We start from the raw sequence: 57671 nt of genomic DNA, 5'->3' as shown, positions 1-57671 counted from the left end.
TAAGAAAAAATTAGAAAGTTTTGCGCATTCTGAAATTAAGATTTTGGATTCTAATTTACATAATAATAAAATCAAAATTGGACATCTAAAGGGTAATAGGTTTTTTCTCCGTGTAAAAAAGTTAAATCCTTTAAATGCCCAAAAAATCGTGCAAGTTGTGGAATCTATTAAAAAATTTGGAATCCCAAATTATTTTAGCTATCAGCGTTTTGGGATGGATGGTAAAAATTATTTGCAAGGCAAAGAGATTGTAGAGAAAAAACGGCGTTTGCGTGATAGAAAAATGCAAAACTTTTTAATCAGTGCATATCAAAGTCATTTGTTTAATTTATGGCTCTCTATGCGTGTAGATATTTCACATATTATTGCTTCATATGACACAAAAGAGATTCTAAAAGCATTAGAATTGTATTTGAAAACAAATGCGATTCCAACTTTTTTAAAAGAGCGTGCATATTGCAATGCGCTAAAGAGTCAAAAGCATCCCTTTAAATTACTAGAAGGTGATTTGTTATGTCATTATCCTTATGGAAAGTATTTTCTTTTGGAAAATTTAGAAAAAGAATCTTTGCGTTTTTTGCAAAAAGATATTGCTCCAACAGGTTTATTAAGCGGAAAAAAGGTAATGCTTGCTTTAAATTGTGCGGAATTTTTTGAAAAACAATTTTTAGATTCCAACATTTCAAGCGTTGGACAACGCCGTTATGCTTGGGTTTTTCCACAGGATTTAGAATTTTTTTACAAAGAGCAAGAAGCACAGGGTGAGTTTAGCTTTTTCTTGCCAAAAGGGGCGTATGCGACAAATTTATTGCGCGAGATAGCCCATAGAGAGATTATAGAAAGGATGGAAGAGAATGTTTGATAGAGTGATAAGAGAGAATCAACTCAAGACAAATTGCGTGATTGCGTTGTATGCGATTATTTTTGTTCTTGTTGGTTTGCTTGTGGATATTGTTAGGATTAATGCAAGAACGCTTGGTGATGGTTTTTATATGCTTTTGACTTTCCAAAAGTTTCCCTTAGTTACATTTATTTTGCTTGGAATCGCTATTGCTATTGTGTTTTTTACGATTAATAATTTTAAGCAAATTTTGCTAAGTGGAAGTGAGTATAAAGAGATTATTGCAGGTTATGAAGCAAATGTGCAAGAACGGAATCTTACAAAAATGCTTGATGAGTTAGTAGCGGTTGCAAATTTACCCTTTCGCCCAAAGCTTTACATAATGGACGCACCTTATATGAATGCCTTTGCTAGTGGTTGGAATGCTGATAATTCCTTGATTGCACTAACGACTACTTTGATACGGAATCTAAGTTACGAGGAGCAAAAAGCAGTGATGGCACACGAGTTAAGCCACATTAGACACGGGGATATTCGCCTAACTTTAATGGTGGGCGTGCTAAGTAATATTATGCTTTTAGTCGTAAATTATGGTGTGTATATGTTTTTAGGAAATTCAAGGGAGAAGGGTGCAAATGCAGCTAGAATGCTTTTGCTTATTTTGCAATTTGTGTTACCGCTTTTAACGCTAGTGCTACAAATGTTTTTAAGCCGTTCAAGGGAATATATGGCAGATTCTGGGGCGGCGTATTTAATGGGGGATAGTGCGCCTATGATTCAAGCCTTACAAAAAATTAGCGGAAACTATGCGCAATCAGACTTTTCACAAAGCGATAGGAATCCTACGCGCCAAGCCTTGTATATCTTTTCAGCTGGTGAGTTGTTTAGCACGCATCCTAGTATTGAAAATCGCATTCAAGCATTGCTTAATCAATAAGGAATCCAAAATGCACACAACAGAATATGCACAAGAGTTGATTCGTTCCATTTTTGATTGTATTGGAGAGAATCGCAATCGTGAAGGTTTATTGGATACGCCAAAGCGTGTGGTAAAAAGCTGGGAGCATCTTTATAGCGGATACAAAAGCGATCCTAAGGAGATTTTAGGAACGGCTTTTACAGAAGGGGCTTGTGATGAAATGGTAGTGTTAAAGGATATTGAGTTTTACTCCGTGTGTGAGCATCATCTATTGCCCTTTTTTGGTAAGGTTTCTATTGGATATATTCCTGATTCTAAAGTGGTTGGAATCTCAAAATTAGCAAGGCTTGTAGAGGTGTATTCAAGGCGTTTGCAAATCCAAGAGAAAATGACTGCGCAAATTGCAGATACACTAATGGAGGTGTTGCAACCAAAGGGAGTGATGGTTGTCGCAGAGGCAAAGCATATGTGTATGGTAATGCGTGGAGTGGAGAAGCAAAATAGTCAAATGCTAACAAGTGCGATCCGTGGGCTTTTTAAAAGCGATCATCGCACCAGAGATGAGTTTATGGGGCTAATCCGCAATTAATTGCAGCGATAAGTTGTTTTGCTTTTGCAAAGGTGGCTTAAGAAGCACTCTTGGCATTTAGGATTAATTGCCTTGCAAGTGTAGCGTCCAAAAAGCACCATTGCTTGATGCAAAGTGGCAAGATTGTCCTTAAAGATTTTTGTAAGTTCTGCTTCTGTGGCAAGGGGAGTGGTAGCAAAGCTTAAGCCTAGGCGGTGAGAAACCCTAAATACATGAGTATCCACAGCGATAAAATTTGCTTCTTTGGATTCTATTAGCACAACATTTGCGGTTTTTTGTCCAACTCCGGGCAATGTTTTTAAAATCTCTCTATCAAGGGGAATTTCACCCTGATATTTTTCACAAATTTCTTTTGCCATAGCCTTTAGATTCTTTGCTTTATTGTTAAAAAAACTACAAGTCTTAATGCATTCTTTAATGGAATCTAAATCCGCTAGGCTTAGTGCTTGTGGAGTTGGGAATTTTGCAAAGAGTTCAGGCGTGATGAGATTGACACGCTTATCGGTGCATTGGGCTGAAAGCATTACGGCAATTAAAAGTTCAAAATCATTTGAAAAAATAAGTTCTGTTCTAGCCCCTTTAAAATGCTCTAAAAAAAGTGCTTTGATTTCTTGGATTTGCTTTTTGGTAGCTTTTGTCATTTTGGATTCCTTAGTTAAAGACTTCAAAAGGTGATGTGATCACCCGTTTTAAGATGTTAAAGGGGGAGAGGAGAATATCTTGGGTAGTTTGGGTTTGGATTTGTGGATAATCAAGCGTTCCATTGATTTTAAAGTTTGTAGAGATTGTGCCATCTTTGCCTAGCACAATGTAATTAACAAGGGGGATTTTATTGATGATTCCACTCAAAGCCTTAGCAGTGATTAACTCAGCATTAAAATCAATCATTTTGGATTCTAACTGAATGATTCCTTGTCCTTTAATGTCAATAGAAGAACCTTTGAAATGCAGTGTATCAATGGCTAGGAATTTATCATTTAATCCAAAATAAATACTTCCTTCTTCTAAATAATAACCCTCATTGTTAAATCCCGGAGGTTTTAAACTCAGTAAAGAAGGAATCGTATCAAGAAAAGCCATAAGGTTTTGCAATACATTAAGTTCATCAATAGAAGCGTTAAAAAGCTTCATTTCGCCGATAATGACACCTTTTTCATTGGTGTTTGCATTGATAAAAAAGCGTCCTTTGTTAAAAATTTTTCTACGCGCAATGGTGTTTAAGAATGTATCACCAAACTCTCTTGCATCAAGAGTAATAAAAATCCCGCGTTTATAAATATCAGCAGTCCCATTTTTATGTTTTAATGTGCCTTTAATCGTATCATCGTGGAGATTAAAAGTAAAAGAATCGCTTAAGATTGTATAATCTTTAAAGATGAGATTGGTGTTGCTGCCTTCAATAATTGTTGGAATTTTGGTGTTTTTAGGATTGGTGTTTGAGAGATTTTCATTGTTCAAGTTTAGGTTGATGTTTTTAAAACTTATTTTTTGTGTATTTTGCGTGTTTGTTAGACTAAAAACATCACTGGTTAATGTTAAGCCATTTGGGGTATAGGATAAGTCTATATGAAGTGTAGAAAGCGGTGTGTTATTGTTTTTGTGCATTAAAATATTTTGTGCGCTATTAATGGAAATTTTTGCTTGGTATTCTAAAAAATTTTGCGTATTTAGCTTGAGTGTTCCTTTAGTGATTTTGTAATCTTGTAGAATTTTAGAAAAGGGGACAAAGTGACTTAGATTTTCTATATCAATCGTGTAAGGAGCATTTAATGTAGCATTGAGTGCAAGGGTTGGCAGGGTTAGGAAAATAGCATTTTCATCTTTAAAATTTATGCTAAAGGGTAAAGAATGATTGGAGATTTGCAACACATCAGGTTCAACTAATATTAAAGAATGGATAAGTATATCGCCGCTAATATTTTTATTTTCTGTGTTGATAATGAAGTTGGAATCCCCTTGTAAAGTTTTTTGATAAATAATATTCTTAGATTTCACTTTTATGATATGGTTTTCCAATGTGATGTTTAAATCTTCAAATTTCAAAGGCACACCGCTTAGTGAAATTTCAGAATCTTTTGCTTTAAAAAATCCTTTAGCTTGGAGTGCGTGAGTGAATAAATCTAAATGCATAAAAAGTTTTGTTGTGATGTTTGCTTTTGGAGCTTTTAGGGGAAGGGTAATATTGTAGGCTTTTAAAACCTCTTGAATGTTGGAATCCAAAGGCGCAGTGGTGTTGAGATTGATTTCTAAGCTTGGTGCTTTGCTTGTAATATTCCTTATAGCAATTGTTGTGCCATCAGCTTGGTATTGCTTGTAAGTTGGGCTTTCTGGGTAAAATTCTAGAGCATTGTTTTGAAAAAGTAGTTTTACGGATTTTGCGTGTGCAGCTAGGAGATTGGGATGAAAGATTACTGCAGTATTTTTAGCAGTAGCTAGGACATATAAGGAATTAATGGAATCCTCTACAATATGTTTGCTACCTAGTGGAATTGTGATGGAAAAATCATTAATTTGCACATTTTCTACACTATAATTATCAAAAATCCACGCTTCTATAAGTTTGTTTTTAATCTCTGGGAGCAAAGGTTTTAGAAATTTAATATCACTAAAAACATTGCTAGAACCTTTGATATTAAGTGTTTTTAAATCGCTAAAGACATTTAAATCCAAATGCACATAGGAATAATGGCTTTCTTTATTGAGAAAATCTAAGCCGCCATTTAGCATTATTTCTTGGCGTTTTAAGTCATAGACGCCTTGTCCTTGATAATAGATTCCATAAGGTTTAAGATAAAAATCGTGGATTTGAATGAGCAGCTTAGAAGTGTCTTCTGTAAGATTGATTTTGACATAAAACTCTGGGAGATTGAGTGTAAAATTATCTCCGTCGTAAAATAAATTTGCTTGATAATCTTCAATATGGATGTTTTTTATGTTAATTTTTTCGAAATATTGTAAGAGAAAATGGATGTTTTTTGCAAAAGTAACTTGTGTGGAAATAGAATGTTGATTGCTAGAATCGTTGGTGTTGAACTGCTTTAAATGCAAAGATTGGATTTCTAAAATGAGTTTTTTATCTAATCTTAGATAGAATCCTTCAATCTGTGAGCCTGCTAGATTAAAGCGCTCTAATTTAATTCCTGTGTATAGAAAGGTATAAAGCGTGATAAATAAGCCTATAAAAAATGTAAAAAATAAAATAAGCTTAAGTATTCTAATAGATGGAATTTTTATTGTTTTAATCATTTTGTGCTTTTATTTGCAAACTCCAATGCAATCTAGTCGCGTTGTTTATATTCCAAAGGGCGGAACTAATGCAATTGTAACATATTTGCAAGCAAATAATTTTGACTTAACAGATGGAGATAAATATTTAGTGCGATTTTTTGGTTATCCCCAAAGTGGTTGGCTAGATATTGGGCGGGACATTTTAAGCAAAGGCGATTTTCTTTATAAACTTACAACTGCAAAGGCGGTATTAGAAGACATTACACTCATTCCAGGAGAAACACTGCATTTTTTTATTAAAGAGATTAGTGTAAAACTTGAATTAGATGAAAATGCTTTGCAATTAGCGTATAATAAATACGCTCCAATGCCCGATGGTGTGATTTTAGCAAATACTTATAAAGTCCCAAAAGGCATCAGTGCTTCCCATTTAATGTATTATCTTGTGAATACTTCACTCAATGAACACAGAAAACTAGCAATTAAATTTTTAGGAGAATATGATGCAAAGCAGTGGTTTAGATATGTGATTATTGCATCAATTATCCAAAAAGAATCTGCAAATGATGAAGAAATGCCCATTGTTTCAGCAGTCATTAGGAATCGCTTGGAAAGGAAAATGCGCTTACAGATGGATGGCTCTTTAAATTACGGCAAATATTCACACACAAAAATAACGCCTGAAATGATACGAAATGATACAAGCAGTTATAATACTTATCGCAACGATGGAATCCCAGAGGCACCTGTTGGAAGCGTTAGTTTTAAGGCGATTCAAGCGGCATTATTCCCAGCAAATGTAGATTATCTTTATTTTGTTAGGAATAAAAATGGACTGCATTCTTTTAGTAAGACTTACAATGAGCATCTTAACAATTTCTCAAAATAACAAAAAGAATCATCAAAAACTTTAAAAATAATATTAATTTAAGAAAAAATACTTAACAATAACCCTGACAAAAGTTAAAGAAAGTTTTGCTTTTTAAAAGCGACTTTCACAAGGGAATCCATTATGGAAAGAATAAAGAAAGTAGGAGTTATTGGCGCGGGTAATGTAGGTTCCACTTTAGCTTATATTTTGTCTGCTACAACTCCTTATGAGATAGTTTTACAAGATAAAGATAAAAACAGAGCAAGAGGAATGTTGCTTGATATGTTTCAAGCTTCTTGTGTGGGACCAAAATTTACAAAACTTGGCGTGATTGCTTCACCTAAAGATTTGCGTGGTTGTGATGTAATTGTTATTGCGGCGGGTTCTCCTAGATTGCCCGGGATGAGTCGCGATGATTTGTTATTAGCAAATGCAAAAGTCATTACTGAAATTGCAAAAGATATTAAAGAGAACTCTCCAGATGCTATTGTTGTGCTTGTAACAAATCCCCTTGATGCTATGGTTTATACTGCTTTGAAAGAAACAGGATTTAATCCCAAGCAGATTTTAGGAATGGCTGGGATATTAGATAGCGCAAGAATGGCAAGTTTTATTTATGAAAAATTGCGATGTGCCCCAGGGCAAATTATGTCTCCGGTAATGGGAGGGCATGGCGATGATATGGTGCCCCTTGCGCGGTTTTGTATGGTAAATGGTGTTCCTTTAGCTGAGCTATTAAGCCAAGAAGAAATTGATGAAGTAGTAGAGCGCACAAGAAATGCGGGGGTTGAAATTGTTAATTGTCTTAAAAAAGGCTCTGCCTATTTTGCTCCTGCTAAAGCAACTGCTGAAATGGTTATTGCAATTATGAGTGATAGCCATAAGATTCTTCCCTGTTCTGTTTTATTGCAAGGTGAGTATGGATACTATGATGTTGTAGGTGGTGTGCCAGTTGAACTAGGAATTCACGGAATAGAACGCATTGTGGAATTAAAACTCAATGCAGAAGAAAAAGCGCAATTTGATAAATCTATACAATCTGTAAAAAGCTTAATTGATACATTAAAACAAGAATATTTTTAGTGGATTTCAAGGAGGCTTAGCATAAGAAAATTTGTCAGTGGCGGCAAGTAATTTAGGTGAAATAAAATTAAATTTAGGAGTTTAAAATGGGATTATTAAAAGCCCCAGATAATACGCCCGTTTGGGTAAATGAAAATCGTTGTAAAGCTTGTGATTTATGTGTGTCTGTTTGTCCAACAGGAACACTTGCTATGCGTTTAGATGAACATATGGTGTTAGGAAAAATCGTTAAAATTATCCATCCAGAGAGTTGCATTGGATGTCAAGAATGCGAATTGCATTGTCCGGATTTTGCAATTTCTGTTGCAGATAGAAAGGAATTTAAATTTGCAAAAATAACAGAGGAAGCAAAGCAAAGAGCAGAGGCAATCAAAGCTAATGGCTATATGGCTATGTGAGGAGTATGTGTGAGTAGAGAATTGATTTCAAGCGGAAATGAACTCGTTGCACACGCCGCAATTGATGTTGGCTGTAGATTTTTTGGTGGATATCCAATTACCCCTTCTAGTGAAGTTGCACACGAGATGAGTGTGATGTTGCCACAAGAGAATGGCTCGTTTATACAAATGGAAGATGAAATTGGTGGAATCTCTGTGGCGCTTGGTGCTTCTATGAGTGGCGTAAAGGCAATGACGGCAACTTCAGGACCTGGAATTTCTTTGAAGGCGGAGCAAATTGGACTTAGTTTTATGGCAGAGATTCCTTTAGTGATTGTTAATGTTATGCGTGGTGGTCCATCAACTGGTCTTCCAACGCGTGTTGCGCAAGGCGATATTGCGCAAGCTGCAAACCCAACACACGGAGATTTTCAATCTATTGCATTGTGTCCTGGGAGCTTAGAGGAGGCATATACAGAAACAGTGCGTGCCTTTAATTTGGCAGAAAAGTTTATGACGCCTGTATTTTTGCTCCTTGATGAAACGCTAGGGCATATGCACGGAAAGGCAGTTGTTCCAGAGCTTGGCGAGATTCAAAAATCCATCATCAATCGCAGGGAATACACAGGGGATAAAAACTCTTATAAGCCTTATGGTGTCGCAGAAGATGAATCAGCGATTTTAAATCCATTCTTTAAAGGGTATCGTTATCATATTACAGGATTGCACCACGGACCAACAGGTTTCCCGACAGAAGATGCAGTGTTATCACAAAAGTTAATTGATAGATTATTTAATAAAATTCTAAGTAAAAAAAGTGAGATTGTTACTTATGAGGAATATAAGCTTGATGATGCAGAGATTCTGCTTATCGCTTATGGTTCAACTTCAAGGAGCGCAAAAGAAGCAGTGGATAGATTAAGAGAGGAAGGTAAAAAAGTGGGATTATTTAGACCCATCACACTTTGGCCATCTCCTAAGGAAGAATTAGTAGCACTTGGTAAGCGTTTTGATAAAATTTTGGTTGCTGAGCTGAATAAAGGGCAGTATGCTAAGGAAGTAGAGCATAGTATGAAAAAAGAGATTGCGTTGCTAGCAAAAGCAAATGGGCGTCCATTATCTCCGCTTGAAATCATCAATAAAATTAAGGAGTTATAAGATGGCATTTAATTATGATGAATATTTAAGAGTGGATAAAATGCCTACACTTTGGTGTTGGGGCTGTGGTGATGGTGTCATCTTAAAGTCAATTGTGCGCGCTATTGATAAACTTGGTTGGAATATGGATGATATTTGTTTGGTTAGTGGAATTGGTTGTAGTGGGCGCGTTTCTTCTTACGTGAATTGTAACACAGTGCATACGACACACGGGCGCACACTTGCTTATGCAACAGGAATCAAACTTGCAAATCCAACAAAAAAAGTCATTGTTGTTGGTGGTGATGGTGATGGTTTGGCAATTGGTGGAAACCATACAATCCACGCCTGTAGAAGGAACATTGATATTAACTATGTGTTAATTAATAACTTTATCTATGGACTTACAAACTCCCAAACATCTCCAACAACACCAAAAGGAATGTGGACGGTAACTGCACAATATGGCAATGTAGATCCAGAATTTGATCCTTGTAGCCTAGCAATTGCTGCTGGGTCAAGCTTTGTGGCGCGTGAGTCTGTGCTTGAGCCTAAGAAGCTTGAAAAAGTTTTAGTAGAAGGTTTTGCGCACGAGGGCTTTGCATTTTTTGATGTTTTTAGTAACTGCCACGTAAATCTAGGTAGGAAAAATAAAATGGGTGAAGCGGTGGATAATTTGAAATGGATTGATAGTCGTATTCTTTCTAAGAAAAAATATGATGAATTGAGCGATGAAGAAAAGAGAGGAAAATATCCAGCAGGTATTTTACACCACGATACTGATAAAATTGAGTATTGCAAAGCTTACAAACAAGTGCAAGAAAAAGCGCAAGCTAAAAAAAGGGGGGCAAAATGAGAAGGCAGCTCCGCTTTACAGGTGTAGGTGGGCAGGGGGTTTTATTGGCTGGAGAGATTCTAGCTGAAGCGCAAATTAGGGCTGGTGGATATGGTGTAAAGGCTGCAACTTATACTTCGCAAGTGCGAGGAGGTCCGACAAAAGTAGATATTTTGTTGGATAATGAAGAAATTTTATATCCCTATGCTAATGAAGGGGCGGTAGAATATATGTTATCTACTGCACAAATGAGTTATAATCAATTTAAAGAGGGGCTAAAAGAGGGGGCGATCATTGTGGTGGAGCCAAACCTTGTAACGCCAAGTGATGCGGATAAAGAGAGGTTTAAGATTTATCCGATTCCAATTATTAGTATTGCAAAAAATGAAGTGGGGAATGTGGTAACACAATCTGTGGTTGCTTTAGCGGTAACTGTTGCTTTAACACAATGCGTAGAAAGAGAATTGGTGTTTGAAACAATGATTAGTAAAGTGCCAGCAAAGGTGGTAGAGCTTAACAAAAAAGCCTTTGAACTTGGGGAAAAATACGCCAAACAAGCCTTAGGTTAATAGTGGCTTCAAAAAAAGATTCCAACTTTTACCCTAGCTTTTAAAGGCTTGGGTTTTCTCTGCTCCGATAGACTCTCTTAAATTTAACTCAGTTTATTCTATAAGTTTTCTAAGTTTTTAAATAGAAATCATAAAAGCAAATTTGCTAAGATTTCACATAAAATTGACGGCTAATGATTAGTCAAATTAAGAAGGGTAAAAATCAATGTCAGAAAAAAAGAATAAACAAATACTGGAAAATATCTTAAATGAAAATTTGCTAGGCTTAACAAAGGACGCTCTTGTAAGTAGAATGTTAGAGCAAGAAGTTGCTGGACAAAGAGTGTTTTATGTGTGGCTTAAGCAAAATGGCTTTAAGGATATAAAGCCTGAAAATATGGACAAGAATCAAAGCGATGGAATTATTGGTAATGCTATTATTGAGTGTAAGCTTGATGAGAGTGAGGGCGGAGGTGTTAAAAAAGCTTATGGGGAGCTTATTCCTACAAGACTAAAACAAAAGGGAGAAAAAATCCCATATTATCGCATTTATGTGGAATTGAAAACATTTTTAGTTGAAGTGTATGATTGTCATTGCAATCTTGTGAAAAAAATTGGGTATAAAAATCCAAAGGCGTTTAAAGCATTTTTTAACGACACAAAAGAGACTTATGAATATGATTTAATGGATAGTGATGTGGATTTGGTAGAAGTTATCCAAAATATTTATAAGGTTTTTAATATTAAAGAAAAGATTGAAGCGTAGCAAAATTAGAGCAGGGTATTATTGGATGGTTTAAGCCTTTTGATTATAAAAATACAGATATAAATCGCCTAATCTTAAATAATGATAGAATGAATGAAAAATATGTTCAAAAAATGCAAGGAGCGTTTTTTACCCTGCCACAATATGTAAAAATTTCAACACAATATGTTTTAAATGCTATAGAGCAAAGCAAAAAAGATGGATATGATGATTATGTGATTATTGATAGATGTGTGGGGGTGGGGAATTTGCAAAGCCAGTTTGATAAAAATGTGTATTCTCATATGATTTTAGGAACGATTAATGAAGCGGAAGCTTTAACGGCAAATATCCGCTTTATGGATATGGCTGAAGTTAAAGTGATAGATAGTCTTTCAAAAAGTGGAGTTGCATTTTATCAAAAAGCAATCGCTGATTATAAGAAAAAACATAAGGTGAAAAAATTAGCCGTGATTTTCCTAGAAAATCCACCTTACGCACAAACAAATTCAAACAAAGAGGGCGGTATTAACTCAAAATATCAAAAAGCTTGGGTGCATACACAAATGCAAAAAGGTGGCGAGGATTTAGATGAACAATTTTGCTTTTCTGCTTTTGAGTTTTATAAGCCTTATGCATATATCCATTATGGTCCTATTAAAATTTGGAAATCAAGAGATTTGATTAATAAAGAGGTTGCTGAGTGCTATTTGTGTAATAGAAAATATTTTAATGCTAGTGAAAGTGCTATTGCTCTTATTAGTTGGCGAAATGAGGATAAGTTTTATGAAAAATTGCATTTTAAAAACGATATAGATGATGATTTTATCGTTAAAAAGGTGCATAGCACGATTTCAAGTTTATACGAAGATGATGGAGAGGAAAATGGCATTTGCGTGATAGAAGCTAGAAATTTTTCTTTTGCCTCCCCTCGCCTTACAGGGAGTCTTAACTCAAATGCAAAGTATGGCAAAAAATGGATAAGTGAGGAAAATTTGCTTAAAGTGATTCCGCTCTTTTGTGCAGCAAGAGATGAAGTTAGTGAAAATGGTTATATTAGAGATGGTTTTAAGGATTATCGTATTATAGATACGACTTATAAAAGTGGTGATGGTGGTATTGCATATCAAAATGATTGGGAGTTTTTGCAAGATTGTTTATTGTATGCGCTTTGCACGCAAAAAAATAATTGCGATATGAATTCTAAATTTTGGGAAGTTGCTAATAATTTGCTAGATAGCAAAAGAAAAGAGAGTGAGATTTATAGGATTTATCAATGGCTTTGTAATGAAACTCAATTAAAAGGCTTAAAGAGCATAGAAAAATACAAGAAAATGAATATGGTAAATTGTGGAAAGAGCATAATCTTTATCCAAAAATAGTGGATTTAAAAGTTAAACTTAGAGTTTTGCATTCCAATAAAATACGTCCTAAAATGTTAAAATATGAAATTTTAAAATAGGCAGTTTAAGTTAATTTAACTTGTTGTCTAAACATTCCAAAAACTATTCCTAAAATCAAAACAAGATTTGCAAAGGCTAATCCGCTAAAAAAGGCTAGAGTATCAAAAAGTTCGTGGCGGATTAAAATTAGGATTCCAACAATTAAGATTCCATAAGTTAAAAGACGCAAAGGGAGAAAGAATATTTTAGCCCCTGTTTTTACATTAATTGCACTAAAGTTATCTAAAAATTTGCGCTTTTTTAGCGGAATTTCTTGTGTGTTTTGTTGGTAGTGTTGGGGACTTTTTTGACTTTTTTGTGGGAAGAGATTTTTAGTAAGAGACGCAAAAAAACTATGCCTTTTTTTAGAATCCATCGTTTTTGTCGTTTTATTGGTATTTTCTTTGGGCTTTATATTTGCTAAAGAAAGGGATTGTGTGTTTGTAAGATTACAATTCCAGGATTCACTTTGCAAAGCATTGGAATCCATTTTGGATTCCATAAAAAACTCTTCTTGCTCTTCTTCTTGTTTTTCTTGCTTGCTTTTATAAGTTTCTGCTAGGGCTTCTAGCTCTTCTTTAGAAGCTCCGTTAATAAGCTTTAAAATCTTTTGCTTTTGTGTGTAGAAAACGCCTAAAACAATAATCAAAAAAGACAAAAACGCAAACATAAAATTAAGCGTGAAAACATTGCCAAAAGTTAGCCAAACACAGCAAAGAATCACAAAAAGAAGAACGAAAAAAATCTTAGTCTTTTTCATCGTATTTGCAATGGGCGTATTTAGGGTCGTCTGCTAGGGCGTCTAATTCCTTCTTTTGTCGTTTATAAGCCTTATACACATTTAAAATCGCCGCACATATTCCCCACGCAACGCCTAGCCAAAAGAGCCAACGCACATTAAAAAGGGATTCCAATGCGTAGCCAATTCCAATCCCAATAAGCACAGCAAGCACCATTGAGATTCCAAGCGTGGCGTTAGAATAGGCAAGCACAGCTTCCTTGTATTTTGGCGTGTTTTGCGATTCCAAATTTGTGTGATTTTTAGATTCCATCTTATGCTCTGCTGATTTCTTGTAGCACAATTTGCGCCTTTTGCAGCACTTCATCAATCATTTTAGAATCCATTGTGGCGCAAATAAAGCCAGATTCAAATTGCGAAGGGGCGAAATACACTCCAGAATTTAACATTCCTTGATGGAAAGCTGCATACATTTTTACATCACTCTTTAGCGCGTCTTGGAAGTTTTTCACAGGATTTGCGTTAAAAAAGAATCCAAACATACTCCCACGCACGCAAGTTTGTAAGGGGATTTTAAGGGAAGCGCAAATATCTTTTAAGCCATTTGTAAGCTTCAAGGCTAAGGATTCTAAATGCTCATAAATCTTAGGATTTGCGCGTAATTTTTGAAAAGCCACAAGCCCAGCAGCCATCGCTACGGGGTTTCCGCTAAGTGTGCCTGCTTGATACACGCCACCACTAGGTGATAGCAAGTCCATAATTTCCGCACTTCCACCAAAAGCACCAACAGGCATCCCCCCACCAATAACCTTACCAAAGGTGGTTAAATCCCCGTGCACCTTGTAAAACCCCTGCGAACCACTAAGTGACGCCCTAAAACCGCTCATCACCTCATCTATGATTAAAAGGATTCCGTGTTTATCACAGAGTTTTCTTAAGCCTTCTAAAAACTCCATTTCACAAGGCACAAGCCCCATATTCCCAGCAATAGGCTCTAAAATCACACAAGCCACACCGCTACCTTTTTCTTTGCTTAAAGTAACGCAAGATTCCACGCTTGCTAAATCATTATAAGTTGCTACAAGCGTGTGCTTTGTAAAATCGCTTGGAACGCCTAGTGAGCTAGGGTTTCCAAAGGTTGCAAGCCCACTTCCAGCAGAGACTAAAAGCGCATCGCTATGCCCGTGGTAGCAACCTTCAAATTTAATAATATCCTCTCTTTTTGTATAAGCCCTAGCAAGCCTAATTGCGCTCATCGTGGCTTCTGTGCCACTTGAGACGAAGCGGATTTTTTCAATCCCTTCCATTATACTAATGACTTCCTTAGCAAGGGCGGTTTCTAGGGGCGTTGGTGCACCAAAAGACAAGCCCTTTTTAGCAGTTTCTATAACGGCGTCTTCAATGTCTTTATCGCAATGCCCAAAAATTAGGGGTCCCCAGCTTTGCACAAAGTCAATGTAAGCATTATTATCCACATCAACTAAATATGCTCCCTTAGCGTGCGCAATAAAAGGCGGTGTGCCTCCTACGCTTTTAAAAGCGCGCACAGGGGAATTGACACCGCCAGCGATGACTTGTTTTGCAGCATTAAAGTCATTAATGCTATTTAAAAATTCTAAAGATTCCATTTTTAAGCCTTATTTAATTTTATGCGCAACAAATTTTGAGAGATTATCTAAAATTTCCCCGCCTTTACGGAATCCTAACGCACACGCTTCATACGCATAAAACACATTGGGTTGATAAAACATGCCATTATGGCTATTTTGCAGGGCGAATTCTTGGTAAATTTCAGGGTAGTTTCCATAATCTCCACTTTGAGTGTAGATGGGATTACCCTGTGCATCAAGGATACTCACACTCTCTCCCTCTCTGCCAAAGGCGTGTTTTTTAACCTGCTTTTTACCTAAAGGTTCATAGGAAGCTTCAAGCAACAAGGGGTGATTTGGGAATAAATCCCAAAGGATTTTAAGCATTCTTTTGCTTTGGAATAAAAGCGTGTAAGCAGGATTTAGAAAAATTGTGTTTTTATTTGCAATCATTGTATTAATAAGTTGTGCAAGTTCGGGTTCATCAATAGCGATACTCTCCCAAGGGATTAGCTTAAACCAAAATTCATAAGTTTCCCCATTAAAGCTTAAGCCGTTATTTTCATCTAAATGCGCTTCGTGGGCGTAGCAAAAGCCTGTGTTAAAGCCAGCCTCCCTTGCAATCACCTCTAAAAGCTTGGTAGTTCGCTCCTCCTCAACACTCCCTTCAATGCTAGAAAATAAAATCTTCCACCCTTCATAAATGCTTTGGAATTGCGAAATATCATCGCCTAGCGTAATCATTCTTTGAAAATTATCGCGGAGTGCTTCATAGAGATTATTAAATTGCAAGGATTCATTAAATCCATTTTTCTTAAGCAACGCCCATTGGATAATAGAGCTTTCATACACCATTGTTGGTGTATCTGCATTAAATTCTAAAAGCTTAATGGGATTCCCATCTAAACCCCCTGCAAAATCAAATCTCCCATATAAATGCCAATGCACTTCCTATTCCCAGCTTTGTTTAATGGTATCTATAAGATTAAAAGGAATCCCTAAATCAAAAAACAAATCCTTATCAATCACATATTGCCCCGCTTCTACATACATATCATAAAGTGTATTTGCCGCATCATAAAAGCTTTGTGCTTCTTGCTCACTAATCTCTACAATTTCATTACTGATATAAGAAGTTTCATCGCTATCTGTGTGCCAAGCAAGCCCTAGCTCTTCTAAGTCTGTGTTGCTTAAAGGTTGTGCGTTTAGAATTTGCATTGCTTAACCTCCGTAATTACTTGTTGCGCTATCTGTGCTACCGCTTGAGCGATTTTGTGTTGTTGCGTTGCTAGGAGAATAAAATCCGCTGCGTCCAGCATTAGCACCTGCATTTGAGCGGTTAAAAGAGTTTTGAGAGCGTTCGTAAGCTTGTGGAGTTTTATAGCTTGTGCGTTGTTGGTTTTGGAAGTTTTGGTTATTAAAAAGCTTGCTTCCAATCCAGCTTCCAAGAATTGCCCCAGCAGCACTTGCTAAAATCGTTTCACCTAGAGATAGTCCCCCACCTGTTGGGTTTGTAAGCTGTGAAGTGCCACTATCAATTTTTTTAGATTCCTCCACGATGATCCTATCAACTTCCTCTTGGCTTAAAATCCTTTCACCCCCATCTTTTTCGCGCAAAATCACACGCGTTTGCGCACTTGGAAATTCATCTAGGATTTTATAAGTCCCATCAGCTTGCTGTTCAATGGTAACTGTTGCGCCATTTCTTGTAGCTTCTCTAATTCCGCTATTCTGTGCATTTTGCTCATTTGTATTGCAACCAGTGATAAGCAAAATCGCAGTAAGCCCTAAGCCACTTTTGCTAAAAATGCCAGCAATCTTGGGGTCTGAGATTTTTTTTAAATATTTGTGCATTGCATTCTCCTATAAAATTTGCAAAAATTATATCTAAATATCAATAATCTTTGAGATAAGGATATTAAGAAGCATTAATTCCTTGGTATTTAAAATATGCCGCACAGGCTCCTTCACTGCTTACCATACAGCTCCCTAGCGGATTTTGGGGATTGCAAGCTTTGCCAAAGAGTTTGCAATCGTAGGGTTTTTTATTGCCTTTTAAAATTTCTCCGCATAAACAATGCTTATGCTCATCTTTTGCGATTCCTTTTAGGCAGTCTTTAAAAACAATGCTTGCATCATAATCTTGATAACTTTCTTTAAGGCGTAAAGAGGAGTAGGGAATTTCTCCTAATCCGCGCCAATGAAAATTATCCTCTAGGCAAAAGTATTTTTCAACAAGTTGCTGTGCTTTTATGTTTCCCTCTTTTGTAACACTGCGCGCATATTGTGTTTCTACCTTTGGAGTATTTTCTAAGACTTGTTTGAGTATGCTTAATAGGCTTTCTCCAACATCTAAAGGTTCAAAACCACACACAACAATTGGGATTTTAAACTCTTCTAATAAAGGTGCATAGATTTTAGAGCCTGTTATCACACTGACATGGGAGGGTGCTAAAAGCGCATTGATTTGACAATTCTTATTGCTTAAAATTGCTTGCAGTGGAGGTGGCACTAACACATGATTAATGTGCAACAAAACATTTTCTAATTTCTCATTGATGATGCGTTCTAGTAATGCAGCAGTCATTGGCGTAGTAGTTTCAAAACCAATAGCAAAATATACCACGCGTTTGCTGGGATTTTCTTTTGCGATTTTTAGCACATCTAAGGGGGAATAAACAAAACGCACATCAAGTCCATTTGCTCTTGCTTCCTGTAAGCTTCCATAACTTCCGGGCACTTTTATCATATCCCCTAGTGTGACTAAAATGACATTTTCTTGCCTAGCTAGATGGTAAGCGCAATCAATGCGATTTTTTGGCATTATGCACACAGGACAGCCGGGTCCGTGTACAAATTCAATGTTTTTTGGAAGTAAGGCAGGCAGAGCGTATTTCATAATTGTATGGGTGTGTCCGCCACACACTTCCATAATTTTCAAAGGTTTTTTTAAAGATTTGGCAAGTGCATTTATCGCTTTAAAAATGCGTTCAATACTTTTGCTGTCTCTATAAGTTGTAATATAGGGATTTTCTTGCATCAATTAACCTTTATGTTATAAAATAAAAAGAAAAATGTTAAGATTCTAGCTTGCATCACATCTCTTTTAAACCATAAATTTTAGCAAAATTATTAGGGTAAAAGCATTAAGGATTAAAACTTGGATAGAATTTTTGTTGCAAAAAAACCTCTTTTCATCACTTCAAATAGTTTTTTGAGCAAGTTAAAGCGTAAGTATGGTGTCAAAAAAGCAGGCTTTAGTGGAATCTTAGATCCCTTTGCTTGCGGTGCATTAATTGTTGCTTTTGGGCAATACACAAAACTTTTTCACTTTTTAGAAAAATCTCCAAAGGTTTATAAAGCTACGCTTTGGTTGGGGCTAGAGAGTGATTCATTGGATTTAGAAAATGTGCGCAGTGTGCAAGAGGTCGCACCTTTAGAGCCAGGAAAAGTCAAGGAAGTGTTGCAGAGTTTTTTAGGTGCAGTGCGTTTTACTCCGCCTAATTTTAGTGCGAAAAAAATTAATGGCAAAAAGGCTTATGTGCTTGCTAGAAATGGCGCAGTAGAAGAATTATACAAAGAGTTAAAAGAACAAACAATGCAAATTTTCTCATTAGAGTTTTTAAACTATGCACATCCTTTTATTAGCTTTAGAGTAAGTGTAAGTGAGGGGGCGTATATCCGTTCTCTTGGAGCATTAATTGCAAAAAAGCTTGGTTGCATTGGGGGGTTGAGTTTTTTAGAGAGGGAGAGTGAAGGGGGATTGCGTTTTGAGGGGGAGAAAATGTTAAATCCTTTAGAGATTCTACCTTTTTGTAAAATTGATTTGCGCGGGAATTCTAAGATGCGCACTTGCATTAGAGATGGCAAAAAATTTCATCCAAAAATCCTTAAAATTTCTGAAAATACAAAATATATAGTGCAATTTGAGGATTTTTTCTCTATAATTTCAAGCAACAATGAAAAAGTGCAATATTTAGCAAATAGGATTCCTTTATGTTGATACTATCCAGAAAAGAAAATGAAAGCATTACTATTGGAGATTCCATAAAAATTAAAGTCATTGGTATTGACAAAGGAAGTGTAAAGCTTGGTTTTGAAGCACCCCCTGAAATGCTAATTTTGCGCGAAGAACTAAAAATTGCCATTCAAGAGGAAAATAAAAAATCGTTACAATATGGCGAAGTTGCCCTCAATCAACTCTATCAGATTAAAAAGAAGGTGTAATGCCTCTTGGTTTAGACACACAATTAAAAGCTTGTTCTGTGTTGGTTAAATCGTATGCAAAAATTAATTTATTTTTAAAAATCATTGGAAAAACACAGATTAATAACATTTCTTATCATCTTTTGCAATCCCGTTTTATGCGCGTTTCATCACTCTTTGATACTTTGGGGTTTAACTTTAATGCAAAAGAATTTACTCTTATTGGTGATTTTGATTGTTCATTAGAGAAAAATACGATTTATAAGGCGTTTATTGCGCTTTTGCCTTATGTGAGCAAAACACAAGCAAAAGTATTAAATCGCACACAAATTGTTGTGCAAAAAAAGATTCCAAGCGGTGGGGGATTAGGTGGTGGAAGTTCTAATGCGGCGCGTTTTTTACAAGTTGTAAATCGTGAGTTAAATTTAGGGTTAAATCAAAAAATGTTAGCAGAAATTGGTGCAAAAGTTGGAAGCGATGTGCCGTTTTTTATGAGCGATTTAGAACTTGCTGATGTTGAGGGTAGGGGAGAAATTGTTACGCCTAGTGTGGAATCTAAATTCAATGTAGAAATCATTAATCCTAAGGTGCATAGCAGCACTGCGGAGGTTTTTAAAATGTATGCAAGGGAATTTTATCGCGCAGATGCGATTCCACAAATTAAGGCTGAATCGTGGCTACAAAAAAGCAATGCAGAGATTTTAAGCAATGATGCTTTTAGGAATAATGATTTATTAAAACCGCTCTTAAGCCTGCATCCAGAGTTGGAATCTTATTGTCAAAAGGGAGTGTTTTTAAGCGGGAGTGGAAGTTGTTTTTGGAGAAAATGTGAGCAAACAGAAAGTGGAATCGCACAAGAAAACACTAAAGATGCAAGCGATTCACTAAGGCAGAAGAATGAAAATTGTTGCAACAAATAAAAAAGCAACTTTTGATTTTTTCATTTTAGAAAAGTTTGAAGCTGGTATTGCATTGCAAGGAAGTGAAGTGAAGGCAATCCGCTTTGGAAAAGTTAATCTTAAAGATAGCTTTGTGAAAATTATCAATGGCGAAGCTTTTTTATTCCAAGCACACATCGCAACGCTTGCAACAACAAATTTGCATTATAAGCCTGATGAGAAGCGTCCGCGCAAGCTTTTGTTGCATAAAAAAGAGATTGATAAGCTTTTTGGTAAAAGTCAAGTTTCTGGAATGAGTATTGTTGCCTTAAAACTCTATTTTAACGTACGCAATAAGGCAAAGTTAGAAATTGCGCTTGCTAAGGGTAAAAATCTCCACGATAAGCGCGAGAGCTTAAAGGAAAAAATCCAAAAGCGAGAAATTGCGCAGACTTTAAAAGAAATGCAAAAATTTAGATAAGGAATCAAAAGTGCCTTTGAAAGAAGTGGTAGAATACGGAGTGATTGGGATTTTGGTTTTAATGAGTGTGGTAGCACTTTGGGCAAGCATTGAGAGAATGCTCTTTTATCACTATATCAAGCTTGTGCTATACACAAATAAAACCGAGCTTGAGATAGATTTATCAAAAAATTTAACGCTGATTGCTACCATTGGTTCAAATGCTCCTTATGTTGGGCTTTTAGGCACTGTATTTGGAATCATTTTAACTTTTGTGCAACTTGGGCAATCTGGAGTGGTGGATACTTCTAGCATTATGACTGGGCTTGCATTAGCCTTACAAGCGACAGCAGGTGGCTTGCTTGTAGCAATTCCTAGCATTGTGTTTTATAATCTTTTAATGCGTAAAAGCGAAGTGTTAATTGCGCAGTGGGAAGTTTTGCAGGAAAAAGACACCAAAAAAGGCAAAGAATGAAACGCTTTAGGCGTATGGATAGCATTAATATTGTTCCTTTTATTGACATTATGCTTGTTTTGTTAGTGATTGTGCTAACAAGTGCAACATTTATCGCACAGGGCAAAATTCCTATTCTAATTCCTCAAGCACAAGGCTCGCAAGACGCTTCAAAGCATACAAAAAGCATTGAAATTGCTATTGATGCGCAAGGAAATTATTATTTTGATGGTAAGATAATGGAATTAGATGCAATCCAAACAGAGCTCTCTAAGCTTCCAAAGGACACTCCCATTCTTTTGCGTGGGGATCAAAAAAGTTATTTTGAGCAATTTGTAAAACTTGTTGGAATCTTAAATCAAATAGGGCATAGTAATGTTGATGTGGAAATTGAACGCGAATAAGGAGAAGATTTGTTAAGAGAAAGTTATGATTTATCCACACTAATTTCGGCAGTTGTTACTTTTATGCTAATTGTGCTTACAATCCGTTTTGTATTGTATTTTGCAAATCGTAAAGGCTCACAAATCCAAAAACCAGATTGGCTAGATGATGAGAGATTTGAAATAAAAAAGAAAAAGAAAAAATAAAAAGGGAAGGGTTATGGAGAATCTACTCATCAATGGAATTTTTACAATATTTATGCTTGCTCTTGCATTTTGGGATTATTATAGTTATGGAAAGCAAAAGCATAGAGATTTTAAACCCATTATTATGAGTGCTGGGGTTTTGGGGACATTTGTTGGAATCTTTATAGGCTTGCAAGACTTTGATGTCAGCAATGTTGAAAATTCTGTTCCATCGCTTTTAGCAGGCTTACAAACCGCCTTTTACACTTCTATTTTGGGGATGGCTTTAGCGATTTTACTTTCTATTTTGCAAAAAAGCAAAGCAGTGAAGAGTGATTTTGAAAATATGCTAGATTATTTTTCCTTGCAAGCTAGCAAGCTAGATAAGCTAGAAAATTTAGAAATGCTAAGTGATGTTAAGAAGGCACTTAAGGAGATTGTTAGTCAAAATCAAGAGAGATTAGAATCACAAAAGAGTTATCAAATCACACAGATTGAGAATCTAAAAACGCTGGAGGATTCCTTTAAGACTACAAATGCAACACTCAAAGAAGCAATGCACCATTTAGCAAAGGGAGCAAGTAAGGAGCTTATTGCTGCACTCCAAGAAGTGATTAGGGATTTCAATTTACGCATTACAGACCAATTTGGAGATAATTTTAAAGAGTTAAATAACGCCGTTACGCAGATGATTACTTGGCAGAATAGTTATAAAGATTCCATTGCTGGGCTTGATAGCAGTTTAAAAAACACCTTAAAAGTTTTTGACGCAACTAAGGAATCCCTAGAGCTTATTGCAAAGCGTAATAATGAAGTGGTTGAAGTGTATAATGCACTAGCGCATAGTATTGAAGCTTCGCGCATTGAAAATGAAAAGCTTGCAACGCTTTTAGAAGGCTTTGAAAATATGCACGCAAATGCAGAGCTAGCACTCAAAGGCGTGGCGGAGTTAAGTAAAAATTTAGATTCCACACACGAAAAATCTTTAAGTTACATAAAAGAATCTTTAGATGGGGTGCAAGGATTTTTAACGCAAAGCACACAAGAATATCAACAGAGTTTGCAAAACACTTTAGAAAATAGTCTAAAAATTTTGCAAGAGGATTCACAAAAACAAAAGGAATCTTTATTAACGCTTCAAGAAGCATTTAGCGCATTTAATGCAGAATACATCACACAAAATAGAGAGCAATTAAGTAATCTTTTGGATTCCTTAAAAGAGGAGTTAAGCGCATTTGTGGAATCTTTTATTGAGAGTGATTCCCAATTAAAGCATAAAAATTTAGAAATGATTTCACACATTCAAAATAGCATACAAGAACGATTAGAAGGCATTAAAGAAAGCTTCAAAGAGAGTTTGGAGGTGCTAGAAAACGCACAAAAGGAATCCTTGCTATTGATTGAAGAGCAGGCTAAACGCAGTGATGATGTGCTAATGCGCCATACACAAGAAATGGGAAGTGTGGTTGAAAAAGCAAGCCATCATTTACAAGAATTAAGCGATAAAACGCGACAAAATTTAAGCAAAAACTCTGACACGCTAGAGCAGCATATTATAAATGCGGTGTTAAATTTTGATACACTGCTTGGAAAAACAACAAAAAGTTTAGAAGAAAACTTTGAGGATTCTAAGAACACTCTAATGGAATTAAGTAAAGAGATAGAATCGCAAATGGTCGTTACCACAAAATCTCTCAATTCCCTTTTGAATGACACTGCGCAATCCCTAAGTAAAAGCACACAAAATATTGAAGAATCTTTAGTGCAGACGAATGCGACTTTAAGTCAGAGTTTTAAAGAAACCACAGAATCTATCACAAGTAATCTTACTACGCATTCTGCGGTGATTGCAGAAAATTTAGAATCTGCAACAAATAATGTGAGTCAGAGTGTTGCAAATTTACTAGAGCAAAATCAGACTTATAGCCAAAACTTAAATGCACTTTTAGAAAATAATGTTAAAACCTTTGCTAAGAGTTTAGAGCAGTTGCATAAGGATTCTGCACAACACACACAAGAAGTGCAGGGGCAAATGCGTGCTAGCTTTGCGGAATCTTACAAAAATGCTTTAGATTCCTTAAGTGCGTATCTTAAAAATACTACCAATGCGTATCAAAATAAACTCCAAGATTTATCAAAGTTGGGCTTTGAACAACAGCAACAACTGCACACAAATTTACAAGAGCAACTAGAAAATATGGTTAAAACTTTTGAAATCCATAGTAAAAAGGTTTTGCAAAGTAGCACATCTCTAGCAGATAATCTTTTGGAAGCTTCTACAAAGTCATTAGATGCACACATACAGAATGCTATACAAAGCCATAAAGCTTTAGATGCAAGCGTTAAAACAACCTTACAAGAAATGGCAAAAAATTATCTAGGAATGTTAGAGCTGCTCACAAAACAAAGCCTTGAAACCCCAAAAAATGCGAGTGTAGAATTATTAAATGCCTTTAACATTTTACAAAAAAATCTAGGCGAGGCGTTGATGCAAACTTATGCATCTTTAGAAAGTAATCGTAAAGAAATTGATGCAATTTTAAAAATCACGCAAACAAACATTACAACTTCACTAAGCCAAACTACACAGCTTAATGAAACGCTTTGCCAATCTTTAGGGGAATTAGATAGTGCATTATCAAATATTACTTTAGGATTCCGTCAAGATTATGAATGGTTTTTGCGTAGAATCCGTGAGTTGATGGGGGCTAGAGGTTAATGGCAAATTCCCATCAAGGCAGTGAATGGATTAGTATTTCAGATATGATGGCAGGAGTGATGATGATTTTCCTGCTTATTGCTGTGTCTTATATGGTAATTATTAGTCAAGCAGAAAAACAGCTAGCCTTGCAAAATGTAGAACTTAAAGAGCTTAATAAGCAAATGAGCGACATTGCAAAAACGCACGAGGATTTGCAAGCTGCCTTGCATAAAGATTTGATTGCAGAATTTTCTAAAAATTTGGAATCTTGGAATGCAGAAATTGACGCAGACAACACATTGCGCTTTAAAGAGCCGGAGATTTTGTTTGACCAAGGTCAAAAAGAAGTTAAAATGCGTTTTAAAGAAATTTTAGATGATTTTTTTCCGCGTTACATTCGCATTCTAGCTCAAGACAAATACATAAATGACATTGATGAGATTAGAATTGAAGGGCATACTTCCACAGAATGGCAAAATGCAAAGACATTAGAATCGCGCTATTTAGGAAATGCGGAACTCTCACAGGCTAGAGCATTGGAAGTTTTGAAATATTGTTTTTCAAACACAAAGATTGATGGAAATAAAGAATGGCTTATTAAGGTTTTGCGTGCAAATGGACTTTCTTTTGCAAAGCCTTTAGAAACACCAGAGCTATCACGCCGTGTAGAGTTTAAGGTGATTACAAAAAGCAATCAAAAGATTATGGATATTTTAGATGTCAATAAAGACAGAGAAAAAATCAAAGAATAACTAGAAAATGAAAAATCTTTTACATATTTTTAATTACATTCAAAAATACCACGAAGATAATTTTGATGTTTTGTATCTTACTTTGGGTTTTTTATTGCTTGCAAAAAATAAGAAGTTAAGCGATGCACTGCTTAAAAAGAAGGATAAAACACAAGTCTTAGAAGAGTTTGCAAATTATTTAGAATCTTTAGGATTAGAGCCTTTTAGATTCCATCTTAGCTTAAACCATAAAAAAATTTTGCAATCTTTGCACGGCTTTAATGTCCAAGCACGCACTCTATGGGAGTTTATCCAAGTTGTTACAATACAAAAAACAATTCTTAAGCTTTATGAATACGCAACGCCAATGGAGATTAATGCTCTAGTGTGTGGGATTTTAGACATTCAACAAAAAGAAAGTGTTTATAGTCCCTGTTGTGGGTTAGGTTCTTGGTTTTTGCATTTAGATGCGCATTCCAAAGATTCTGCATTTTATGGTATAGATGTTAATCCAAGGTTAATTCATATTGCAAAGTTGCTTGTGCTTCTGCTAGATTTTAAAACCTGTTCTTTAAATGTTGGGGATATTTTTAGCGAGCCTTTCATCACAGAATTTAAATTTGATAAGGTTTTTTGTCATCCGCCTTTGCTCAATCATTTAAACATTAAAGCCCCTAAAGAATCACGCCTTGCGCCTTATAATAAAACTGCTTTAGAGATTCCATTTATAGATTATTCTTTGATGCGTTTTAGAAAAAAGGCAGTTTTTATTGTGCGCACTTCACTTTTAAACAAAGGGGTAGGGGAGCGTTTATGTAGGCATTTATTGGATTCTAAATTCTTAGAGTGCATCATTGAACTTCCGGATAATATTTTTCCCTACAAGACGGAATCTTATTCCATACTTGTCATTTCCAATCTTAATAAACGCTGTTTATTTATTAATGCAAGAAGCTTTTATTTGAAAGAAGGCAAGTATCATAAACTAATCAATCTTGAAGAGATTTTAGATTTGTATTTTTCTAAGCAAACTACACAATACTCTTATCTCTTAGATTATGCAAGCATTCAAGCAAGCAGTATCCGTCCGTCTTTTTGTAATGCCCAATACGATTCTCAAATCCCTTTAGGAGAGCTTTTAGAGTCCATTTATAGGGGAAGTCGTATTGCTTCTAAAAGTGATAGCGATTTAGTTTCTTGTTATGATTTTGGTATTAAGGATTTTAACCCTTATGGTTTTAGCAATTATTTTTGTGATCCCATCTTAAAAGCAAATAGTGCGCAGTTAGAAACGCTTAAAATCAAGCCTTTTGATGTATTGCTTTCTATGCGTGGAGTGATTCCAAAAGTTGCAATTATTGGTAGAGATGTAGAAAACAAAATCGTCCTTCCCAATGCTGGAATTTTAGTCTTGCGTTTTAAAGATGATAAAGTTGCAAAGGCATTATATTTTTATTTCTCAAGCAAAATTGGCCAAGAGATATTGAAGCATTTATATTTAAGCCATAATGAGCGTGTCGGTGAGAAAGAAATTAAGGGATTAGAGTTGCCAAAAAACTTTTTAGATTCCTTAGAAGCCTACAATACAGATTTTGAAAAATTATGCAAACACGGAGAAAGCATTGCTAAACACACACAGAACGTAAAGACTTTGCTAGGATTTTAAGGGGCTTAAAAATTAGAATCCTAAAATTCTAATTTTTAGTTACAAATCTTGCAATTCTTTGGATTCCTTTTTCAATGCTTTGTAAATCTGTTGCAAAAGAGAATCTAAAATACCCTTCCATTCCAAACCCAATCCCTGGCACAACTGCAACTCCCTGTTGCTCTAGCAAATCTTTACAAAATTGCATAGAATCTTTTGTGATACTGCTACAATTTACAAAAAGATAAAATGCGCCATCAGGTTTAATCACATTTAAACCTTCAATTGCATTCATTTTTTGGTGTGCAAAATCACGCCTTTCTTTAAAAGCTGTGCGCATATTTTCAATGTCTTTATCAGCACTTCCATTTAGTCCAGCAATGGCAGCTTTTTGTGTGATAGAGTTAATATTAGAAAGGGATTGGCTTTGTAATCCATCAATAAGTTTGCAAAGCTTTTGATCTTTGCTTGCTAGATAACCCATTCTCCAACCCGTCATTGCAGCAGCCTTGCTTAAGCCATTAATCGTAATTGTGCGCTCTAGCATATCGCCACTAATGCTACCTGCGGAAGTAAATTTTCCGTCATACACAAGTTTTTCATAAATTTCATCGCTTAACACCCAAATGTTTGTGTTTTTTAACACCTCCCCAATTGCTTCTAGCTCTTGTTTAGGATACACCATACCAGTAGGATTTGAAGGAGTGGTTAAGACTAGCATTTTTGTTTTTGGAGTGATGGCTGCTTTTAGCTGTTCTTTTGTGATTTTAAAATTATTTTCTTGCGAAGTTTCTATGAAAACATTTTTGCCTTTGCTAAAGGCTACAAGCTCAGGATAAGTTACCCAATATGGGCTTGGAATAATCACTTCATCATCCACATCAATAAGGGCTTGAAAAACATTGAATAAAGAATGCTTTGCTCCGCTATTGACAATGATTTCTTTTGTGGAATAGTTCAGATGATTTTCTCTTGCAAGTTTTTCGCTAATTGCGCTAAGTAATTCCGGAATACCAGCAGTTGCAGTGTATTTTGTAAAGCCTTCTTGGATTGCCTTGATTGCAGCATCTTTTATAACTTGTGGTGTGTCAAAGTCTGGCTCTCCAGCTGAGAAGGATAAAATATCCTTGCCTTGCGCTTTTAGTTCTCTTGCTAATGTGCTAATGGCGATGGTAATGGATTCTGAAAGATTTGTAATGCGGTTTGCGTAATATGCTTGCATAATGGCTCCTAATTGCGGTTAAATTTGAAACAAGGATATAACTTTTTTCCTTTATTGTCACTAAAATTTTAATGTTTAAAAATATTAGTATTATAAGCTAATTAATATTTAGTAAATAAGACTAAAGTATTATGAATTTTTTAACTAAATGTATTGACAATCCTAAAAAAAATCATTATAATTTCGCCGTTTTTAATTAAATTTAAATGTTTGGAGGTAATCCTATGAATTTTAAACCACTTGGAGAAAGAGTCTTAGTAGAAAGACTTGAGGAAAATACAACAACAGCATCTGGAATCATTATCCCTGATAATGCAAAAGAAAAGCCACTTGAAGGGATTGTCAAGGCAATTGGTTCAGAGGTTAAAGAAGTAAGCGTTAATGATAAAGTTGTGTTTGGTAAGTATTCCGGCACAGAAGTTAAACTTGATGGCAAAGAATATTTAATTTTAAAACTTGAAGATGTTTTAGGCGTCATTGCTTAATTTATAAAGAAAGGATAGAAAATGGCAAGTAAAGAGATTAATTTTTCAGATAATGCAAGAAATCGTTTGTATGAAGGCGTAAAACAGCTTAGCGATGCAGTTAAGGTAACAATGGGTCCACGCGGGCGCAATGTATTAATCCAAAAAAGTTTTGGTGCACCTAGCATTACAAAAGATGGTGTTTCTGTGGCAAAAGAGATTGAGCTAGCAGATCCTATCGCTAATATGGGCGCGCAACTTGTTAAAGAGGTTGCTAGCAAAACTGCAGATGCAGCAGGTGATGGGACAACAACTGCAACAGTGCTTGCATATAGCATTTTTAAAGAGGGTTTAAGGAATATCACAGCAGGTGCAAGCCCTGTGCAAGTAAAACGCGGAATGGATAAAGCAGCAGAAGCAATCACACAAGAGCTTAAAAAGATTTCTAAACCTGTTGCAGGGAAAAAAGAGATCGCTCAAGTTGCAACAATCTCTGCAAATTCTGATTCCAAAGTGGGCGAACTCATCGCAGAAGCTATGGAAAAAGTGGGCAAAGATGGTGTTATCACTGTTGAAGAAGCAAAAGGAATCAATGATGAATTAAGTGTTGTTGAGGGAATGCAGTTTGATAGAGGTTATCTAAGCCCATACTTTGTAACAAATAGCGATAAAATGGAAACAGAATTAGAAAATCCATACATTCTGCTAACCGATAAAAAAATCACTGCAATGAAGGACATTCTACCGCTTTTAGAATCCACAATGAAAAGTGGCAAGCCTTTATTAATTATTGCTGAAGACATTGAAGGAGAAGCGCTAACGACTTTAGTTGTGAATAAATTGCGCGGTGTGTTAAATATTGCAGCAGTGAAAGCTCCCGGATTTGGTGATAGACGCAAGGAAATGTTAAAAGATATTGCAACACTAACAGGTGGCGAGGTGATTAGCGAAGAGCTTGGTAAAACTCTTGAGGCAGCAAGTATTGAGGATTTAGGACAAGCAGCTAGAGTTGTGATTGATAAAGACAACACAACAATTGTAGATGGTGCAGGCAGCAAAGATGCAGTGCAAGCAAGAGTAGGGCAAATCAAAACACAAATTGAAGCAACAACAAGCGATTATGACAGAGAAAAGTTACAAGAAAGGCTAGCAAAACTTAGTGGCGGTGTGGCTGTTATTAAGGTTGGTGCAGCAAGTGAAGTAGAAATGAAAGAGAAAAAAGACAGAGTTGATGACGCATTAAGCGCAACAAAAGCGGCTGTTGAAAAAGGAATCATCATTGGTGGTGGTGCAGCATTAGTGCGTGCAGCAGCAAAGGTAAATCTAAGCCTAGAGGGTGATGAAAAAATCGGCTATGAAATCATTAAGCGCGCAATCTCTGCTCCAATTAAACAAATTGCAAGCAATGCAGGCTTTGATGATGGTGTTGTAGTGAATAATGTAGAAAAAGATTCCAACATTAATAATGGTTTTGATGCTTCAACGGGTAGTTATGTGGATATGTTTGAAGCTGGAATCATTGATCCACTAAAAGTTGCAAGAATCGCATTGCAAAACGCTGTGTCTGTTTCGAGCTTGCTTTTAACGACAGAAGCAACAGTGCACGAAATCAAAGAAGACAAACCAGCTATGCCTGATATGAGCGGTATGGGTGGAATGATGTAATTCCCCTTGTTTTATTTAAAATTTTATAGGAATCCTTTTTGGATTCCGCATTTCAAGCTTTCTAACTCTGTTAATTTTTTAAACTCTTTAAAACTTTCATTAACATATTTATCTCTAAAATTTACAAATTATTGTTAAGATGACATTACCTATGCAACAAAGGGGCATTTCAAACGACTAACAAACGAATTTTTAGAAGATTATAAAAACTATAGTCCCATTTTTGAATATAAAGATGAAAACACTAAAAATCTATGAATTACATATTCTCTCAATGCAAAGGAAAAGAAGTCATTATTGCCACTGACCCAGATAGAGAAGGGTATGGAATAGGATATATGGTTTATGAAGTGATTAAAAATGTAGCGAATAGTGTTAAAAGGGCTGAATTTTTTGAAATTACTGAAAATGGAATTTCAAAAGGACTCCAAAATGCAATCCCTTTTTCACAAAGCAATTTAAAAATGTATGACAGCTTTAAAGCAAGGCTTGTAGGGGATAAAATGATAGGATTTATCTTAAGCCCAAAATATGTGCAAATTTTAAAGGATAAAAAAACAGGAGTAGGGCGAGTGCAAACACCTGCATTAAATTTATTGTAAAAAGGGAGCTAGAAATTCAACAATATAATGCACTTCCACTCAATCAAAAGCTTGATTATAGAATTACTGCTAAAAGCTTAAAAGATAATCTTGCATTTACCATTAAAAGTGAAAATCTTTATAATGATAAAGAAGAAGCATTAAGAATCATTGAAGATTTAAAAACCCTTAATACTGCTATATGCTATGAAATTAAAACGAGAGAATCTAAACAAGCCCCCAAAGCTCCTTTTAGGACTTCACAGCTTCAAGAAGAAGCCAATAAAGCCTATAAATTCACAAGTGAATCTACAATGCAATATGCCCAAAAACTCTTTGAAAAAGGACTAATTACCTACCATAGAACAGATAGCAATTCCTTAAGCAATGAATTTTTAGAAGAAGTAAAAAGTAAATTTAGCCAAGAAGAATGGTATCAAAGGCGAGAATATAAAGCAGGGAAACAAAGCCAAGCAGAAGCACACGAAGCCATTAGAATTACACACGCCCACACATTAGAAGAAATGCAAGCAATTAGCAATGAAAACAACTTAAGCAACGAAGAGATAAAACTCTACACATTAATCTATCAAAACTCTATTGCTTCACAGGCAAAGGATTGCATTAAAGAAATTAAAGACTATATTTTTAATATCAAAGGAATACTCTTTAAATTCACAAATTCTAAAATCATTTACAAGGGATTTAAAGGAGTTTTTGAAGATAATATAGACACAGAAGAAACAAGAGAAGATGAAAATTCCTTACGCATAGATTTTAGTCAAAATGAAAATATTAACCTTATAGATTATTCTTTTATAGAAGTTAAGAAAAATCAACCCAAACGCTACAAAGAAAGCAATTTTATATCTTTGCTAGAAAAAGAAGGAATAGGGCGACCAAGCACTTATGCAAGCTTTTTAAAAACTCTCTTAGAAAAAGAATGCGTTGTTTTAGATACAAAAGGGGAAATTACCCCTACACAAAAGGCTTTAATCTTATAGAGGCATTAATGCAAAATAATGATGAATGGATAACTACTAGTGAATTTACCAAACAAATGGAATTAGTCTTAGATAAAATTGCCTCTAATGAATTGCACTATTTAAATTTCATTCAACCCATCCACGAGAAAATGAATTTCTTAGAAATAGAATCTAGCATCAATACACCTCTAAGCTCAAAACAAATTCAATTCTTAAAAGCTTTAGCAAAAGAGCAGGGCATAGAGATTCCAAAAGAAGCCTATGAAAACTATAAAGAATGCAATGTATTAATAGAAAAACTTAGTAAATCCAAACCCAAAAAACCACCAAGCGAAAAACAAATTAAGCTTGCAGAAGACTTAGCAAAAAAATACAATTTAAATCTTCCAAAGGATTACAAGGAATATTGGAAATCGTGTTCAGATTTTTTAGATAAAGCTTTTAAGGAAATAAAGAAGTAAAACCCAAAAATAGGGCTTAGACAAGAATATTTAAAGCAAGAAATCTATATAATATGTATGGATTTAAGGTATCGGCTTTCTTAAAAAGGAGGCGATATGGCAGAAGTTATAATCGTTCTAGTTGTTATACTCTTGCTCATTCTAGCAGTAAAAGCTAGATAAGCAAAATAATAATAAAACATTTAATTCTATGCCACTTCCGCTTATAAAAGCCTTAAATCCCTTGTAAATCTAAAGCCACTTTAAGCGGAGATGGTTTTAGTTTAAAGCAGAGAAAATAAAGTTTTAAAACCCAAAAATAGGGCTTAGACAAGAATATTTAAAGCAAGAAATTTTAAACATTCCCCCTTTTTACCAAAACCCTCCATACACGAGAAAAAATTGACACTATTCTTTGTAAGTTTTTAATATCCAGTCCCGCAAGCTTTCAGCAAACGGCAATTCTTCAAACCAATCCTTTGCGAAGGATTGGTTTTCCCAATGGTGAATACTGCTTAAGTTTTCAAAAAATTCTGCGTCTCTTACATATAACCGATCTTACACTTACATACGCCATTTTTCAATCCTTTTAAATTTTTGTATTATTTACCAAAACCCTATCATAACCTGTGTTTCATCACCACCCGAGTTTATCGGGGGGGGGGGGGTAGCTTGCACATTTAGATTGTCTTTATTTTCATATTCTATTAGTGCTTTATGCTTTGGAACAAACTCAAACACAATAGCACTCACAACACTACCACGCCCTTTACCTGAAACTTTAATTTTTTGGTAGGTTAAATCTTTAAAATAGGGTATTCCATTATGATTATTGGAATTAAGCTTTGAAATGCTTGGGTTTAAAACTCGCTTACTTACAACTCCTTGCTCATAACTTTCAGGGATACACATAATATTCTTAAAGGCTTCCCAATCTAGCTTACAATGTTTTAAATTCTCATATTGTTTTAAAATCCTATACAAATTTTTTGCATACTTAGAATCAATGGAGCAGAATTCTTTTAAATCAAATCTTGTGTAATTTTTGAAAAGATTATTGACTAAACAAGAGGCTTCTTCACTGATTTTTACAAAAAATGTTTTATAATCTTCATCAATATCAATCACAGAGAAGAAATTAATTACACTATATTTCCTTTTTTTTATTTATACCCATATGCCTATAACCTTGAGCTTTTAAAGACATCAATTTATTAGAAAATAAAACCAAAGATTCATAAAATCTGTTTCTATTTGTAGTTTTGTGATTATCATTTAACTCAACAAGCAATCTTACTTCTTCAAAAGTTAGCGATAAAGTCTTATCAGCTCTGTTTTTAAAAATAAAGCAAAGTGCAAAAAAGATATTAAAATCAATTTCATTAAATGCAGTAAAAACAATAGAATTTAAATCATTATGAAATTCCACCATAGGATTTTTAAATTCAGCTTCAGTGATTGTTTTTCCAATTTTTGAAAAATCTATTTCTTTTTTCTTTGGTTTTTTAGACTTATCCTTAAGAGTTTGAAAACCTAAAGTTTCATAAGTTGCATAATTCTTGCCAAATTCGGTAATACCGTTAAGTAGAGCAGTGTTTTGTTCCATTTAAGCACCTTTTAAGCACCTTGTTAAAAGAAACAAAAAAGTTTGAAAATTATAGTTTTCAATACAAAAATAATAGATTTTTGCTATAATGCGGTTTTTATTCATCTTAACAAAAACTTATAAAGGAATCCTTATGCGTTATGCGCTTGATCATTTTGATGATTTTAATAAAAATCTTTTGTTTTGGCTAGAACGTTTCATTTATAGCAAAATTAATAGCCTATCAAACCATCAAGTGAGAAACAAAGATGAGATTTTAAAAATTCTAGCAAGATTTCGCAAGGGCTTTGATTCTATGGAGTCCCTGCAAAACGCCTGCAAGGAGTGTCGCAATATCGGCTTAATCGGCATCAACACCTATATTTTACCCCTAAGCAAGCTATATGAATATCTCACACAAATTGGCTTAGAAAGCCTAAAAAATGTGGATGAGGAGCTTTTAAAAGAGTTTCTAACGATCCACACAAGCGCATTATCGGATGCTAGCAAGAAAAATTATCGTATGGCTTTGTTAAACTTTTTTGGCTTTATTGATAAGCAGAATGAAGATGCGCAAGGCACTTCGTATAATTTTCGCATTGAGCTTAAAAACTGGGGCGGTTTGCGCGGAAAAAGTGGGCAAAAACTGCCCTCATTTATGAATGAAGAAGAGGTGCATCGCTTCATTGATGGCATCAATAATTTTGTCTTCAAACACCAAGATTTAGGGGCTAGAAACCGCTTAATTTTGAAAATTATTATCTATACAGGAATCCGTGTGGGAGAAGCTTTGGGGCTAAAGTTAAAAGATATGATGCAAGATGGGGAGTTTTATCTCATACAAGTGCGTGGGAAAGGCAATAAACCGCGTGTTGTAATGTTAAAATCTAAGAATATCCACACGGATTTGCAACTTTGGAAAAGCACGCGCGATACAATGCAAACTGAAGAGGATTTACTCTTTTGCAATCACAAAGGCAAAAAATTAACACAAGCTTATATTAGCAGAATCGTAGAGCAAGTTTTAATCGCAAATGGAATTAGAAAGGAAAAAAACGGCGCACATATGCTCCGCCACAGCTTTGCTACCCTGCTCTATCAAAAAAGCCAAGACTTAGTGCTTGTGCAAGAAGCACTAGGACACGCAAGTTTGGACACTTCGCGCATTTATATGCATTTTGATAAACAAAAGCTAAAAAGCACCACAGAGATTATGGATTAAGCACTTTTCCCAATATGCGCCATAAAGCAAGTGCTATAAATTCCACTCTTACCTACTCTATTCATTTTGTGTAATGTTTTACAAAATAACTCTAAAATCTAGCGGTGTGTGAAAAATACCTAAAAATTTATCTTTTCATTTTCCATATTTTTCTTTTTCAAATATTCTTTTAAATAAGCTCTTGACTGCAAAAAATCAAATGTTTTAAATGGTTTATTGTTTTTCTGTAATCTTTCCAAAATTCCCGATATAGTTCCATATTTATTGAGAATTGTATTTACCGAAGCAAAATTACTGGCAGATGGATTTTCACCTATATTTTCTCGTAGTTTCATAATTATGTCATCTAAAATATGAGTATCACTCAAGTTTAAACCCAGATACATAATGCTAATAATCTCAAAAAGTTCATTAGCTAATGTTGTTGGTTGGATTTGCCTATCTTTTGGCATACTAGAACTCTTATCATTTGCCACGCTTAATCCATCATCAATTGTTTGTTTAAATGGATTAAAAAGCTTTATGGAATCAACAGGGATATTTAATAACTTTAGCAATTGTTGTCCACAATCATAACCAAGATAAAAGATTTCTTTTCGCCCTGTGTTTTTGTGTATCGCACTAAATTGATAATATTTATCTGTCAGCTCTCCACCACATTGATTTGGCTTCTTATCACCATTGAGTAAAACGGCATAGACCAATACTTTAACATCTCTATATTCTTTTATAAATTTTTGTTTCGCAGACTCACCTCTTAAAGATTGCATAATATAATCCTTATAAATATTTTGATATATTTCCAAAAAACACGGAATCTAACATCACATTTTCTAAACTTCTTTGTGAAAAGAGAAACCGCCCATCATATCACTTTAATTACTATTTTAGTAAAGGCAAATGTCGCACTATTTATTCAAAACTTCAATAAGTCTATCTAATAGCAATTTCTCCCTTTCTTCTGCAAATTTATCAAAATTTTCAAGCGATAAATCCACATCTGGAATTAAATGTTTATTTAAAAAACCCTTTCTATCGTTTCCACAATTTTCATCTACCCACTGCTCTAAACTTTTATCTTGTTTTGACTTATTTTCATTAGCATCAAGCATTTGTAAATTTACCAAAGAGTTATAATATTTAAAATCTTTCCACTGATAGTCTGGTTCTTTTTCTGCTCGTTTTTTGGCTATTTTCTCATATTTTTTATATGCAGATTCTGGATGCAAATGATCTTTATGAAAGTTATTATTTTTATAATCCAAATTTGGATAAAGCAAAGATAATATAGCAAAAGATTCGGAATTATGTTTTTCATACAACATCACATTGTTTTGCAAGTATTCCATATCTAAATTGTAGTTATATTTTGTTTCTTTTTCAATTTCTTGCCAAGGAAAGTATTCTATTTCCCTATCAAAAAATATACCATTTTGCTTAAAATCCCTAATAAAAGCTTTGCGAGTATTTGTCAATATAGTATCACTACTTCCCCCAAATGATTTAAATATCGTAGCTCTAAGCAGCCATTTTTTAATAAGTTGTCTATTTTCTTTTTGTTTTACAGAATCTACAATACTATGGGTTAAATCTTTATGATAAACAAAATACAAAATAGGCAAAATTGCATTGTTTGATGAGAGTGTTTTTGCATCAAAGCCAAAACTTCTAAGCAATCTGAAAGTTTCAATAAAGGCATTTTGAATAGCTTCCCATTTCTCCTCAATATCTTGGATAAAATTTTTATCAAAACTATTGATTTGGAATTTAATAGAATTATGAAAGAGATATAAAAACCCTTTTAACACCAAATCTTTTGAAATGCTAAAATTTTCATTAATTCTATCCACAAGATTATTAATTTCTGTTCTAGCATCAATCCTATTCCAATTTGCAATAGCAATGCTAAATAAAATATCAGAATAATCAAGAGAAGTCCCACCCGAATTAATGCGTATAAAGATATTTACTGCCTTATCTGGATTTTGCTCTTCTTCTAAATAATAATTAATTAAATGTTTATCAAATATTTTTTGACTGAATAATTCCAATCTTTCCTCTTCATTCTCATCCAACTCAAATTCTTTTGCTATTTTTCTCACTCTGCTTGTCTCGTGCTTATAAATTTCTTTGCATTTAAACCATTTTTGCCTTTGTTTATCAATATAAATACCTTTTTGCTCTGTCTCTTCTCTATCAAGCCATAAAAACTCATATTCTACTTTTTCATTTTTTGGCTTTTCACTTTGAGTGAGATTAAAATAAAAATCACAGATCTTAAAACGCCTATCGTCATTTTCCCATTTTTTATTACTCCTGTGAATATCATAATTTCCAAATAAAGCAAGATACAATGAAGTGAGCCTTTGTTGCCCATCAAGCACAGCATCAAAATCTTTATGGTTTGAGGTATTAAAACACTCATTATGCGTGTGATACCGCTCTCTATAATATTCCAAAAATCTATAAAATTTCCACGCTGTCTTACTTTCATCTTTAACACGCCAAAACAACATTGAGCTAATCGGATAATCTCTCATAAGAGAATCAAATAATTCCTCTATTTGTTCTGGCTTCCATGCATATTCTCTTTGAAATGCTGGTAATAAATACTGATTTTCGCGTATTTTTTGCATTGCTTGATTGATTGTGATGGGTGATTGAAATCCTGCCATTGAAAACTCCTTTTGTTTATATCTAAAGTGCTTAAATTATATCGCAAAAATTACATTCTACTCCCACTCAATCGTTCCCGGGGGTTTGGAGGTGATGTCATAGACTACGCGGTTAATGCCTTTTGCTTCGTTAATAATGCGGTTTGAAACAGCTTCTAAAAATGCGTGGGGTAAGTGTGAAAAGCTTGCTGTCATTCCATCCATTGCCCCCACAGCACGCACACAAATGGTATTATCATAAGTGCGATTATCGCCCATTACACCTACACTTCGCACATTTAAAAGCACACAAAACGCCTGCCACACACTATCATACAAGCCCCATTTATGCAGCTCTTCTATAAAGATAGAATCCGCTTCTTTTAATAGCTCCAAATCCGCCGCATTCACTTCGCCCATAATGCGTATGGCAAGTCCAGGTCCGGGGAAGGGGTGTCGCATAAGCATAGATTCAGGCATTCCAAGCTCCCTGCCTAACGCCCTTACCTCGTCTTTAAAAAGCTCCCTTAAAGGCTCGATCAGCTCAAACTTCATCCATTCAGGCAGTCCGCCGACATTATGGTGGCTTTTTATCGTCTTGCTAGGACCTTTGACACTCACAGATTCAATCACATCAGGGTAGAGCGTGCCTTGTGCTAAAAACTTTATCTCGCCTTTTGTGTTGTGCTTTTTGGCTTCAGCTTCAAAGACTTCTATAAAGGTTTCGCCGATGATTTTGCGTTTTTTTTCAGACTCAGTTACCCCCTTTAATCGCCCTAAAAATAGCTCTTTCGCATCTGCTACAATCAAAGGCACTTTTAGATTCTCTCTAAACATCGCTTCTACCGCTTCTCTTTCACCTTTTCGCAAAAGCCCGGTATCGACAAAAACAGGGATAAGATTCTCCCCTATGGCTCGGTAAAGAAGTGTAGCTACCACGCTAGAATCTACGCCTCCGCTCACCGCACACAACACTTTCTGCGTTGGCTTTTGTGTGCTTTTAAGGGAGTTTGATTTTGTAGCTTCGTCATTTATGTTCAATAAACTCCTTGCTTCAAAATCTGCACAACTCTTAAAATCATCACAAAATCCTTCCGCATTAGAATCTAACCCTTTTTCTTGTGAATTTTCTTGCGTTAGCTTAGAATCCACCCCATTTTCGCAACTCCCCCCAAGCACCTTTTCTCTTAGCTTCACAATCTCACTTTGCGCAAAATTTCGCATATTCCAATTTGTATCCGTCCCACAAATCCCAACAGCAAAATTTTTTAGAATCTCCCCGCCACACTCACTATGCACCACTTCAGGATGAAATTGCAAGGCATACACCTGCCGCTTAATATCTGCAATAGCACAATAGTGCGTATTTCCACTTTTAGCAAGCTCCACAAATCCGTTAGGCAGAGACTCCACTTTATCGGCGTGGCTCATCCATACGATAGAGTTTTGCTTCACATTATGGAATAAAACATTATGCGATTGCAAATTAGATTCCAACTTTTTGCTAGAAACTTCCAAATGCACCATTGGAAAATCCCTACCCTTAGAGTCCTTTTGACTTCTCCCTATTTCTTTAAATCCAAGTTGCGTATAAAACCTAAGCCCCCTAACATTTTCCACATTACAATCCACAACAATGCTATCATATTGTCTTAAAGAACGCATAAATGCTTCACGCAAAAGCGCAATCCCAACTCCACGCTTGAAAAATTTTGGATGCACAAAAAGCATTTCAATACGATTTTGCTCTACCCCTAAAAAGCCTAAAAATATCGCATCATCTGTAACTACAAGTGTGTTTTCTGACACCTTTAAAAGCTCACTAACTTCAGGTTTAAGCGTGGCAATATCACTCTCTTTTAAGAAATTGTGGCTATCCCTTATGGAATCCTCCCATAAATCCACAAGTGCTTCTAGGGCTTTGGGCATTGATTTGTGGCTAAACTCACTAAAGGTTAAGCTCTCTTCTAAATTTAAAATCTCAAGCACCGCCTTGCCAAACTCCTGCGCTTCTGCCCTTACCACACTTCCACCAAAAAAATGCGCGATATATTGCATTCCATAGCAAATCCCAAGCACAGGGATTCCAAGCTCAAATATTTGAGAGTCTGGCTTATACGCCCCTTCTTCATACACACTTGCAGGACCGCCACTTAGAATAATGCCTTTAGGATTTTTTGCTTTTATGGAATCTAGCTTTTCAAAATATGGCACAATCTCTGTATAAACCCCATATTCACGAAGCCTTCTAGCGATAAGTTGTGTGTATTGTGAGCCAAAATCTAAAACTAAAATTTCCACATTTTGCAAAAAATTCTGTTGCATAAAAGACCTTTAAAAAGAGTTGATTTTTTTTGTAAAACAAGCCTAGATTCTAGCAAAAACTAGCTTAATTCTGTGGCTTATGGTAGCTGTGAGTGGAGTAAGATAAATCAAACAATCGCATAGTAAAAAGCAAAAAGCCTTAAAACGCCACTAGTTTTAAAGTTTTTTAGCAAGAAAAAGCGTGCAAACACCTACGGAGAATGCTTTGGTATAAAGGGGCTTAAAGCCTACTTCACTAAGTTCAGCGTTTAATTTATCTGTGGTTAAAAACTCTTCAATGGAATCTGGCAAATAGCGATAAGCGCGGTAATTCCTTGAGATAATTCCCCCCACAAAAGGCAGAATCCTTTTTGTATAAAATCCCATTAATTGCTCCATTAAACTAGGATTTTCACATTTTGTAAATTCTAAAATCACTAGGATTCCATCTTTTTTAAGCACTCTTGCAAACTCATTTAACGCCCTTTTACGCTCCAATACATTGCGGATTCCATAGGCAATGCTTAAAATATCCTTACTTTCACTCTCTAGCGGTAACTCTGTTGCTTCACATCGCATAAAGCGAATTTCTGGCATTTTTTTGCGCGCAACTGCTAGCATTCCCTCACTTGGATCAAGCCCTATGATGCTTTGAATCTCTACGCCTTCTTTGTGCGCGTTTTTTTGCCAATGGCTTATCATATCCCCCGTGCCACAAGCAATATCGGCAATCTCTAAACCTTGAGTTTTTAAGAGTTTAAAGGCTTGCTTGCACGCAATTTTACGCCAAGTTATATCAATCCCACAGCTCATTACGCGATTTGTTAAATCATAACTCTCTGCAATGCCATCAAACATTGTAATAATTTCTTGCTGTTTTGACATCACGCATTCCCTAAAGTTGTTTTAGCAAGCTCCAACCACGCATTTAAGCTCTCAATCTGCGCTAAAGTGGCTTGTGTAGAAGTCCCACCATAAGAATTGCGACTCTCCATTGAAGCCTTTAAATCAAGGCTGCTATGCGCTTCTTTTGGAATCCTACAATCCACTGCACAAAGCTCTTCTACACTTAATTCACTCAAATCTTTCCCTAAAGATTCCGCACTTGCAACGGCTACTCCTGTAATGTGATGGGCTTCTCTAAAAGGAATTCCACAATTTTTAACAAGGAAATCCGCTAAATCTGTCGCGCTTAAATGCCCTACCCTACACGCTTTTAGCATAGAATCTTTATGGATTGTCATACTCTTTAGCGCATCATTTAGGATTCTTAAAGAAATCTCAAGCGTTTCAAAACTATCAAAAACCCCTTCTTTGTCTTCTTGTGTGTCTTTGTTGTAAGCTAGCGGCAAGCCCTTCATCACTACCAAAAGCCCCATTAAATTCCCATACACACGCCCACTTTTCCCACGCAAAAGCTCTGGCACATCGGGGTTTTTCTTTTGTGGCATAATAGAGCTTCCCGTAGAATACGCATCACTTAGCGTAATAAACCTAAACTCATAGCTACTCCATAGCACAAGCTCTTCTGCAAGGCGTGAAATGTGCATTGCAAGCACACTTGCATCATACAAAAAATCCAGCGCAAAATCCCTATCGCTCACAGAATCAGCAGCATTTAGTGTAGGTGCGATAAATCCTAGCTCTTTTGCCACAAAATGCCCATCTGTGCCATAAGGCGTGCCAGCAAGGGCGGCAGCACCAAGTGGGCAGTAATTGTTACGCTTAAAAGTGGATTCCAACCTTTCAAAATCGCGCATAAACATACAAACATACGCACAAAGTAAAAAGCCAAAATTCACAGGCTGTGCGTGCTGTAAATGCGTCATTCCAGGAAGCATTGTTTGTGTGTGCTCTTTTGCAAGGTTAAGAAGTGTTGAAATTAGATTTAGCACTAAATTGCGCAAATGCTTATTGGAATCTAAAACAAAAAGCCTAAAGTCAAGTGCGACTTGATCGTTACGACTGCGTGCTGTGTGGAGCTTTTTGCCCACTTCACCGATGATTTGCGTTAAACGGCTCTCCACTGCCATATGAATATCTTCATCACTAAGTTTAAAGTCAAACTCCCCTGCTTCTATTTCTGCTTGCACTTTTTCTAAACCACAACAAATCAAATCCGCTTCATCTTGGCTTAGGATTCCAACTTTTGCTAGCATTTTTGCGTGTGTTTTAGAGCCTAGAATATCTTGTTTATAAAGCTTTTTATCAAAAGGCAAAGACGCATTAAACACATCTAAAATCTTAGCGGAATTTGTGCTAAACCGCCCTCCCCATAGCTTTTTGCCTGCCATAATTTGCCTTAAAAAGGTTTTAAAATCACTAAGATTACAATAAGAATTAGCACAAGCGTTGGCACTTCATTATAAAAACGGAAAAATTTACCACTCTTAAAACAGCGATTCTCCCTAAAAGCCACCATATAACGATACAAACTAAAATGGTATGCTACCAAAAGCACCACAAGCAAAATCTTAGCGTGCATCCAGCCTTGACCTTTTAAAAAACTTGGTTCTAACAATAACAGCCAAGCCCCTGAAATAAGTGTCGCAATTAATGCAGGATAGCCCACAAAGTTAAACAGCTTTTGCTCTTGCGTCTTTACCACTTCCACAAAGCCCTTATTTTCAATATGTTCAGCGTGATACACAAAAAGGCGTGGCAGATAAAATAGCATCGCCATCCAAGATACAAAAGAAATGATATGAAAAATTTTCACATAATAAAAAGTCATCATAAGCTCCATTTGAGATAATTTCTTAAATGTGTGATTGTAGCAGAACAGACTTAAATGAGAAGAAAATGAGAATTTTTTTGTATAATTGCAGAATTTTCTTGGGAAATTTAAGGAAATACATTGTTAGAGTTATTTTCAAGCCTTGATATTGTATTTATGAAAAATGCGATTCCAACTTTCCTAAAAGCCCTGTGGCTAACACTGCATCTTTCATTTTTTGGAATCGTTTTTTCTATCATTTTAGGCTTTTTTATCGCACTCCTACAATTTTACAAAATCCGCTTTTTAAGCACCCTAGCACAAGCTTATATTGAACTCTCACGCAACACTCCGCTACTGATTCAACTTTTCTTTTTATATTATGGCTTGCCACAAATTGGACTAAAGCTAGATGGCTACACTTGCGCACTTATTGGCGTGGTATTTTTAGGTGGAAGCTATATGGCAGAATCTTTTCGCGCAGGATTAGAATCTGTGGGGAAAATCCAAATAGAATCAGGGCGAAGCTTAGGGCTTAGTGAAAAACAGCTTGTGCTTTTTGTGATTCTCCCCCAAAGCTTAATGGTAAGCCTGCCTTCTATCAGCGCAAATGTGATTTTTCTCTTAAAAGAAACCTCCGTTGTTAGTGCAATTGCCCTTGTAGATGTGCTATTTGTTACAAAAGATTTGATTGGCAGTTATTACAAAACAAATGAAACACTGCTTCTTTTAGTGCTTTGCTATTTAGTTGTCTTGCTGCCTTTATCTCTTATCTTTTCAATGCTAGAGAAGCATTATAAAAAATATCTAGGATAAAATATGGAAATCTTATTTCTACCCCAGAATATTTTAAGGATTTTACAAGGTGTTTTTGTAACTTTGCAAATTGCACTCATTGCGATTGTATTTTCTTGTCTTTTTGGTTTTCTTTTAGGATATTTGATGGCATTAAAATCCAAGCTCTTAAAAGCAATTTGTCGTTTGTATTTAGAATCTATACGCATTGTTCCAATTCTTGCGTGGCTTTTTATTATCTATTTTGGCTTATCAAGCGTGATAAACTTAAGCGGTGTTGAAGCTTGTATTTTAGCTTTTAGTCTTTGGGGGATTGCTGAAATGGGAGATTTAGTGCGTGGAGCAATCTCAAGCTTACCAAAGCACCAAGAGCAAAGTGCTAGGGCTTTGGGCTTGAAAGAATGGCAGGTGCAGGTGTTTATTATTTTCCCACAAAGTTTTAAGCGACTTTTACCAAGCCTTGTTAATCTTTTCACGCGAATGATAAAAACAACTGCGCTTGCAGCACTCATTGGAGTTAGTGATGTGTTAAAGGTTGGACAACAGATTATTGAAGTTAATCTTATTAGCTATCCAACAGCAAGTTTTTGGGTGTATGGTGGAATCTTTTTTGTGTATTTTGCGCTGTGTTACCCCTTATCCCTGTTTAGTCGCCACTTAGAGAAAAAACTCATTTAAGGAGAACAATGGTTTTATTAAAATTAGAAAACATTATGAAAAAGTATCAAGATAACCTTGTTTTAGATGGTGTAAGTTTAGAGATTAAAAAAGGCGAAGTGTGTGCAATTTTAGGACCAAGTGGCTGTGGAAAAAGCACATTGTTGCGCTGTGTTAATGGACTAGAGTCCATTCAAGGCGGTAAAATCTACTTAGATGGCGTGCAAATTGGGGGCGAGAATGTGCAAACAAAATGGAGTAAGGTGCGTCAAAAAATTGGAATGGTATTCCAAAACTACGAGCTTTTTCCGCATTTAAGTGTTTTAGAAAACATTATTCTTGCTCCCATTAAAGTGCAAAATCGCACAAAAAAAGAAGCAAGTAGCCAAGCCTTAGAGTTACTTAAACGCGTTGGATTGGTGCACAAAAAGGATTCCTATCCCAAAGAATTAAGTGGTGGACAAAAACAGCGTGTAGCAATTGTGCGTGCTTTGTGTATGAATCCTGAAATTATGCTCTTTGATGAAGTGACTGCTTCCTTAGATCCTGAAATGGTAAAAGAAGTCTTAGATACCATTAGAGGGCTTGTAAGTGAGGGAGTGACAATGCTTTTAGTAACCCACGAAATGAAGTTTGCAAGGCTTGTTGCAGATAGAATCGTGTTTTTTGATGGCGGAAAAATTGCAGAAATCGCAACGCCCCAAGAGTTTTTTACAAACCCAAAAAGTGAGCGCGCTAAAAAATTTTTAAATATTTTTGAATTTTAGGCTTAAAATTTTAAACAAGCTTAAAAAAATGAATAATCTGTTTTGGATTCTATATTTAGACTTGATACTTTTAGTCTTTCTAAGCCTAGCTATTTTTGCATTTTCTTTGGTTTTAGAAGTTTGTTTTTAAATTTATTGTGCAATTGCATTTATTCTACTAAATAATGCGCCCCTACCGAAAAATCACGCTTAAGTGCTGATTCTATAATATTTTTTGCAGTGAGCAAACGCAAGCGAAGTAGTCGCCCTACTCCGCTTTGTAGCATCACTTCCACTCCACCTAATGCTTCATTGAGTCCTGATTTTTTACGCATAATACCAACTTTGCTCCACATTAAATTGCGTAAAATGGCTTTAAGATTCTCATCTTGCGGATTTTGTAAAACTTCTGTGTGGAGCAAAAACTCTCTAATCTTTTGCTCTCCCTTTGCGCCATAATTTCCTACAATATTTTTTGCACTACGCCTTGAAAACACCAAGCCTTCAAGCAAAGAATTTGAAGCCAAACGATTTGCGCCGTGAACTCCTGTGCAAGCACACTCACCTACTGCATAGAGATTTTTCATTCCTACAACCTTACCCACACCATCCGTTTCAATACCACCCATACAATAATGAAACGCTGGAGAAATTGGAATCCTATCTTTAGGCAAGTCATATCCAAAGGCACTAAGATTGCGTGCAATATTAGGAAAACGCTCATAAAAAAAATCTTTAGAAAACGCATTTAAATCAAGATACACTTCTTTTTCTGCTGGATTGTTAAATTTTTCTTGCAATTTTAACTTGTAATCAAAAATACTTCTAGCAACTTTATCACGCGAAGCCAATTCCCCTTTTGTGTCATAATCAAACAAAAAACGCTTTCCCCAAAAATCTACAATTTTTGCTCCCTCGCCCCTTAGGGCTTCACTTAGTAGCATTTTGCGTGCTTGATGCGTTTTGACAAACACCGTTGGATGAAATTGTAACATCTCCATATCCTTAAGTTTTAAGCCATTTTCAAGAATCATTCCGTGCAATTCACTAGAAATCGTATAAGCATTGGTATGGTATTCAAAAAGTGCGCCCACTCCCCCGCTTGCTAAAATAATATGCTTTGCATAGAGATTATAATTCCCGCGCTTTGTTAGCACGCTAACACCATAGCAATGGTTATTCTCAATAAGGAGTTCTGTAACCGTTGCATTTTTCCATAATGTGTGTGAGATTTGCGCCATTAAATGCGAATGCAATGCACGCCCTGTGGAATCCCCACCAGCGTGGATAATGCGTGAAGTGCTATGTGCAGCCTCTTTGGTAAAAAGCAAATTACCCTTAGAATCTTTATCAAAAGGCGTTTGGCGTACAACTAAGTCTTCTAAAACTTCTAAACTCTCTTCGCTCAGTGTTTTTACAGCATCTTCATTACACATTCCAGCTCCAGCTTCTAGCGTGTCTTTAATGTGTAACGCAATGTCTTCAATGTTTTTTGCAACTGCGATTCCACCTTGCGCATAAAAGGTGTTGCATTCCCAAGTTTGATCCTTGCAAAGAATTAAAACCTTTAAATGTTTGGGTAAATTTAGCGAAGCATATAATCCAGCAACCCCAGCCCCTACAATAATCACATCAAAATGCAACATTGCTATTCTCTAGGGCTGTATTTGTATGCTTTCTAAAAGGCTCATCTTTAAATCCGCAACCCGCATTTAAAGCACTAAACAAAACAATCTGTGTTATAATCAAAAAATGAAAAATGTATCGGAAGTTTTGACGCATCTCCTAAGTTCTCCTAACTTTAAAAGATTACACGAAATTAGAGAATCAGAATGCTTTATCCAACTATTATCCTTTAGTCTTAAAAGTGGAATCGCTTTTAGCTTCACTAGGGATGAAACACTATTTATCGCATTAAAACACTCTTGTTTCAAGCAGGAATTCTATCACAAAATCGCCTTAGTTAAGCAACTTTTAAAACAATATCAGCAAGAAAAAAATGCGTTGTTAGAAATTAAAGACATTAAAGTTTTTGTAACCTATGATATTTATAAAAAAGAAGTGGAAAAAAATCAAGAAAATACGATTCCATTAACTTATGGCGAGCTGAGTCTAGGAGAGTTTGAAAACCTAGCAACAAACCCAAAAATCCACGCCTTATTTGAATCCATACGCAACCACATTTTAAACAACCAAGAATAGCCAACATATGGAATCCAATCTTAAGCCGCTCTCACAAACCCTGCTAGATACTTTAAAAAAGATTCCAAGTCAAAGTGGTGTGTATCATTATTTTGATGCACAAGGCAAATTGCTTTATGTTGGCAAGGCAAGGAATCTAAAAAATCGCATTAAGAGTTATTTTCGTTTTACACCAAACTTAGCTCCCGCTTTAAACTTAAGCCCTAGAATTGCGCAAATGGTTAGTCAAATTGCGCAATTGCGTTATATCGTTGTAGAAAATGAAAACGATGCGCTAATCTTAGAGAACTCACTTATTAAGCAACTTAAACCAAAATACAATGTGTTATTGCGTGATGATAAGACTTATCCCTATTTATGTGTGGATTTGCAGGACGATTTTCCGCGCATTTTACTCACTAGAAAAATTTTTAAAAAGCAAGGTTTGCGCTATTTTGGACCTTTTTCAAGTGGTGCTAGAGATCTTTTGGATTCCATTTATGAAATTTTTCCGCTAGCGCAAAAAGAAGCTTGCAAAAGGGGCAAAAAAGCTTGTCTTTTTTATCAAATCCATCGCTGTTTAGCCCCTTGTGAGGGTAAAATTTCTACCAAAGACTATGCAAAGATTCTCCAAAATGCCCTAGAATGCGTGCAAAATCCTAAAAAAATTTTAATACCTTTAGAGCAAAAAATGTTGCAACTCTCACAAAATTTACGCTTTGAAGAAGCTAAAATCTTGCGCGATAGAATTGCTAAAATTAAAAACTTAAGCCCCCTTTCTTCTGTGGATTTTGCAGATTTAGTGGATTTAGATGTGTTTGCGCTTGTGTGTGAAGAGAAGCGTGCAGTGCTTGTCAAATTTTTTATGCGTAATGGCAAAATTATCTCAAGTGCAACGCAGAACATTAAAAGTGAATTGGGTTTTGATAGCTTAAGCATTTATAAACAAGCACTCATTAACCACTACTCTAACGCCCTTCCACTAGTCCCAAAACAACTTCTAATCCCCTTTGATTTAGGAGAAAACACACGAGAGTTGGAATCCTTTTTGCAAAACAAAACCGGAAAAAAAATCACAATACATTTTCCAAAAAACGGAGATAAAAAACGCCTATGTGAGTTAGCAATCCAAAACGGAAAAGAGATTTTACGCTTAGAGCAAAATAATGAGGAAGAAGTTTTTGACTCCCTTAAAACCCTCTTTTCTCTACAGGAAACACCCCATCGCTTTGAAATTTTTGACACCTCTCACCACAAAGGCGCACAATGCGTTGGAGCAATGGTTGTGTATGATGATAAGGGGTTTGTTAAAGAATCCTATCGCCATTATTTATTAGAAGGAAAAGATGAATACACACAAATGCGCGAAATGCTAAAGCGTCGCATACAAGATTTTACAATGGAATCTCCTCCGGATTTATGGGTACTTGATGGAGGTGTTGGACAGATTAATCTAGCTAGAGAATTGCTAGAGAGTGCGGGGGTTAATTTAGAAGTTATAGGGATTGCAAAGGAAAAGATTGATAGCAAGGCACACCGCGCAAAAGGTAGCGCAAAAGATATTTTAAGAGATGAAAATTTAAAGGAATATCGCTTAAGTGTGAGTGATAAACGCTTACAATTTTTACAAAAACTGCGTGATGAGGCGCATCGCTTTGCTATTACCTTCCACCAAAAACAAAAGCAAAAAACAATGCAACATTCTAAGCTTTTAGACATCAAAGGCATAGGCAAAGCGACGCAAAGTAAGCTTTTAGCATATTTTGGAAGCTTTGAAGGAATCCAAAATGCAAGCTTAGAGGAGTTTAATAATGTGCTTTCTAAAAAGCTTGCAGAATTTGTTTTTAAGGCTTTGCATTAGAAGTTTCCAAAATAACGCACAGCACTGATTTTTCTCTCCACATTGCTAAGTAAATTTAGATTTTCTTTGCTTAAATTTGCATTTTGCAATAGATTTTGTGTTTGTGTGGAATCTAAACTAGGATTAAACTTATAGAGCATATCAAAACCCATTTTTTCCTCTTTATTTAAGATTCCACTTTGCGCCATTGCATCACCTAGTTCGCTAAGATTCCCATTAATGCTAAAATCTTTAGCAAAATCACGGAGCTTTGTAAAATCGTGACTAAGCGTCAAAGTGTCTTCAATTTCACTTGGCTTAATATTGGAATTTATCGTATCAAAGAGTGTATCAATACCTTCTGTTTTTTGTGTTTCTTTGGTAGAGCTTGTTAGATTACTAGATTTATTTTGGTCATAAGCTTGGCTTAATAAGCCCCACATTTGGCTATTCTTATCACTAACTTGCATAGTTTTTTCCTTTATTTTAAGTTTCACATTCTAAAAATAAAAGCAAAAAATATTCCAAATTAATGCTATTTTGGAATTTCCTTAAAAGCATTTTCACACCATTTTCTATAAGGCTTAGAGACCTTATAAAGCTTGATTCCAATAATCTCAGGAAGTTCATAGGTATGATGTTTTAAAAGAATCTCTTTTAACTTCTTAAAATCTTTTTTAAAAACCTTAAAATTTAGCAAAACTTCTGCTTCATTTACGATTTGTAAAAAGTTAGAATCCTTTTTCCACATATAGCTACTTTGAATCTGTGCTTGCTGAATGCAAGGGCTTAAACCTAATTCTAATGCGACTTTAATCAACAATTTCGCATTAGATTCTGTGGTAGTTGTTTGCAGTAACATCAATTGCATTAATTCCTATTTTCTCCTCCCATTCTCTTCTTCTTTTCTTCAAATGCTTTTTTCTTCTCTTCTTGACGCATTTTCTCTAAGTTTCTTTGGCGTTCTTTTGAGCGTCTGTATTTTTCAATAAACTCCTGACGCTCCGTTTGGTTCTGGTAAGAAATAGGACGGATAAAAAAGATTCCAAGCATTAAGATGAAGAAGAAAATTGCAGTTTCTTGGTTTGCAGTGAGTTGATACCAAACCATTGCGATTCCAAGCGAAATAATGACTTTTAAAGCAAAAACCATATTACAGCATTTGTGGTTTAATTTTATGTGCGTGAAATCCTAAAGATTCCGCATTTGCGTCGCTGAACAACGCCAAAATCACTTGCGGCATAAATAACAATGGAATCTCAGCAGTATCACGCCCAGAAATATCTTGTAAGTCCTTAATGTGCTTATCCATAAGTTCAAAATTTCCAAGATTTTCAGCCATAATAAAATCCACTCCGCAATCTACCATTTCATAATAGTCCATTGCGCCCATTTTATAAGCCAATGCAGGGTTGCTTTGCAATAAATAGGCATAACTCTCTTTGAAAAAAGGCAAAAGCTTAAGCCCTGTGATGCTTTCAATGCGTGCAAATAGTTGTGATTCCTTAAACTTTTCTTCAAGCCCTCTATCAACAATAAACGCGCATTTAAAGCCCTCCCAACGCCTATGTTTAATCGCATCAGGCGAAATCTTATCCATTAGCACTTCGGGAGCAAAAATAAAAGTGTTTTCAAGATTTAAAATATCAATCGCACAATACTTTGCTAGCTCCTCTCTAAACTCCGTATTTTCATACAGATTCTTTAAAAGCCTTTTGATAACCAAAAAACTTTGAGAATCACACACTAGCACCTTACACCCTTCTTGATGTGCCTTATCTAATAACACAATTAAGGGCTTAAAATACTCAATAGTCGCCACAAAAGGCAAAAATTTATCATCAAGCGCAAGAGATTCTGTGCGCACAACAGAGATGTGCAATTTATCTAATAGCTTTTTAGCATTATCCATTAAAAGTTTAGAAGACTTATAAAAGTGATTATGTAAAAGAATATAAGATTCCATTATTTCTCCTATAGGCTTTTTAAAATTCTAGTTTTAAACTTTTGAATCTTTGGATTTTCACAGCGGTCAAAAATCAAAGTTTTTAATTCTTCTATGCAAAGATCAAACTTATCATCTTGCGGAAAAAGATAAGTTTTTAGCCGTTGTACATTTAAGATTCCATTTTCCATATCGCATACAGCCTCTAAAATGTCATCTGTTTTATGCTTTGCATACAATGCCGCAGCAAGTAAAAAATACGCCTCACCTAGATAGTTTGGATTTTCCACACTCAAAGGCGTTGCATAGGCATAAGGTAAAAAAGAAAGCAAAAAAGTATTGCTTAACATTTTAGATTCCAAATTTTCAACACAAATTTCCTTAAAATCTGTATGCTTAAAAGCACTCAAAACTTCATCGTATGCAAGCTCATCTAACCCTAATTGCTTTAATGGCATAAGCTTCTCCCAAAATGGTTCAATATTAATGGCTAAATCTTTAAGTGCTAAATGCGCATTAAGCGGTTCTACTTTCCAAGCATTTCCAAACTTTTTTATAAGTTCAAAAAGAGAAAGTTCAAAATCAAAAACAACTACCCCATTAATCTTAAAACCATATCCATTATATCCGTAATCATACACAGAATCTTGGATTATTTTAAGCAAATCTAATAGGGATTTTTCAGGGGCAACCTTAATTGTAAGCTTCGCAAAATAAGGTAGATAATCGGTTTTTATATCAAAGCGAAATAATTCTAAATTAATTTTTTTCTCCATTTTTTCTCCAACAAATTATTTTTTAAATTTTTTATTTTTTGGATTTGCTAAAAGGGCTTGCATTGAGCTATTTATCCCCTCTTCTTCCATTTGACTTGGCTTAATTTTAGGAAATGTTGCAAATAGATTCATATAAATACAAAAATCTGATTGCAAACCATCATGGTTAGGAAGCAAAATCTGCACAATACTATCAAGTGGAGATGTTACAAAACTACCCACATTTTCTTCACCAAACCCTGCTTCAAAATACAAATTCTTTCCATCAAGCTCTAAACTCTCAAAAGTGTAACCTGCTAAAATAAACAAAGTTAGCTCACTAAAAGCATTACGAATTTCTTGTGGCAAACTTGGTTCAAACTTCACACACTCTATATTACACAGAATTGAAAAGCTAATTTTCTTACGGATTAAATGCTCCAAAATTTCATAGCAATGCTTCTCTTTCATTGCTTGAAATTTCTTATCTTTCAACAAAATTTCCATCTCTCCTTATCCTTTTATTCTTCTTTTAAAATCTCTTTTAAGCCTTCCAAAAGGATTCTAACTTCTTGCATTCCAATCTCCCAAAAATCGCTACTCTCAATATCTAAATCAAAGATTCCAACAAGTTCTTTTGGTGTTTTGCTTCCGCCAAGACTCAAAAACTTCTCGTATTTTGCCACAAAATCTTCTCTTTGCTTGCGATACACGCCAAAAAGTGCAAAAACTAAAAGTTGTCCATAACTATACGCATAGCAATAAAAAGGTGTGTGGATAAAATGCGGAATATACGACCACCACAGCTTATAATTCTCTGTTAAAACCACGCTTCTGCCAAACATTCTTTGATTCTCTTCCTGCCATAGCACATTTAGTGTTTCTGTGCTTAATTCCCCTTCTTTTTTATGCACTAAGCGTTCAAAATTTGTAAAAACATTTTGACGAAAAAGCGTGGCAAACACATCTTCTAGCTTACCTGCATAAAGGGCAATTTTCTCTTTATTATTTAAATTTTTCTGCATTTTTTCAAAAAGTAACATTTCTGCAAAAACAGACGCCGTTTCCGCCGTTGTTAGCGGAGTATCAGCATTGAGATAACCCACAGAATACGAGAGATATTGATGTATCGTGTGTCCTAGCTCATGTGCCATTGTGAAAGCATCACGCCTACGATTTGTGTGATTCAGCATTAAATAGGGATGCACACTAGGCACAGCACTATGGCTAAATGCCCCACCACGCTTATTTTCTCTAGGATGTGAGTCAATCCAACCTTCACTAAATGCACGCTTTGCAATGGCATAAAATTTTGGCGAAAACTCCGCAAACGCTTCTAAAACAACGGCTTTAGATTCTGCGTAACTAAAGTCCGCTTCATCATTAGCAATAGGCGCATAGCGGTCATAATCATAAAGGCAGTCATAGCCTAGTAATTGCGCTTTAAGCGTGTAATACTCCTCTACGATTCCAACATTTTGATTGATGGTTTCTACCATCATATCCACACTTTTTTGCGTGGTTTGATTAGAAATATGGCGCGATTGCTCCAAGCTCTCATACCCGCGCAACTCCGCTGTAATCTTTAAATCCTTTCGCACCACATTATAGATATAAGTTAGAAGCGGGAGATTTTGCGCTAGCGTTTTGCTTAAGGATTCTTGTGCCATTTTACGCACTTCCCTATCCTTATCATAAAGTAGGCTTAAAACTTCCTCCTCACTCACTTCCTTAATTTCATTTTGAAGCGTGATTGAAAAGCGCAAATTGCTCAAATGCTCATCAAATAGGCGTTTAAAGCTATCCACACCCACAGGCTGTGTTTTTAACAACACCTTTTCTTCTTTTAAGCTTAACTGATGCTTTGCGTGTTTTTGCAAAAGCTCTAAATAATACGCATATCCCTTCGCACTCTCTATAAATTCTTGCTGTTTTACTCTCTCAAGCGCATTAAATTCTAAATCAAAAAACAGCAAAGAACCCTGCGCTTTATTAACTTCCATTTCGCATTCTGCATAAAACGCCCCCTCCTTCGTATCAGACGCAAAGCACAAAAACGCATAAGTCATAATGCGTGATAACTCCTCGCAAAGTGCTTCATACTCTTTTAAGCTTTGATAAAAGGATTCCGCATTTAGCGCATTAAGATTGCCTTTGTATTTCGTCTCAAAGTCTTGCGCCTTTGTAATTGCGCTTTGCATTGCCTTGTGTAGAGATTCTTTGTTATTAAATAGGTGTTTTAGATTCCATATATCTTTTATATCTGCCATAAATATTCCTTTAATTTTTGCGAAATTTTACAGCAAAGGGGCTTAATAAACACCATTAAGCAACCCAACATTAACAATATAAATTATATATGATTTACTCCATCGTGCTTTAAGCGTACATAAATATAAATTTCTTTCTTTATATTGTTTTCTTTATTTTTCAAAAATGCAATTCCAAGTTTTTGCTCTAAATTTGCTAAAAAGTTTTTGGCGATACTCTCTATATCAAATTGTATTGATCCGCCAACTTCAATAGCGTTATTTATTTCATTGGAAATTCCCACCACTTCACTAAATTCCACATCTAAACACCCAACACTCAAAAACTCATTGATTGCCATTTTCAGCTGATTTGGCAAAGAGTCTATATTGATTCTTTCTTTTTCTATCCATTCCTTTATTTCTTTTGGACTGCATTTTGGCTGAGAACTCTTTAAAAACCAATTTTTTGATTTTGTTTATGATTTTTCGTTTCTTCACTGAATTGAAATTCCGCTCCCGCACTTACTCCAATACTGCCACCTTTTAATAGATCTTGTTCATTAGCACCTGCATTAAATCCAAAATATCAGTAATGATTCTTTTGTTTCCTTCCCTTCTAATTTGGACAATGTAATGGATTGCAGTGCAAATGTAATCAACTAACATTGCTCTATCAGGATTTTGTAGGCTACCTCTTAGAATTATGTTTGTAATAATGGCTTTAATGGCGTCTTCTGGGCTATTAGCGTGAAGCGTTGATAAACTTCCGCCGTGTCCTGTGTTGTTGATTCTTAAAAATGGAAATGTGTTGCGTGTATCAATTTCCCCTAAAAATAATCTATCAGGTCGCATTCTCATTGTGTTATTGATTGCAATTTCATAGTTATAATGTAGGCTTTCTTGCTTTGGGACTGCTAGTTGCACTTTATTGTGGTGTGGAATGAATAATTCTTGTGAATCTTCAATGCTAATGATTCTTTCTTTTAAGGGTATGTTTTCAATAAGTGCATTTAAAAAGCTTGTTTTACCGCTACCTGTTCCACCACTTATTAATAAATTCTTTTTGTATTCCCCTTGCTGCTTAACAATATCCTTGATTTTTTAATAATTCCAACCTGCTTGCATTACTTTTTGGCTTAATATAAAACTTTCAAGTGGAAATCTTGTTTTACTTGGAATCCTTATAACGACACTACAATCACTATTAAAAAGAGTTGCTTTGTGTTGCACTTGGATTCTATATCTTAGATAGGGTGGTGGTAACTCACAAGACAAGTGGCAATGAATTTCATCAAATTGTTGCCTTCTTGTTGTTGCTAATTGAATTGCTAGAGTATCTAAGAAATCTCCATCAATCTCTTCATCTTCTATAACTTCCCATTTGCTATTTCTATCAATCATTAATTCTTTGGGCTTATTGATACAAATTTTATTCGCTTCTAATGTGAGATATTTATCCATTTTTTCTAGCATAGTATCTAAGACGATAGAAGACATATTGCTACCTTTTAAATTTCTTTATAGCTTTGATTAAGCTTATTGAGCTTTGTTTTCTTTTTGACTAACTCTGTTTCAATTTTTGTGATTTCGTCTTTTGTTTGAAGGATTTTTTGATAAATTTTCTCTTTCTCAATTTTGCTTTTTTGCTCCTCTTCAATTTCATTTATGATTGCATCAACATTGATTGCATTATTTGTTGTTTTTTCTTTTTTTATTTCTAGTTCTTGCTCTTGCATAATTACTCCTTTGTAAAATATTGAACCATCACTTCATTATTTTTTGGTTTTGGAAACCAGATGTGATGTGTTGGCACTAGGAAAATTCTACTCCCTTGTTTAATTTCAATGATTCCATAGCGTTCAAAGTATTTATTATTAACTTCACCCAATGCACCGCTCATTCCCATACTATCTGAAGTCATTGCATTAGTTAAGAGAATATTTACACCCTGTGGGGTAATGATTTCTCTCCATTGAATTTGTAAGCGATTCTGTCCTATTGTGTTATTGTTTTGGTAAAAACCTATTGCCTTACTTCCTCTTGGAATCATTACTGCCTGCCCCATTGTTGCATAAATGTATTCTTCAACTTGTGCAGTAACTAATCCACTTAAGTCGCTACTAATTGCAGTTGTTAGCACCGCTGGAATCATACGCCCTGCCCTTATCATTCTAAATAAGCGATGCTCATTTGTTGCTTCATTAATATTGGGCTGATTGCTAAAAGAATCCACTCCATAAATTCTTTTATTAGAATTTGAATAATCTACAATGGATGGATTTGCCCTATCTGATAAGATTCCATCTCTAATAAGTTGTTGGATTCTATTCTTTTCTTTTTGATAAGGGTCAATTTGCTTTTGTTGTGTGATGGGTTGTGTGGATATAATCTGCTTTTGGTTCTCTTGTTTCTCTTCTTTTTGTTCTAGCTTATCGTCCTCTTGGCTTTCTTCTTCAATCTTTTTTAAATCCTTAAAGATTTCTTGATGAATATCATTAATTTGTGGTATTGCTCCTTTTTTGGGTTCTTTTTTAAGATTCCATAAATAATCATCAAGCGGAAAATTGCTTTCATTTTCAAAGAAATAATCTAAATTCTCTTGTGTATTATTGTCTTTTAACACATCTTCTGCATTTAAGCAATTTAGAGCTAAAAGGGAGAAAGATAGAGTATAAAAAGTCTTTTTCATTGCTCCCCTCCTTTAATGTCTTTTACTTCAATAATATTAGGGGGTGTAAAGGGATTGTCCTTTTGATGGTTGTGTTTTTCTTCCTTATTGTTTAGGTCTTCTATACAAACATAGGAATTCCCGATGTAAATTGTAAATTTAGGGTTAATTGTTTCTGCAATAATGTAATCCCCTATGATTTTTGTTTCAATAGGAGTGTCTTTTTTATCAATGACTGCAAAAATGGTAGGGATTTTAGGCATTTTATCTTTTGGGTATTTAAAGTAAGTCCATTTATTATCCCTAAAAATGTCTTCTGCTAAAAGTCATTTATTTTCTTCTTTTGCTTTTTGCTTAAATTTTCTTTTGATTGCATCTCTTTTAATTTTCACTTTTGCGATTCCCTCTTGAATCACAAGGTAATTTTTTGCCTCTTCTTCTTTTTGTTGCTTTAATTTTTGTTCATAAAGCATTGCTTCTTCATCTTTTATATAGACAATTAAATTGGGGTTTTGACTATTTTTATAATCTGTGGAAAAAATGTAAAAATTGTGCAATTTATTATCTTCTGTAAAAATTGTTAAATTGGTATCAATTCCTATTAGACTTGGAGTGATTGCAAGAGCATTAGACATATTTGGGATTTCTTGCACTTTATAACCTTGTGGGTCGCCTAAAATGTAGCTTTTAATTTTTGTATCAAAAATCAAAGTTGTATTCATTGCAAAGCGTGTCCTAATGGATTGTGTCTTATTTTCTTCATAAAGGATTGTTAAGACATTTTCAAATCCTGTGCGTTTCTTTTCAAAAAATTTATTTTGCAAAGCTTTTAAGTTTTGATGTCTAATTGCTTTTTTCATTAGCTCTATTTCTTCTTGGCTAATCTGTATTTGCTGTGGGTTTGTATATTGTTGTTGCACTTGCAAAGTTTCAATTTGCTCAGAAGTTAATTGATTATTGATATTAATGCTTTCTTTGATACTATTATTAATGCTTTTATCGTGTTTGATATTATTGTGCATAAAAATATTTTCCCCTGATTGTTGCCCTCCTTCTGTTTGTCCTTGTAAATATTGCAGTCCTATAGGTTCTACAATTTCAGCATTAACAATATTTATAAGGCTTGCACAATACAATAAGTTCACAATTAATTTATGATTCATCTTGCTAATCCTTTTTATCCAATATTGCTTCTTTTATTTTTGTGTCATTTTCTGTTTTGCTTGTTTGATTGTTTTCTAATGGAGTTTCTTGCTTCTTTTCTTGAGTTGTGTTTTGATTTTCAATGTTAATTTTTGTTGCTTGATACTCTTTAACAATAAAGCCTGTTGGATTGTTTGGAACAGATTCTTGTGTGATTTCCCTATTGATAAAGTCGTATTGGATGCTTACTCTAAAGCGTGAGA

Annotated in this window: 63 protein-coding genes and 2 pseudogenes (2 of these 65 running past the window's edge); 32 read left to right on the top strand and 33 right to left on the bottom strand. The window is 35.2% G+C overall.

Going from position 1 to position 57671, the window contains the following annotated elements; all coding sequences use genetic code 11:
• The 3 genes in view from truD to folE are tightly spaced (at most 10 nt apart) and all read left to right on the top strand, a layout consistent with a single transcriptional unit that may run on beyond the window.
• A protein-coding gene (gene truD, locus MRZ19_RS04560; RefSeq protein WP_291030789.1) for a tRNA pseudouridine(13) synthase TruD crosses the window boundary here: on the top strand, nt 1–862 show its 3' portion. Its footprint begins 272 nt before the window's first position; only the last 862 of its 1134 coding nucleotides appear in the window; its start codon lies off the left edge, out of view; its stop codon occupies nt 860–862.
• Nucleotides 855–1778, top strand: coding sequence for a zinc metalloprotease HtpX (gene htpX, locus MRZ19_RS04555; RefSeq protein ID WP_291030787.1), 924 nt, complete (start codon nt 855–857; stop codon nt 1776–1778). The genes truD and htpX overlap by 8 nt, the downstream gene beginning before the upstream one ends.
• Before the next feature lie 10 nt (nt 1779–1788).
• The gene (gene folE / locus MRZ19_RS04550) at nt 1789–2349 is read left to right on the top strand and encodes a GTP cyclohydrolase I FolE (protein WP_291030785.1); all 561 of its coding nucleotides are present in this window, start codon (nt 1789–1791) and stop codon (nt 2347–2349) included.
• On the opposite strand, the gene nth is transcribed toward folE, so the two are convergent.
• Nucleotides 2346–2990, bottom strand: coding sequence for an endonuclease III (gene nth, locus MRZ19_RS04545; RefSeq protein WP_291030783.1), 645 nt, complete (start codon nt 2988–2990; stop codon nt 2346–2348). The genes folE and nth overlap by 4 nt on opposite strands.
• A 10-nt stretch (nt 2991–3000) precedes the next feature.
• Nucleotides 3001–5595 carry an AsmA-like C-terminal domain-containing protein gene (locus tag MRZ19_RS04540; RefSeq protein ID WP_291030781.1) on the bottom strand — a complete coding sequence of 865 codons (2595 nt, stop codon included), beginning with the start codon at nt 5593–5595 and terminating at the stop codon, nt 3001–3003.
• 25 nt (nt 5596–5620) lie between these two features.
• Between MRZ19_RS04540 and mltG the strand changes: the two genes are divergently transcribed.
• From mltG to MRZ19_RS04500, 8 genes are all read left to right on the top strand, one after another.
• A complete protein-coding gene (mltG, locus tag MRZ19_RS04535) occupies nt 5621–6466 on the top strand; it encodes an endolytic transglycosylase MltG (RefSeq protein ID WP_291030779.1) in 846 nt (281 codons plus the stop codon).
• A 123-nt stretch (nt 6467–6589) separates the two neighbouring features.
• Complete coding sequence (locus tag MRZ19_RS04530; RefSeq protein ID WP_291030777.1) at nt 6590–7531, top strand: malate dehydrogenase; 942 nt, start codon at nt 6590–6592, stop codon at nt 7529–7531.
• Nucleotides 7532–7617: 86 nt separating this feature from the next.
• The gene (locus MRZ19_RS04525) at nt 7618–7929 is read left to right on the top strand and encodes a 4Fe-4S binding protein (protein ID WP_291030775.1); all 312 of its coding nucleotides are present in this window, start codon (nt 7618–7620) and stop codon (nt 7927–7929) included.
• Nucleotides 7930–7938: 9 nt separating this feature from the next.
• Nucleotides 7939–9066, top strand: a complete 1128-nt coding sequence (locus tag MRZ19_RS04520) for a 2-oxoglutarate synthase subunit alpha (protein ID WP_291030773.1) — start codon at nt 7939–7941, stop codon at nt 9064–9066.
• A 1-nt stretch (nt 9067) separates the two neighbouring features.
• Complete coding sequence (locus MRZ19_RS04515) at nt 9068–9901, top strand: 2-oxoglutarate ferredoxin oxidoreductase subunit beta (protein WP_291030771.1); 834 nt, start codon at nt 9068–9070, stop codon at nt 9899–9901.
• Entirely contained in the window at nt 9898–10449 is a 552-nt protein-coding gene (locus tag MRZ19_RS04510; RefSeq protein WP_291030769.1) for a 2-oxoacid:acceptor oxidoreductase family protein, read from the top strand. The genes MRZ19_RS04515 and MRZ19_RS04510 overlap by 4 nt, the downstream gene beginning before the upstream one ends.
• A gap of 205 nt (nt 10450–10654) precedes the next feature.
• The gene (locus tag MRZ19_RS04505; RefSeq protein ID WP_291030767.1) at nt 10655–11194 is read left to right on the top strand and encodes a hypothetical protein; all 540 of its coding nucleotides are present in this window, start codon (nt 10655–10657) and stop codon (nt 11192–11194) included.
• Nucleotides 11195–11283: 89 nt separating this feature from the next.
• A complete protein-coding gene (locus MRZ19_RS04500; RefSeq protein ID WP_291030765.1) occupies nt 11284–12555 on the top strand; it encodes a hypothetical protein in 1272 nt (423 codons plus the stop codon).
• 85 nt (nt 12556–12640) lie between these two features.
• Here the strand turns inward: MRZ19_RS04500 and MRZ19_RS04495 are convergent, their stop codons facing one another.
• From MRZ19_RS04495 to hypD, 6 genes and pseudogenes are all read right to left on the bottom strand, one after another.
• Complete coding sequence (locus tag MRZ19_RS04495; protein ID WP_291030763.1) at nt 12641–13375, bottom strand: hypothetical protein; 735 nt, start codon at nt 13373–13375, stop codon at nt 12641–12643.
• Entirely contained in the window at nt 13362–13667 is a 306-nt protein-coding gene (locus MRZ19_RS04490) for an AtpZ/AtpI family protein (protein ID WP_291030913.1), read from the bottom strand. Before MRZ19_RS04490 ends, MRZ19_RS04495 begins: the two co-directional genes overlap by 14 nt.
• A gap of 1 nt (nt 13668) precedes the next feature.
• Nucleotides 13669–14982: a glutamate-1-semialdehyde 2,1-aminomutase gene (gene hemL / locus MRZ19_RS04485; RefSeq protein ID WP_291030744.1), complete on the bottom strand. Its 1314-nt coding sequence runs from the start codon at nt 14980–14982 to the stop codon at nt 13669–13671.
• Between the two features lie 9 nt (nt 14983–14991).
• A pseudogene (locus MRZ19_RS04480) lies at nt 14992–16161 on the bottom strand (glutathionylspermidine synthase family protein).
• A 3-nt stretch (nt 16162–16164) separates the two neighbouring features.
• Nucleotides 16165–16797, bottom strand: coding sequence for a UPF0323 family lipoprotein (locus MRZ19_RS04475; protein ID WP_291030742.1), 633 nt, complete (start codon nt 16795–16797; stop codon nt 16165–16167).
• Nucleotides 16798–16861: 64 nt separating this feature from the next.
• The gene (gene hypD / locus MRZ19_RS04470; protein ID WP_291030741.1) at nt 16862–17983 is read right to left on the bottom strand and encodes a hydrogenase formation protein HypD; all 1122 of its coding nucleotides are present in this window, start codon (nt 17981–17983) and stop codon (nt 16862–16864) included.
• A gap of 120 nt (nt 17984–18103) precedes the next feature.
• Here hypD and truB point away from each other — a divergent pair, with 120 nt between their 5' ends.
• Genes truB through MRZ19_RS04420 form a run of 10 tightly spaced genes read left to right on the top strand, consistent with a single transcriptional unit; the run spans nt 18104 to nt 26608 of the window.
• Nucleotides 18104–18946, top strand: coding sequence for a tRNA pseudouridine(55) synthase TruB (truB, locus tag MRZ19_RS04465; RefSeq protein WP_291030739.1), 843 nt, complete (start codon nt 18104–18106; stop codon nt 18944–18946).
• Entirely contained in the window at nt 18940–19170 is a 231-nt protein-coding gene (gene csrA / locus MRZ19_RS04460) for a carbon storage regulator CsrA (protein WP_291030737.1), read from the top strand. Before truB ends, csrA begins: the two co-directional genes overlap by 7 nt.
• Nucleotides 19170–20069 (top strand): 4-(cytidine 5'-diphospho)-2-C-methyl-D-erythritol kinase, encoded by a 900-nt coding sequence (locus MRZ19_RS04455; protein WP_291030735.1) that lies wholly within the window; start codon nt 19170–19172, stop codon nt 20067–20069. Before csrA ends, MRZ19_RS04455 begins: the two co-directional genes overlap by 1 nt.
• Complete coding sequence (smpB, locus tag MRZ19_RS04450) at nt 20047–20508, top strand: SsrA-binding protein SmpB (RefSeq protein WP_291030733.1); 462 nt, start codon at nt 20047–20049, stop codon at nt 20506–20508. Before MRZ19_RS04455 ends, smpB begins: the two co-directional genes overlap by 23 nt.
• 16 nt (nt 20509–20524) lie before the next feature.
• The gene (gene exbB / locus MRZ19_RS04445) at nt 20525–20962 is read left to right on the top strand and encodes a TonB-system energizer ExbB (RefSeq protein WP_291030911.1); all 438 of its coding nucleotides are present in this window, start codon (nt 20525–20527) and stop codon (nt 20960–20962) included.
• Nucleotides 20959–21345: a biopolymer transporter ExbD gene (locus MRZ19_RS04440; RefSeq protein ID WP_291030730.1), complete on the top strand. Its 387-nt coding sequence runs from the start codon at nt 20959–20961 to the stop codon at nt 21343–21345. Before exbB ends, MRZ19_RS04440 begins: the two co-directional genes overlap by 4 nt.
• 9 nt (nt 21346–21354) lie before the next feature.
• Entirely contained in the window at nt 21355–21531 is a 177-nt protein-coding gene (locus tag MRZ19_RS04435) for a hypothetical protein (RefSeq protein WP_291030728.1), read from the top strand.
• Between the two features lie 13 nt (nt 21532–21544).
• Nucleotides 21545–24229, top strand: a complete 2685-nt coding sequence (locus MRZ19_RS04430; protein ID WP_291030726.1) for a hypothetical protein — start codon at nt 21545–21547, stop codon at nt 24227–24229.
• Nucleotides 24229–24963 carry an OmpA family protein gene (locus MRZ19_RS04425; RefSeq protein ID WP_291030724.1) on the top strand — a complete coding sequence of 245 codons (735 nt, stop codon included), beginning with the start codon at nt 24229–24231 and terminating at the stop codon, nt 24961–24963. The genes MRZ19_RS04430 and MRZ19_RS04425 overlap by 1 nt, the downstream gene beginning before the upstream one ends.
• Nucleotides 24964–24970: 7 nt before the next feature.
• Nucleotides 24971–26608, top strand: coding sequence for an N-6 DNA methylase (locus MRZ19_RS04420; RefSeq protein WP_291030722.1), 1638 nt, complete (start codon nt 24971–24973; stop codon nt 26606–26608).
• Between the two features lie 28 nt (nt 26609–26636).
• On the opposite strand, the gene MRZ19_RS04415 is transcribed toward MRZ19_RS04420, so the two are convergent.
• Complete coding sequence (locus MRZ19_RS04415) at nt 26637–27809, bottom strand: pyridoxal phosphate-dependent aminotransferase (protein WP_291030720.1); 1173 nt, start codon at nt 27807–27809, stop codon at nt 26637–26639.
• A gap of 224 nt (nt 27810–28033) precedes the next feature.
• Here MRZ19_RS04415 and groES point away from each other — a divergent pair, with 224 nt between their 5' ends.
• From groES to MRZ19_RS04390, 5 genes are all read left to right on the top strand, one after another.
• Complete coding sequence (groES, locus tag MRZ19_RS04410) at nt 28034–28294, top strand: co-chaperone GroES (protein ID WP_291030718.1); 261 nt, start codon at nt 28034–28036, stop codon at nt 28292–28294.
• Nucleotides 28295–28315: 21 nt separating this feature from the next.
• Entirely contained in the window at nt 28316–29938 is a 1623-nt protein-coding gene (gene groL, locus MRZ19_RS04405; protein WP_291030716.1) for a chaperonin GroEL, read from the top strand.
• Between the two features lie 254 nt (nt 29939–30192).
• Nucleotides 30193–30540, top strand: a complete 348-nt coding sequence (locus MRZ19_RS04400) for a toprim domain-containing protein (protein ID WP_291030714.1) — start codon at nt 30193–30195, stop codon at nt 30538–30540.
• Nucleotides 30525–31523: a DNA topoisomerase gene (locus MRZ19_RS04395; RefSeq protein ID WP_366936150.1), complete on the top strand. Its 999-nt coding sequence runs from the start codon at nt 30525–30527 to the stop codon at nt 31521–31523. The genes MRZ19_RS04400 and MRZ19_RS04395 overlap by 16 nt, the downstream gene beginning before the upstream one ends.
• 8 nt (nt 31524–31531) lie before the next feature.
• Nucleotides 31532–31966, top strand: a complete 435-nt coding sequence (locus MRZ19_RS04390; RefSeq protein ID WP_291030712.1) for a hypothetical protein — start codon at nt 31532–31534, stop codon at nt 31964–31966.
• 585 nt (nt 31967–32551) lie between these two features.
• Here the strand turns inward: MRZ19_RS04390 and MRZ19_RS04385 are convergent.
• Both MRZ19_RS04385 and MRZ19_RS04380 read right to left on the bottom strand, forming a co-directional pair.
• Nucleotides 32552–33073 (bottom strand): replication initiation protein, encoded by a 522-nt coding sequence (locus tag MRZ19_RS04385; RefSeq protein ID WP_291030709.1) that lies wholly within the window; start codon nt 33071–33073, stop codon nt 32552–32554.
• A 19-nt stretch (nt 33074–33092) separates the two neighbouring features.
• Entirely contained in the window at nt 33093–33551 is a 459-nt protein-coding gene (locus tag MRZ19_RS04380; RefSeq protein WP_291030708.1) for a hypothetical protein, read from the bottom strand.
• Between the two features lie 133 nt (nt 33552–33684).
• Between MRZ19_RS04380 and MRZ19_RS04375 the strand changes: the two genes are divergently transcribed.
• A complete protein-coding gene (locus MRZ19_RS04375; protein ID WP_291030706.1) occupies nt 33685–34752 on the top strand; it encodes a tyrosine-type recombinase/integrase in 1068 nt (355 codons plus the stop codon).
• Between the two features lie 119 nt (nt 34753–34871).
• Here the strand turns inward: MRZ19_RS04375 and MRZ19_RS04370 are convergent, their stop codons facing one another.
• The 6 genes from MRZ19_RS04370 to hemJ all read right to left on the bottom strand — a co-directional run bounded on the left by MRZ19_RS04370 (nt 34872) and on the right by hemJ (nt 42444).
• Nucleotides 34872–35522 carry a hypothetical protein gene (locus tag MRZ19_RS04370; protein WP_291030704.1) on the bottom strand — a complete coding sequence of 217 codons (651 nt, stop codon included), beginning with the start codon at nt 35520–35522 and terminating at the stop codon, nt 34872–34874.
• Nucleotides 35523–35660: 138 nt separating this feature from the next.
• Entirely contained in the window at nt 35661–37427 is a 1767-nt protein-coding gene (locus MRZ19_RS04365) for a DUF262 domain-containing protein (RefSeq protein ID WP_291030703.1), read from the bottom strand.
• 57 nt (nt 37428–37484) lie between these two features.
• The gene (gene guaA, locus MRZ19_RS04360; protein ID WP_291030701.1) at nt 37485–39731 is read right to left on the bottom strand and encodes a glutamine-hydrolyzing GMP synthase; all 2247 of its coding nucleotides are present in this window, start codon (nt 39729–39731) and stop codon (nt 37485–37487) included.
• 156 nt (nt 39732–39887) lie between these two features.
• Nucleotides 39888–40595 (bottom strand): bifunctional demethylmenaquinone methyltransferase/2-methoxy-6-polyprenyl-1,4-benzoquinol methylase UbiE, encoded by a 708-nt coding sequence (gene ubiE, locus MRZ19_RS04355; RefSeq protein WP_291030699.1) that lies wholly within the window; start codon nt 40593–40595, stop codon nt 39888–39890.
• Complete coding sequence (gene argH, locus MRZ19_RS04350) at nt 40595–42004, bottom strand: argininosuccinate lyase (RefSeq protein WP_291030697.1); 1410 nt, start codon at nt 42002–42004, stop codon at nt 40595–40597. Before argH ends, ubiE begins: the two co-directional genes overlap by 1 nt.
• 8 nt (nt 42005–42012) lie before the next feature.
• Nucleotides 42013–42444: a protoporphyrinogen oxidase HemJ gene (gene hemJ, locus MRZ19_RS04345; protein WP_291030907.1), complete on the bottom strand. Its 432-nt coding sequence runs from the start codon at nt 42442–42444 to the stop codon at nt 42013–42015.
• Nucleotides 42445–42603: 159 nt separating this feature from the next.
• Here hemJ and MRZ19_RS04340 point away from each other — a divergent pair, with 159 nt between their 5' ends.
• From MRZ19_RS04340 to MRZ19_RS04330, 3 genes are read left to right on the top strand one after another with little or no spacing between them, the layout of a single operon-like run.
• Nucleotides 42604–43242 (top strand): amino acid ABC transporter permease, encoded by a 639-nt coding sequence (locus MRZ19_RS04340; RefSeq protein ID WP_291030905.1) that lies wholly within the window; start codon nt 42604–42606, stop codon nt 43240–43242.
• Between the two features lie 3 nt (nt 43243–43245).
• Nucleotides 43246–43899: an amino acid ABC transporter permease gene (locus tag MRZ19_RS04335; protein ID WP_291030695.1), complete on the top strand. Its 654-nt coding sequence runs from the start codon at nt 43246–43248 to the stop codon at nt 43897–43899.
• A gap of 8 nt (nt 43900–43907) precedes the next feature.
• Nucleotides 43908–44645 (top strand): amino acid ABC transporter ATP-binding protein, encoded by a 738-nt coding sequence (locus tag MRZ19_RS04330; protein ID WP_291030693.1) that lies wholly within the window; start codon nt 43908–43910, stop codon nt 44643–44645.
• 149 nt (nt 44646–44794) lie between these two features.
• On the opposite strand, the gene MRZ19_RS04325 is transcribed toward MRZ19_RS04330, so the two are convergent.
• Nucleotides 44795–46270 (bottom strand): FAD-binding protein, encoded by a 1476-nt coding sequence (locus tag MRZ19_RS04325; RefSeq protein ID WP_291030691.1) that lies wholly within the window; start codon nt 46268–46270, stop codon nt 44795–44797.
• Nucleotides 46271–46376: 106 nt separating this feature from the next.
• Between MRZ19_RS04325 and MRZ19_RS04320 the strand changes: the two genes are divergently transcribed.
• Both MRZ19_RS04320 and uvrC read left to right on the top strand, forming a co-directional pair.
• On the top strand, nt 46377–46826 hold the full coding sequence (locus MRZ19_RS04320; RefSeq protein WP_291030689.1) for a hypothetical protein: 450 nt from the start codon (nt 46377–46379) through the stop codon (nt 46824–46826).
• A gap of 7 nt (nt 46827–46833) precedes the next feature.
• Complete coding sequence (uvrC, locus tag MRZ19_RS04315; RefSeq protein ID WP_291030687.1) at nt 46834–48666, top strand: excinuclease ABC subunit UvrC; 1833 nt, start codon at nt 46834–46836, stop codon at nt 48664–48666.
• On the opposite strand, the gene MRZ19_RS04310 is transcribed toward uvrC, so the two are convergent.
• From MRZ19_RS04310 to MRZ19_RS04245, 15 genes and pseudogenes are all read right to left on the bottom strand, one after another.
• Nucleotides 48663–49115: a hypothetical protein gene (locus MRZ19_RS04310; RefSeq protein ID WP_291030685.1), complete on the bottom strand. Its 453-nt coding sequence runs from the start codon at nt 49113–49115 to the stop codon at nt 48663–48665. The two genes, uvrC and MRZ19_RS04310, sit on opposite strands and share 4 nt — an antisense overlap.
• A 65-nt stretch (nt 49116–49180) precedes the next feature.
• On the bottom strand, nt 49181–49516 hold the full coding sequence (gene cutA / locus MRZ19_RS04305; RefSeq protein ID WP_291030683.1) for a divalent cation tolerance protein CutA: 336 nt from the start codon (nt 49514–49516) through the stop codon (nt 49181–49183).
• On the bottom strand, nt 49516–49797 hold the full coding sequence (locus MRZ19_RS04300) for a hypothetical protein (RefSeq protein WP_291030681.1): 282 nt from the start codon (nt 49795–49797) through the stop codon (nt 49516–49518). Before MRZ19_RS04300 ends, cutA begins: the two co-directional genes overlap by 1 nt.
• A gap of 1 nt (nt 49798) precedes the next feature.
• Nucleotides 49799–50611, bottom strand: coding sequence for a hypothetical protein (locus MRZ19_RS04295; protein ID WP_291030679.1), 813 nt, complete (start codon nt 50609–50611; stop codon nt 49799–49801).
• Between the two features lie 8 nt (nt 50612–50619).
• Entirely contained in the window at nt 50620–51366 is a 747-nt protein-coding gene (locus MRZ19_RS04290) for a DUF5644 domain-containing protein (RefSeq protein ID WP_291030677.1), read from the bottom strand.
• A gap of 15 nt (nt 51367–51381) precedes the next feature.
• Nucleotides 51382–51852 (bottom strand): hypothetical protein, encoded by a 471-nt coding sequence (locus tag MRZ19_RS04285; RefSeq protein WP_291030675.1) that lies wholly within the window; start codon nt 51850–51852, stop codon nt 51382–51384.
• Nucleotides 51853–51866: 14 nt separating this feature from the next.
• Entirely contained in the window at nt 51867–53606 is a 1740-nt protein-coding gene (locus MRZ19_RS04280) for a M3 family oligoendopeptidase (RefSeq protein WP_291030903.1), read from the bottom strand.
• Nucleotides 53607–53698: 92 nt separating this feature from the next.
• Complete coding sequence (locus tag MRZ19_RS04275; protein WP_291030673.1) at nt 53699–53974, bottom strand: hypothetical protein; 276 nt, start codon at nt 53972–53974, stop codon at nt 53699–53701.
• Nucleotides 53975–54140: 166 nt separating this feature from the next.
• Entirely contained in the window at nt 54141–54686 is a 546-nt protein-coding gene (locus tag MRZ19_RS04270; RefSeq protein WP_291030901.1) for a CpaF/VirB11 family protein, read from the bottom strand.
• A 12-nt stretch (nt 54687–54698) separates the two neighbouring features.
• Nucleotides 54699–55094 carry a hypothetical protein gene (locus tag MRZ19_RS04265; RefSeq protein ID WP_291030671.1) on the bottom strand — a complete coding sequence of 132 codons (396 nt, stop codon included), beginning with the start codon at nt 55092–55094 and terminating at the stop codon, nt 54699–54701.
• A gap of 11 nt (nt 55095–55105) precedes the next feature.
• A complete protein-coding gene (locus tag MRZ19_RS04260; RefSeq protein ID WP_291030669.1) occupies nt 55106–55333 on the bottom strand; it encodes a hypothetical protein in 228 nt (75 codons plus the stop codon).
• Nucleotides 55334–55335: 2 nt separating this feature from the next.
• Complete coding sequence (locus MRZ19_RS04255; protein ID WP_291030667.1) at nt 55336–56286, bottom strand: TrbI/VirB10 family protein; 951 nt, start codon at nt 56284–56286, stop codon at nt 55336–55338.
• Nucleotides 56283–56576: a TrbG/VirB9 family P-type conjugative transfer protein gene (locus MRZ19_RS08545; RefSeq protein ID WP_366936149.1), complete on the bottom strand. Its 294-nt coding sequence runs from the start codon at nt 56574–56576 to the stop codon at nt 56283–56285. The genes MRZ19_RS04255 and MRZ19_RS08545 overlap by 4 nt, the downstream gene beginning before the upstream one ends.
• Before the next feature lie 15 nt (nt 56577–56591).
• Nucleotides 56592–57428, bottom strand: coding sequence for a hypothetical protein (locus MRZ19_RS08540; protein ID WP_366936147.1), 837 nt, complete (start codon nt 57426–57428; stop codon nt 56592–56594).
• Nucleotides 57429–57432: 4 nt separating this feature from the next.
• Nucleotides 57433–57671: pseudogene (locus MRZ19_RS04245) on the bottom strand (type IV secretion system protein) (its annotated part continues 304 nt past the right edge of the window); the annotation flags it as partial.

Origin of the sequence: Helicobacter sp. (assembly GCF_022770205.1) — a bacterium.
In the GTDB taxonomy this organism is placed as follows: domain Bacteria; phylum Campylobacterota; class Campylobacteria; order Campylobacterales; family Helicobacteraceae; genus Helicobacter_D.
This window is presented reverse-complemented; position numbering and strand designations above follow the sequence as displayed.

Coding starts and splice junctions, on each gene's coding strand:
- groES (WP_291030718.1), top strand. CDS start 28,034: ATGAATTTTAAACCACTTGGAGAAAGAGTCTTAGTAGAAAGACTTGAG.
- MRZ19_RS04370 (WP_291030704.1), bottom strand. CDS start 35,522: ATGCAATCTTTAAGAGGTGAGTCTGCGAAACAAAAATTTATAAAAGAA.
- MRZ19_RS04440 (WP_291030730.1), top strand. CDS start 20,959: ATGAAACGCTTTAGGCGTATGGATAGCATTAATATTGTTCCTTTTATT.
- MRZ19_RS04505 (WP_291030767.1), top strand. CDS start 10,655: ATGTCAGAAAAAAAGAATAAACAAATACTGGAAAATATCTTAAATGAA.
- MRZ19_RS04375 (WP_291030706.1), top strand. CDS start 33,685: ATGCGTTATGCGCTTGATCATTTTGATGATTTTAATAAAAATCTTTTG.
- MRZ19_RS08540 (WP_366936147.1), bottom strand. CDS start 57,428: ATGAATCATAAATTAATTGTGAACTTATTGTATTGTGCAAGCCTTATA.
- cutA (WP_291030683.1), bottom strand. CDS start 49,516: ATGCAATTGATGTTACTGCAAACAACTACCACAGAATCTAATGCGAAA.
- MRZ19_RS04380 (WP_291030708.1), bottom strand. CDS start 33,551: ATGGAACAAAACACTGCTCTACTTAACGGTATTACCGAATTTGGCAAG.
- MRZ19_RS04500 (WP_291030765.1), top strand. CDS start 11,284: ATGAATGAAAAATATGTTCAAAAAATGCAAGGAGCGTTTTTTACCCTG.
- MRZ19_RS04510 (WP_291030769.1), top strand. CDS start 9,898: ATGAGAAGGCAGCTCCGCTTTACAGGTGTAGGTGGGCAGGGGGTTTTA.
- MRZ19_RS04475 (WP_291030742.1), bottom strand. CDS start 16,797: ATGCACAAATATTTAAAAAAAATCTCAGACCCCAAGATTGCTGGCATT.
- folE (WP_291030785.1), top strand. CDS start 1,789: ATGCACACAACAGAATATGCACAAGAGTTGATTCGTTCCATTTTTGAT.
- mltG (WP_291030779.1), top strand. CDS start 5,621: ATGCAATCTAGTCGCGTTGTTTATATTCCAAAGGGCGGAACTAATGCA.
- MRZ19_RS04425 (WP_291030724.1), top strand. CDS start 24,229: ATGGCAAATTCCCATCAAGGCAGTGAATGGATTAGTATTTCAGATATG.
- MRZ19_RS04540 (WP_291030781.1), bottom strand. CDS start 5,595: ATGATTAAAACAATAAAAATTCCATCTATTAGAATACTTAAGCTTATT.
- groL (WP_291030716.1), top strand. CDS start 28,316: ATGGCAAGTAAAGAGATTAATTTTTCAGATAATGCAAGAAATCGTTTG.
- MRZ19_RS04260 (WP_291030669.1), bottom strand. CDS start 55,333: ATGCAAGAGCAAGAACTAGAAATAAAAAAAGAAAAAACAACAAATAAT.
- argH (WP_291030697.1), bottom strand. CDS start 42,004: ATGGCAGGCAAAAAGCTATGGGGAGGGCGGTTTAGCACAAATTCCGCT.
- hemJ (WP_291030907.1), bottom strand. CDS start 42,444: ATGACTTTTTATTATGTGAAAATTTTTCATATCATTTCTTTTGTATCT.
- smpB (WP_291030733.1), top strand. CDS start 20,047: ATGAAAATTGTTGCAACAAATAAAAAAGCAACTTTTGATTTTTTCATT.
- MRZ19_RS04455 (WP_291030735.1), top strand. CDS start 19,170: ATGCCTCTTGGTTTAGACACACAATTAAAAGCTTGTTCTGTGTTGGTT.
- MRZ19_RS04515 (WP_291030771.1), top strand. CDS start 9,068: ATGGCATTTAATTATGATGAATATTTAAGAGTGGATAAAATGCCTACA.
- MRZ19_RS04430 (WP_291030726.1), top strand. CDS start 21,545: ATGGAGAATCTACTCATCAATGGAATTTTTACAATATTTATGCTTGCT.
- MRZ19_RS04365 (WP_291030703.1), bottom strand. CDS start 37,427: ATGGCAGGATTTCAATCACCCATCACAATCAATCAAGCAATGCAAAAA.
- MRZ19_RS04525 (WP_291030775.1), top strand. CDS start 7,618: ATGGGATTATTAAAAGCCCCAGATAATACGCCCGTTTGGGTAAATGAA.
- MRZ19_RS04330 (WP_291030693.1), top strand. CDS start 43,908: ATGGTTTTATTAAAATTAGAAAACATTATGAAAAAGTATCAAGATAAC.
- MRZ19_RS04295 (WP_291030679.1), bottom strand. CDS start 50,611: ATGGAATCTTATATTCTTTTACATAATCACTTTTATAAGTCTTCTAAA.
- MRZ19_RS04310 (WP_291030685.1), bottom strand. CDS start 49,115: ATGCAAGTTAGTGATAAGAATAGCCAAATGTGGGGCTTATTAAGCCAA.
- MRZ19_RS04495 (WP_291030763.1), bottom strand. CDS start 13,375: ATGAAAAAGACTAAGATTTTTTTCGTTCTTCTTTTTGTGATTCTTTGC.
- MRZ19_RS04300 (WP_291030681.1), bottom strand. CDS start 49,797: ATGGTTTTTGCTTTAAAAGTCATTATTTCGCTTGGAATCGCAATGGTT.
- MRZ19_RS04255 (WP_291030667.1), bottom strand. CDS start 56,286: ATGAAAAAGACTTTTTATACTCTATCTTTCTCCCTTTTAGCTCTAAAT.
- csrA (WP_291030737.1), top strand. CDS start 18,940: ATGTTGATACTATCCAGAAAAGAAAATGAAAGCATTACTATTGGAGAT.
- ubiE (WP_291030699.1), bottom strand. CDS start 40,595: ATGTCAAAACAGCAAGAAATTATTACAATGTTTGATGGCATTGCAGAG.
- MRZ19_RS04390 (WP_291030712.1), top strand. CDS start 31,532: ATGCAAAATAATGATGAATGGATAACTACTAGTGAATTTACCAAACAA.
- MRZ19_RS04285 (WP_291030675.1), bottom strand. CDS start 51,852: ATGGAAATTTTGTTGAAAGATAAGAAATTTCAAGCAATGAAAGAGAAG.
- MRZ19_RS04340 (WP_291030905.1), top strand. CDS start 42,604: ATGAAAAATGCGATTCCAACTTTCCTAAAAGCCCTGTGGCTAACACTG.
- MRZ19_RS04325 (WP_291030691.1), bottom strand. CDS start 46,270: ATGTTGCATTTTGATGTGATTATTGTAGGGGCTGGGGTTGCTGGATTA.
- MRZ19_RS04400 (WP_291030714.1), top strand. CDS start 30,193: ATGAATTACATATTCTCTCAATGCAAAGGAAAAGAAGTCATTATTGCC.
- htpX (WP_291030787.1), top strand. CDS start 855: ATGTTTGATAGAGTGATAAGAGAGAATCAACTCAAGACAAATTGCGTG.
- uvrC (WP_291030687.1), top strand. CDS start 46,834: ATGGAATCCAATCTTAAGCCGCTCTCACAAACCCTGCTAGATACTTTA.
- guaA (WP_291030701.1), bottom strand. CDS start 39,731: ATGCAACAGAATTTTTTGCAAAATGTGGAAATTTTAGTTTTAGATTTT.
- MRZ19_RS04265 (WP_291030671.1), bottom strand. CDS start 55,094: ATGTCTTCTATCGTCTTAGATACTATGCTAGAAAAAATGGATAAATAT.
- hemL (WP_291030744.1), bottom strand. CDS start 14,982: ATGGAATCTTTAGAATTTTTAAATAGCATTAATGACTTTAATGCTGCA.
- MRZ19_RS04290 (WP_291030677.1), bottom strand. CDS start 51,366: ATGGAGAAAAAAATTAATTTAGAATTATTTCGCTTTGATATAAAAACC.
- nth (WP_291030783.1), bottom strand. CDS start 2,990: ATGACAAAAGCTACCAAAAAGCAAATCCAAGAAATCAAAGCACTTTTT.
- MRZ19_RS04320 (WP_291030689.1), top strand. CDS start 46,377: ATGAAAAATGTATCGGAAGTTTTGACGCATCTCCTAAGTTCTCCTAAC.
- MRZ19_RS04490 (WP_291030913.1), bottom strand. CDS start 13,667: ATGGAATCTAAAAATCACACAAATTTGGAATCGCAAAACACGCCAAAA.
- MRZ19_RS04420 (WP_291030722.1), top strand. CDS start 24,971: ATGAAAAATCTTTTACATATTTTTAATTACATTCAAAAATACCACGAA.
- MRZ19_RS04415 (WP_291030720.1), bottom strand. CDS start 27,809: ATGCAAGCATATTACGCAAACCGCATTACAAATCTTTCAGAATCCATT.
- hypD (WP_291030741.1), bottom strand. CDS start 17,983: ATGCAAGAAAATCCCTATATTACAACTTATAGAGACAGCAAAAGTATT.
- MRZ19_RS04335 (WP_291030695.1), top strand. CDS start 43,246: ATGGAAATCTTATTTCTACCCCAGAATATTTTAAGGATTTTACAAGGT.
- MRZ19_RS04530 (WP_291030777.1), top strand. CDS start 6,590: ATGGAAAGAATAAAGAAAGTAGGAGTTATTGGCGCGGGTAATGTAGGT.